60 protein-coding genes, 1 tRNA gene and 1 other RNA gene (2 of these 62 cut by a window edge) are annotated in these 57514 nt (G+C 39.4%); 42 read left to right on the top strand and 20 right to left on the bottom strand.

The genetic code is table 11. The annotated features are described in order from the left end of the window. From ACO1QW_RS04655 to ACO1QW_RS04640, 4 genes are all read left to right on the top strand, one after another. Positions 1-1681: the 3' portion of a TonB-dependent receptor domain-containing protein gene (locus ACO1QW_RS04655; protein ID WP_486256148.1), read on the top strand. It extends 797 nt beyond the left edge of the window; only the last 1681 of its 2478 coding nucleotides appear in the window; the start codon falls outside the window, past its left edge; it ends in the stop codon at positions 1679-1681. A 147-nt stretch (positions 1682-1828) separates the two neighbouring features. Beyond that, a complete protein-coding gene (locus ACO1QW_RS04650; protein ID WP_486256146.1) occupies positions 1829-2320 on the top strand; it encodes a YajQ family cyclic di-GMP-binding protein in 492 nt (163 codons plus the stop codon). Between the two features lie 112 nt (positions 2321-2432). Then, a complete protein-coding gene (locus ACO1QW_RS04645) occupies positions 2433-2612 on the top strand; it encodes a hypothetical protein (protein WP_486256144.1) in 180 nt (59 codons plus the stop codon). Positions 2613-3072: 460 nt separating this feature from the next. Further along, the gene (locus ACO1QW_RS04640) at positions 3073-3324 is read left to right on the top strand and encodes a type B 50S ribosomal protein L31 (RefSeq protein ID WP_486256142.1); all 252 of its coding nucleotides are present in this window, start codon (positions 3073-3075) and stop codon (positions 3322-3324) included. A 152-nt stretch (positions 3325-3476) separates the two neighbouring features. Here the strand turns inward: ACO1QW_RS04640 and ychF are convergent, their stop codons facing one another. Then, a complete protein-coding gene (gene ychF / locus ACO1QW_RS04635; protein WP_486256140.1) occupies positions 3477-4577 on the bottom strand; it encodes a redox-regulated ATPase YchF in 1101 nt (366 codons plus the stop codon). 192 nt (positions 4578-4769) lie between these two features. Between ychF and ACO1QW_RS04630 the strand changes: the two genes are divergently transcribed. From ACO1QW_RS04630 to ACO1QW_RS04610, 5 genes are all read left to right on the top strand, one after another. Then, the gene (locus ACO1QW_RS04630) at positions 4770-6176 is read left to right on the top strand and encodes a nucleoside recognition domain-containing protein (RefSeq protein ID WP_486256138.1); all 1407 of its coding nucleotides are present in this window, start codon (positions 4770-4772) and stop codon (positions 6174-6176) included. 207 nt (positions 6177-6383) lie between these two features. Then, complete coding sequence (locus ACO1QW_RS04625; RefSeq protein WP_486256136.1) at positions 6384-8948, top strand: PIG-L family deacetylase; 2565 nt, start codon at positions 6384-6386, stop codon at positions 8946-8948. Between the two features lie 32 nt (positions 8949-8980). Then, positions 8981-9154 (top strand): hypothetical protein, encoded by a 174-nt coding sequence (locus ACO1QW_RS04620; RefSeq protein ID WP_486256134.1) that lies wholly within the window; start codon positions 8981-8983, stop codon positions 9152-9154. Between the two features lie 121 nt (positions 9155-9275). Then, positions 9276-10991: a sodium:solute symporter family protein gene (locus ACO1QW_RS04615; RefSeq protein WP_486256132.1), complete on the top strand. Its 1716-nt coding sequence runs from the start codon at positions 9276-9278 to the stop codon at positions 10989-10991. Between the two features lie 27 nt (positions 10992-11018). Beyond that, positions 11019-11495 (top strand): hypothetical protein, encoded by a 477-nt coding sequence (locus tag ACO1QW_RS04610; RefSeq protein ID WP_486256130.1) that lies wholly within the window; start codon positions 11019-11021, stop codon positions 11493-11495. Positions 11496-11562: 67 nt separating this feature from the next. On the opposite strand, the gene ACO1QW_RS04605 is transcribed toward ACO1QW_RS04610, so the two are convergent. From ACO1QW_RS04605 to ACO1QW_RS04595, 3 genes are all read right to left on the bottom strand, one after another. Further along, positions 11563-12396 carry a DUF2911 domain-containing protein gene (locus tag ACO1QW_RS04605; protein ID WP_486256128.1) on the bottom strand — a complete coding sequence of 278 codons (834 nt, stop codon included), beginning with the start codon at positions 12394-12396 and terminating at the stop codon, positions 11563-11565. A gap of 161 nt (positions 12397-12557) precedes the next feature. Further along, entirely contained in the window at positions 12558-13829 is a 1272-nt protein-coding gene (locus ACO1QW_RS04600) for a carboxypeptidase-like regulatory domain-containing protein (RefSeq protein WP_486256126.1), read from the bottom strand. A gap of 16 nt (positions 13830-13845) precedes the next feature. Further along, entirely contained in the window at positions 13846-14427 is a 582-nt protein-coding gene (locus tag ACO1QW_RS04595; protein WP_486256124.1) for an RNA polymerase sigma factor, read from the bottom strand. Between the two features lie 125 nt (positions 14428-14552). Between ACO1QW_RS04595 and ACO1QW_RS04590 the strand changes: the two genes are divergently transcribed. The 3 genes from ACO1QW_RS04590 (at position 14553) to ACO1QW_RS04580 (ending at position 17603) form a co-directional block, all read left to right on the top strand. Beyond that, on the top strand, positions 14553-15608 hold the full coding sequence (locus tag ACO1QW_RS04590; RefSeq protein ID WP_486256122.1) for a carboxypeptidase-like regulatory domain-containing protein: 1056 nt from the start codon (positions 14553-14555) through the stop codon (positions 15606-15608). Between the two features lie 177 nt (positions 15609-15785). Next, a complete protein-coding gene (locus ACO1QW_RS04585; RefSeq protein WP_486256120.1) occupies positions 15786-17114 on the top strand; it encodes a hypothetical protein in 1329 nt (442 codons plus the stop codon). Between the two features lie 30 nt (positions 17115-17144). Continuing rightward, entirely contained in the window at positions 17145-17603 is a 459-nt protein-coding gene (locus ACO1QW_RS04580; RefSeq protein WP_486256118.1) for a hypothetical protein, read from the top strand. A gap of 11 nt (positions 17604-17614) precedes the next feature. Here ACO1QW_RS04580 and ACO1QW_RS04575 read toward each other — a convergent pair whose 3' ends face one another. Both ACO1QW_RS04575 and xerD read right to left on the bottom strand, forming a co-directional pair. Continuing rightward, the gene (locus tag ACO1QW_RS04575) at positions 17615-18709 is read right to left on the bottom strand and encodes a glycoside hydrolase family 18 protein (RefSeq protein WP_486256116.1); all 1095 of its coding nucleotides are present in this window, start codon (positions 18707-18709) and stop codon (positions 17615-17617) included. A 9-nt stretch (positions 18710-18718) separates the two neighbouring features. Further along, positions 18719-19624, bottom strand: a complete 906-nt coding sequence (xerD, locus tag ACO1QW_RS04570) for a site-specific tyrosine recombinase XerD (RefSeq protein WP_486256114.1) — start codon at positions 19622-19624, stop codon at positions 18719-18721. A gap of 168 nt (positions 19625-19792) precedes the next feature. Here xerD and ACO1QW_RS04565 point away from each other — a divergent pair, with 168 nt between their 5' ends. After that, positions 19793-20308 (top strand): YkgJ family cysteine cluster protein, encoded by a 516-nt coding sequence (locus ACO1QW_RS04565; protein WP_486256112.1) that lies wholly within the window; start codon positions 19793-19795, stop codon positions 20306-20308. A gap of 34 nt (positions 20309-20342) precedes the next feature. On the opposite strand, the gene ACO1QW_RS04560 is transcribed toward ACO1QW_RS04565, so the two are convergent. Continuing rightward, positions 20343-20855, bottom strand: coding sequence for a GNAT family N-acetyltransferase (locus ACO1QW_RS04560; protein WP_486256110.1), 513 nt, complete (start codon positions 20853-20855; stop codon positions 20343-20345). 149 nt (positions 20856-21004) lie between these two features. After that, positions 21005-22597, bottom strand: a complete 1593-nt coding sequence (locus ACO1QW_RS04555; RefSeq protein WP_486256108.1) for a peptide chain release factor 3 — start codon at positions 22595-22597, stop codon at positions 21005-21007. Between the two features lie 171 nt (positions 22598-22768). Here ACO1QW_RS04555 and ACO1QW_RS04550 point away from each other — a divergent pair, with 171 nt between their 5' ends. The 3 genes from ACO1QW_RS04550 to ACO1QW_RS04540 all read left to right on the top strand — a co-directional run bounded on the left by ACO1QW_RS04550 (position 22769) and on the right by ACO1QW_RS04540 (position 25964). Next, positions 22769-24016 (top strand): ABC transporter permease, encoded by a 1248-nt coding sequence (locus tag ACO1QW_RS04550; protein ID WP_486256106.1) that lies wholly within the window; start codon positions 22769-22771, stop codon positions 24014-24016. A gap of 88 nt (positions 24017-24104) precedes the next feature. Beyond that, a complete protein-coding gene (gene tsaD / locus ACO1QW_RS04545) occupies positions 24105-25145 on the top strand; it encodes a tRNA (adenosine(37)-N6)-threonylcarbamoyltransferase complex transferase subunit TsaD (RefSeq protein WP_486256104.1) in 1041 nt (346 codons plus the stop codon). Positions 25146-25247: 102 nt separating this feature from the next. Then, positions 25248-25964: a tRNA1(Val) (adenine(37)-N6)-methyltransferase gene (locus tag ACO1QW_RS04540; RefSeq protein ID WP_486256103.1), complete on the top strand. Its 717-nt coding sequence runs from the start codon at positions 25248-25250 to the stop codon at positions 25962-25964. Positions 25965-26025: 61 nt separating this feature from the next. Here the strand turns inward: ACO1QW_RS04540 and ACO1QW_RS04535 are convergent, their stop codons facing one another. Next, positions 26026-27225 carry an NAD(P)-dependent oxidoreductase gene (locus tag ACO1QW_RS04535; protein WP_486256101.1) on the bottom strand — a complete coding sequence of 400 codons (1200 nt, stop codon included), beginning with the start codon at positions 27223-27225 and terminating at the stop codon, positions 26026-26028. Between the two features lie 168 nt (positions 27226-27393). Here ACO1QW_RS04535 and ACO1QW_RS04530 point away from each other — a divergent pair. The 3 genes from ACO1QW_RS04530 (at position 27394) to ACO1QW_RS04520 (ending at position 28527) form a co-directional block, all read left to right on the top strand. Further along, positions 27394-27477: transfer RNA gene (locus tag ACO1QW_RS04530), tRNA-Leu, on the top strand. A 247-nt stretch (positions 27478-27724) separates the two neighbouring features. Then, entirely contained in the window at positions 27725-28018 is a 294-nt protein-coding gene (locus ACO1QW_RS04525; protein ID WP_486256099.1) for a hypothetical protein, read from the top strand. 2 nt (positions 28019-28020) lie between these two features. After that, positions 28021-28527, top strand: coding sequence for an SRPBCC family protein (locus ACO1QW_RS04520; protein WP_486256097.1), 507 nt, complete (start codon positions 28021-28023; stop codon positions 28525-28527). Positions 28528-28585: 58 nt separating this feature from the next. On the opposite strand, the gene ACO1QW_RS04515 is transcribed toward ACO1QW_RS04520, so the two are convergent. From ACO1QW_RS04515 to ACO1QW_RS04495, 5 genes are read right to left on the bottom strand one after another with little or no spacing between them, the layout of a single operon-like run. Next, a complete protein-coding gene (locus tag ACO1QW_RS04515) occupies positions 28586-29302 on the bottom strand; it encodes an SDR family oxidoreductase (RefSeq protein ID WP_486256096.1) in 717 nt (238 codons plus the stop codon). Between the two features lie 50 nt (positions 29303-29352). Then, complete coding sequence (locus ACO1QW_RS04510; RefSeq protein WP_486256095.1) at positions 29353-30447, bottom strand: FAD-binding domain-containing protein; 1095 nt, start codon at positions 30445-30447, stop codon at positions 29353-29355. A 60-nt stretch (positions 30448-30507) separates the two neighbouring features. After that, positions 30508-31956, bottom strand: coding sequence for an SDR family oxidoreductase (locus tag ACO1QW_RS04505; RefSeq protein WP_486256093.1), 1449 nt, complete (start codon positions 31954-31956; stop codon positions 30508-30510). Between the two features lie 2 nt (positions 31957-31958). After that, entirely contained in the window at positions 31959-32231 is a 273-nt protein-coding gene (locus ACO1QW_RS04500) for a TIGR03643 family protein (RefSeq protein WP_486256092.1), read from the bottom strand. After that, the gene (locus ACO1QW_RS04495) at positions 32228-33709 is read right to left on the bottom strand and encodes a cryptochrome/photolyase family protein (RefSeq protein ID WP_486256090.1); all 1482 of its coding nucleotides are present in this window, start codon (positions 33707-33709) and stop codon (positions 32228-32230) included. Before ACO1QW_RS04495 ends, ACO1QW_RS04500 begins: the two co-directional genes overlap by 4 nt. A 50-nt stretch (positions 33710-33759) precedes the next feature. Here ACO1QW_RS04495 and ACO1QW_RS04490 point away from each other — a divergent pair, with 50 nt between their 5' ends. Both ACO1QW_RS04490 and ACO1QW_RS04485 read left to right on the top strand, forming a co-directional pair. Further along, positions 33760-34395 (top strand): flavin reductase family protein, encoded by a 636-nt coding sequence (locus ACO1QW_RS04490; RefSeq protein WP_486256088.1) that lies wholly within the window; start codon positions 33760-33762, stop codon positions 34393-34395. 22 nt (positions 34396-34417) lie between these two features. Continuing rightward, the gene (locus tag ACO1QW_RS04485; protein WP_486256086.1) at positions 34418-35110 is read left to right on the top strand and encodes an SIR2 family NAD-dependent protein deacylase; all 693 of its coding nucleotides are present in this window, start codon (positions 34418-34420) and stop codon (positions 35108-35110) included. 90 nt (positions 35111-35200) lie between these two features. On the opposite strand, the gene fsa is transcribed toward ACO1QW_RS04485, so the two are convergent. The 3 genes from fsa to ACO1QW_RS04470 all read right to left on the bottom strand — a co-directional run bounded on the left by fsa (position 35201) and on the right by ACO1QW_RS04470 (position 37656). Further along, positions 35201-35854 carry a fructose-6-phosphate aldolase gene (fsa, locus tag ACO1QW_RS04480; RefSeq protein ID WP_486256084.1) on the bottom strand — a complete coding sequence of 218 codons (654 nt, stop codon included), beginning with the start codon at positions 35852-35854 and terminating at the stop codon, positions 35201-35203. 71 nt (positions 35855-35925) lie between these two features. Further along, an RNA gene (gene ffs / locus ACO1QW_RS04475) (signal recognition particle sRNA small type) lies at positions 35926-36025 on the bottom strand. A gap of 281 nt (positions 36026-36306) precedes the next feature. Next, positions 36307-37656, bottom strand: coding sequence for a type IX secretion system plug protein (locus ACO1QW_RS04470; RefSeq protein ID WP_486256082.1), 1350 nt, complete (start codon positions 37654-37656; stop codon positions 36307-36309). A gap of 74 nt (positions 37657-37730) precedes the next feature. Between ACO1QW_RS04470 and ACO1QW_RS04465 the strand changes: the two genes are divergently transcribed. The 8 genes from ACO1QW_RS04465 (at position 37731) to ACO1QW_RS04430 (ending at position 42290) form a co-directional block, all read left to right on the top strand. Next, positions 37731-38963, top strand: coding sequence for an ABC transporter permease (locus tag ACO1QW_RS04465; RefSeq protein ID WP_486256080.1), 1233 nt, complete (start codon positions 37731-37733; stop codon positions 38961-38963). Between the two features lie 45 nt (positions 38964-39008). Further along, the gene (locus ACO1QW_RS04460) at positions 39009-39413 is read left to right on the top strand and encodes a DUF1801 domain-containing protein (RefSeq protein WP_486256078.1); all 405 of its coding nucleotides are present in this window, start codon (positions 39009-39011) and stop codon (positions 39411-39413) included. 92 nt (positions 39414-39505) lie between these two features. Beyond that, complete coding sequence (locus ACO1QW_RS04455; protein ID WP_486256076.1) at positions 39506-39829, top strand: ArsR/SmtB family transcription factor; 324 nt, start codon at positions 39506-39508, stop codon at positions 39827-39829. An 8-nt stretch (positions 39830-39837) separates the two neighbouring features. Beyond that, the gene (locus ACO1QW_RS04450) at positions 39838-40302 is read left to right on the top strand and encodes an SRPBCC family protein (RefSeq protein ID WP_486256075.1); all 465 of its coding nucleotides are present in this window, start codon (positions 39838-39840) and stop codon (positions 40300-40302) included. 6 nt (positions 40303-40308) lie between these two features. Further along, positions 40309-40713 (top strand): DoxX family protein, encoded by a 405-nt coding sequence (locus tag ACO1QW_RS04445; RefSeq protein WP_486256073.1) that lies wholly within the window; start codon positions 40309-40311, stop codon positions 40711-40713. 9 nt (positions 40714-40722) lie between these two features. Further along, positions 40723-41301 carry a YdeI/OmpD-associated family protein gene (locus tag ACO1QW_RS04440; protein WP_486256071.1) on the top strand — a complete coding sequence of 193 codons (579 nt, stop codon included), beginning with the start codon at positions 40723-40725 and terminating at the stop codon, positions 41299-41301. A 52-nt stretch (positions 41302-41353) separates the two neighbouring features. Next, on the top strand, positions 41354-41713 hold the full coding sequence (locus tag ACO1QW_RS04435; RefSeq protein ID WP_486256069.1) for a four helix bundle protein: 360 nt from the start codon (positions 41354-41356) through the stop codon (positions 41711-41713). Between the two features lie 19 nt (positions 41714-41732). Then, positions 41733-42290 (top strand): DUF4256 domain-containing protein, encoded by a 558-nt coding sequence (locus ACO1QW_RS04430; protein WP_486256067.1) that lies wholly within the window; start codon positions 41733-41735, stop codon positions 42288-42290. A gap of 1 nt (position 42291) precedes the next feature. On the opposite strand, the gene ACO1QW_RS04425 is transcribed toward ACO1QW_RS04430, so the two are convergent. After that, entirely contained in the window at positions 42292-42516 is a 225-nt protein-coding gene (locus ACO1QW_RS04425) for a VF530 family protein (protein ID WP_486256065.1), read from the bottom strand. Positions 42517-42765: 249 nt separating this feature from the next. On the opposite strand from ACO1QW_RS04425, the gene ACO1QW_RS04420 reads away from it, so the two are divergent. Then, positions 42766-44355 (top strand): FAD-dependent oxidoreductase, encoded by a 1590-nt coding sequence (locus tag ACO1QW_RS04420; RefSeq protein ID WP_486256063.1) that lies wholly within the window; start codon positions 42766-42768, stop codon positions 44353-44355. A 590-nt stretch (positions 44356-44945) separates the two neighbouring features. Here ACO1QW_RS04420 and ACO1QW_RS04415 read toward each other — a convergent pair. Together ACO1QW_RS04415 and ACO1QW_RS04410 are read right to left on the bottom strand one after the other, a co-directional pair. After that, entirely contained in the window at positions 44946-45410 is a 465-nt protein-coding gene (locus tag ACO1QW_RS04415; RefSeq protein ID WP_486256061.1) for a CHRD domain-containing protein, read from the bottom strand. 466 nt (positions 45411-45876) lie between these two features. Next, complete coding sequence (locus tag ACO1QW_RS04410) at positions 45877-46488, bottom strand: fibronectin type III domain-containing protein (protein WP_486256234.1); 612 nt, start codon at positions 46486-46488, stop codon at positions 45877-45879. Between the two features lie 715 nt (positions 46489-47203). Here ACO1QW_RS04410 and ACO1QW_RS04405 point away from each other — a divergent pair. The 12 genes from ACO1QW_RS04405 to ACO1QW_RS04350 form a co-directional block, all read left to right on the top strand. Beyond that, positions 47204-48583 (top strand): tetratricopeptide repeat protein, encoded by a 1380-nt coding sequence (locus tag ACO1QW_RS04405; protein ID WP_486256059.1) that lies wholly within the window; start codon positions 47204-47206, stop codon positions 48581-48583. A 214-nt stretch (positions 48584-48797) separates the two neighbouring features. Next, complete coding sequence (locus tag ACO1QW_RS04400) at positions 48798-49415, top strand: DUF4304 domain-containing protein (RefSeq protein ID WP_486256057.1); 618 nt, start codon at positions 48798-48800, stop codon at positions 49413-49415. A 232-nt stretch (positions 49416-49647) separates the two neighbouring features. After that, a complete protein-coding gene (locus ACO1QW_RS04395) occupies positions 49648-50286 on the top strand; it encodes a hypothetical protein (protein ID WP_486256055.1) in 639 nt (212 codons plus the stop codon). 181 nt (positions 50287-50467) lie between these two features. Then, the gene (locus ACO1QW_RS04390) at positions 50468-51475 is read left to right on the top strand and encodes a hypothetical protein (protein ID WP_486256053.1); all 1008 of its coding nucleotides are present in this window, start codon (positions 50468-50470) and stop codon (positions 51473-51475) included. Positions 51476-51695: 220 nt separating this feature from the next. Then, positions 51696-52610, top strand: coding sequence for a hypothetical protein (locus ACO1QW_RS04385; RefSeq protein ID WP_486256051.1), 915 nt, complete (start codon positions 51696-51698; stop codon positions 52608-52610). 287 nt (positions 52611-52897) lie between these two features. Beyond that, entirely contained in the window at positions 52898-54295 is a 1398-nt protein-coding gene (locus ACO1QW_RS04380; protein ID WP_486256049.1) for a serine hydrolase domain-containing protein, read from the top strand. Between the two features lie 114 nt (positions 54296-54409). After that, entirely contained in the window at positions 54410-54853 is a 444-nt protein-coding gene (locus ACO1QW_RS04375) for a hypothetical protein (RefSeq protein ID WP_486256047.1), read from the top strand. 32 nt (positions 54854-54885) lie between these two features. Continuing rightward, positions 54886-55068, top strand: coding sequence for a hypothetical protein (locus ACO1QW_RS04370; protein WP_486256045.1), 183 nt, complete (start codon positions 54886-54888; stop codon positions 55066-55068). 196 nt (positions 55069-55264) lie between these two features. Then, positions 55265-55705, top strand: a complete 441-nt coding sequence (locus tag ACO1QW_RS04365) for a hypothetical protein (RefSeq protein WP_486256043.1) — start codon at positions 55265-55267, stop codon at positions 55703-55705. Between the two features lie 134 nt (positions 55706-55839). Continuing rightward, on the top strand, positions 55840-56106 hold the full coding sequence (locus ACO1QW_RS04360) for a hypothetical protein (protein ID WP_486256041.1): 267 nt from the start codon (positions 55840-55842) through the stop codon (positions 56104-56106). A gap of 60 nt (positions 56107-56166) precedes the next feature. After that, positions 56167-56937, top strand: a complete 771-nt coding sequence (locus ACO1QW_RS04355) for a DUF6438 domain-containing protein (RefSeq protein ID WP_486256040.1) — start codon at positions 56167-56169, stop codon at positions 56935-56937. A gap of 153 nt (positions 56938-57090) precedes the next feature. Continuing rightward, positions 57091-57514: the 5' portion of a hypothetical protein gene (locus ACO1QW_RS04350; protein ID WP_486256039.1), read on the top strand. The gene runs 278 nt beyond the window's last position; only the first 424 of its 702 coding nucleotides appear in the window; its start codon is at positions 57091-57093; its stop codon lies off the right edge, out of view.

Genomic DNA, 57514 nt, shown 5'->3' with positions numbered 1-57514 from the left:
GAACTTGTTTGCAAACGGAAATTTCAATGCAAGAAACTCTTTCCAGGAATTAGATATTCAACGTAGTTTTTCAAATGCCGTAACAAAAGAAGTTGTTTCATTATTCGAACAGGAAACAAGAATGATCCATAAAAACAGAAGTTTGAATGGTAAAGTAGGTATGGATTTCTTTGCAACGAAGAAAACAACCTTTGGCGTTACTGCTAATGGTTTCTATAGCCCCGGTGATTTTCTGAGCAGAAGTGATATCAATATTTTCAGCCCCGATCATACGTTGTTGAGCAAAACAACAGGTAAGGCTGTAAACTCCTCAACCTGGAAACATTTTGGTACTAACCTCAACTTCCGACATGTATTCGATTCAACGGGTAGAGAAGTATCAGCAGATGTAGATCACTTACGCTACAATGCAAGCAATTCACAAAGCCTGTTTAATACTTATGAAAATGGCAATCAGCCTAAAATGCCTGATAGCTTATATGGTAATCTGCCGCAGAATATTTATATCTACAGTGCAAAGGTTGATTATGTGCATCCATTCAAAAAAGGTTTGAAGTTTGAAGCTGGTTTTAAAACAAGCTTTGTTGAAACAGATAATGTTGCCCGTTATGACAGCTTGGTCAACAATCAAATGAAATTGGATTCGGCCCGTCGTAATGATTTTGTGTACAAAGAAAATATCAATGCTGCTTATATCAACTTCAGCAAGCAGCTTAATAAAAAAGTAAGTGCACAACTTGGATTGCGTTTAGAAAATACATCTGCACGAGGTCACTCAACAGGTTATGCTTACGATAAAAACAATGAGAAGTTTGTTAATTTTGATACAACCTTCAACTTAAACTATACACAACTGTTTCCAACCTTATATGTTCAATATGCTATTAATCAAAAGCATTCTTTGGGCGTAAATTATGGCAGAAGAATTCGCCGCCCGGATTACGAAAGTTTAAATCCATTTGTTGAGTTTATCGATCGTTATACGTACGAACAAGGTAATCCTAACCTGAAACCACAGTTCAGTCATAACATTGAATTATCGCACACATACAAAGGGTTTTTAACTACCACATTTAACTATACAAACACCAATAACATTATCCAGGAAGTATTGGAACAAAACGATGCAAAAACTGAATCTTACATTAAACGTGCAAACATTGCCAAGCAACAACAATTTGGTGTAGCAGTAAGTGCATTCAAACAAATTAAAAAATGGAACGGTAATATTTATGTGAATGTATACAACAACCGTTTTGAAGGTTTGGTAAATGGTGATTATGTAAAACTCGGAAGAACAACGATGATCTTAAATGCATCCAATTCTTACAGGTTTGGAAAAGATTGGACCACAGAGATCAGCGGTTTTTACAGAACAGCAGGATACGAAGGTGTATTTCATATCAAAGCCCTGGGTGAATTAAACTTTGGCGTGAGCAAGCCGGTTTTAAAAGGAAAAGGATCGCTCCGTTTAAATGTTAGAGATATCCTCTGGACACAAAGAGGTCAAGGCCAAATTAAGTATGGTGTCGTAAATGCAAACTTCCAGCAAAGAAGAGATTCAAGAACAGTGGGTATGACATTTACTTATCGCTTCAGCAAAGGAAAAATTAATAGCAACACACGTCGTAAAGCAAGTGGTGCCGCCGATGAGCAAAATCGTGTAAAAGCAAGTGAATAATTTTTAATTCTTTATATATTTTCTCATGTTGATTGACGACCCCGGTTTCTACCGGGGTTTCTTTTTTATAGCATACTTTATTTCTCAACAATTATTTTTGCATTGAAACACTTCGTATTTTGTACAACTCACTTTAATTTTTTTGTTATGCCGTCATTTGATATTGTAAGTAAAGTTGATGCACAGGCGTTGGACAACGCAGTTAATGTTACAACGAAAGAGATCATTAATCGTTTTGATTTTAAAGCAAGTCATGTAAAAATTGATCTGAATAAAAAAGAATTCAAGATCAATATTGAAGTGGAAGATGAAATGAAAATGGGGCAGTTGATCGATGTGTTGGTAAGCCGGGCACATAAACAAGGCATTGCACCCGAAGCATTTGATCAAAGCAAGGAGTCATTCCAAAGCGGGAAACTGGTAAAAAAAGAAGTGCTGGTTCGAAATGGCCTGAAACAAGATGATGCAAAAAAGATTGTGAAGTTGATTAAAGATTCAGGTTTGAAGGTACAAGCCTCCATTAACGACGATATTGTGCGGGTGACAGGCAAAAAAATTGACGATCTGCAGGAAGTGATCCAGGCCTCTAAAGGCTGGGATCTGGGAATTCCTTTACAATACGAGAATATGCGTTCATAAACTGTGCGAAACCCCTGTATTTTGTGCTTTATCGGTGGATAAACAGGTGTTTAACTGGTGCATATCATGAGGGCTTAAAAGTTGGAAACAATGGATGTGAATAGTACTTTTAATGTACAAAGCCGCTGGAAATTTTAGCAATAAAAGTGAAAGTGGTGGAGCAGCAAAAGTCCGTCAAAAGATAATTGCTGATTCCAAAAGCACTGGGTTAGTAAGTATAAGAGCGCAAGCGATTATAAAACGATTCGGTGCTTTTTTTATGCCCTTATATGAACGGGAAAAAACCAAGTAAAGACTATTAAGCTGCAACTTCCTGTTTTGTTGAAAAACCACGCTGAGCTGAGTGACGCAATTTTGCTTTTTTGCTACGGGAAAGCCACTGAATGCTTACGAATAAAAAAAGGATAGATCCGATTACCAGCAGGTGCGTCAACATAATGTTCGTTTTAAGAAGTTCTGTAATCCGGATATTGAACTTTATATTTCTTGATAGGCAAGCAGGGTAGCAAAGAAACAATTAAAAAAATGGTTTTCATAGTTTTTTGTCGTGTTTATAAAAGAATAATATGAAGCGTTTGTTTCCCCTTGGTGTTTTGGCAGCTTAAGGGGAGGTATGTGCTAACGGTTGGATGTTTAAAAGTAGTTTTGCGGTAACGGAAATTTCATTTGGCTCAATACCATAGAATCTTTACTTTTGCGCTTTCGTTTAAAAAAATGCACGGCCAAATCCGTGCTGAAAACTCCCAGGAATTATGAAAAAAGAACTTCATCCCGCTAATTACCGTTTTGTAGTGTTTAAAGACATGAGTAACGGCTATTCATTTTTAACCCGTTCTACCGCTCCTTCTAAAGAAGTAGTTAAGTGGGAAGATGGTAATGAATATCCCCTCATTAAACTGGAGATTTCCAGCACAAGCCACCCATTCTTTACTGGTCAGAATATCCTCGTGGATACTGCAGGTCGTATCGACAAATTCAAGAAAAAATACGCTAAGAAGGCATAAGCTGAACTCTTTCGTTAAGAGTCAGTTTGTAAATAAATTGATCCCCCGGTTTCCGGGGGATTTTTTTGTTTTCAGCTGAGAACGTTGTTATAAAAGAAAACCACTCATTTCTGAGTGGTTACTGAGTATTATTAACTGTTCAACAGCTTTGCTTAAACATTAAATCGGAAGTGCATCACATCACCATCCTTCACCAGGTATTCTTTTCCTTCAATTCTTAATTTACCCGCTTCACGGGCTGCAGCTTCCGTTTTGAAAGTAACATAATCATCATATCCAATTACCTCGGCTTTAATAAATCCTTTTTCAAAATCGGTATGAATTACGCCGGCACATTGAGGGGCTTTCCAGCCTTTATGAAAGGTCCATGCACGAACTTCCTGTACACCCGCAGTAAAATAAGTTTGAAGGTCGAGAAGATGGTAAGTGGTACGGATCAAACGATTCAATGCAGGCTCGGTCATTTTATATTCATCCATGAACAAAGCCTTATCGTCGGGATCTTCCATTTCGCTGATCTGAGCTTCGATGCTGTTGTTCATAACGATCACTTCCGCACCTTCATCTTTTACAGCAGCAATCAGTGCTTCTGAATATTTATTACCGGTATGCATGCTGGCTTCATCAACATTTGCCACATACAATACTTTTTTCTGAGTGAGGAAGAATGAATCCTGGATAAGATCTAATTCAGCACTATTCAGATCCAAACCACGAATACTTTTCCCTTGTTCTAAATGAGCTTTACAAGCAAGTAATACTTCCAGCTCGGCTTTTGCCTTGGCATCACCAACACGTGCCTGTTTTTCAATACGCTGAATTTTCTTTTCAACCGTATCGAGATCTTTCAACTGTAATTCTGTATCAATGATTTCTTTATCGCTAACAGGGTTGATAGCACCCTCTTCACGCAATACGTTTTCATCTTCAAAACAACGGATCACATGAATAATGGCATCCACTTCACGAATGTTTGCTAAAAACTTGTTGCCCAAACCTTCGCCTTTACTTGCACCTTTCACCAGGCCGGCAATATCAACAATTTCAATCTGCGTAGGAACCGTACGATCCGGAACAACTAATTCGGCCAGTTTATCGATACGCACATCAGGTACATCTACTAAACCTACATTTGGTTCAATAGTGCAAAAACGATAATTACTTGCCTGTGCTTTGGCGCTGTTACTTACTGCGTTGAATAAAGTTGATTTTCCAACGTTTGGTAAACCCACAATTCCTGCTTTTAAACCCATTGTATAATATCTGATTTAAGATGGATGATGTCTGATGTTTGATTTTGATTGACCATTGACTTTCAAAATCGGCCGCAAAGATAAGCCTTCGGGGCTTAGCAGCGAAACCTGTGAAAATATGAATTTGACTGCTTTGTCATTATCTGCAATCTTCTCCCGATATTTATCGGGACGAAAATCTAAAATTGTTCTATGGCTTTAAGCAGAATCTGGAGTGCGTTCATTCTTATTGCAATTACGGTAGCCTTATTCAAATATCTCCCTTCCGATGGCGAAAAGCAGATATTTTCCTCCATGATCATTGGCAAAAGCGGTGATTCACTTGCTGTCGGGAAAATGAATCCATCCATTGTTTCTCCAGCCATTCTGCAAGGTTTAGATACTGCTTCCCGGGTTACCGAAAATAAACTCACCTATAAAAAAGAGGGCACTGAGGTTGTTGCAGTGCGGGCGCAAAATGCCAATGGTGTTATTGAAACCTGTAAAGACGCAGTTACAATTTGTATTGGTTTGATTGGCATTATGGCACTATTCATGGGTTTCATGAGCATCGCCGAAAAAGCAGGTGGCATTAATTTATTATCACGCATTATCGGTCCTTTCTTCTCCCGCATTTTTCCCGAAGTGCCGAAAGGTCATCCGGCGTTTGGGCACATGATGATGAACTTCAGCGCTAATCTTTTAAACCTTGATAATGCTGCAACACCATTCGGTTTAAAAGCAATGGATAGTTTGCAGGAACTTAATCCCAGCAAAACAACCGCCAGCAATGCACAACTAATGTTTTTGTGTTTGCATGCTTCTGGTTTAACTTTAATTCCAGTAACGATCATTGCTGCACGTGCATCATTAAAAGCCAGCAACCCAACCGATATTTTTGTGCCTTGCATGGTGGCAACATTTGCAGCTACCATGGCGGCAATGTTCATTGTTTCGTTCAAACAAAAGATCAATGTTTTTCAACCTGTGATTCTTGCATGGGTATTAGGTATCTCCGCCATCATTGCAGCTTTGGTGCTTTATCTAGTCCGTTTAGATGCTGATGGTGTACAATCTTTTTCAAGTGTATTGAGCAATGGGTTAATTCTGTTTATTTTCCTGGCCATTGTGCTGGGTGCATTGTATAAAAAAATAAATGTGTTTGATGCATTTATTGAAGGTGCCAAAGGGGGATTTGAAACTGCTGTGCGCATCATTCCTTACCTGGTTGGAATGTTAGTGGCCATTAGCCTCCTTCGAACAAGTGGTACGTTTGATGTGGTGATCAATGGTATGAAATCAATATTTATGTGGATGGGTGCCGATACACGTTTTGTGGATGGATTGCCAACTGCTCTTATTAAACCTTTAAGCGGTAGCGGTGCAAGAGGGATGATGATCGACACCATGAAAACATTTGGCCCCGATTCATTTGCCGGTCGTTTATCATCGGTATTACAAGGTTCAAGCGACACCACTTTTTATGTGATTGCAGTTTACTTCGGAGCGGTAGGTATCAAGAATACCCGGTACGCAGTGGGAGCTATGTTACTGGCCGATCTTGTGGGTATCGTCACTTCCATCTTGTTAGCTTATTTGTTTTTTGGATCATCATTGTAATAGATAGTTAGTAATGGATTTCAAAAAACCATTAACCGTTAAACGGTGAGAGGTACGAATAAATGCTTCTTTAAAGGAACATCTATTGACTATTCACCACTCACCATTCACTATTTTTAAAGCAAAATGTTAATCATATAAAATTTACAGCATCGGTAAAAAGGAGATAAGTGCAAACTCTATCTTCGCAGCCATCAATTGTTTTCCATGAGAAAAGGAATCGTTTTTATTCTCTCTTTATTTCTACTTATTTCTGCGCAATCGCAAACTCCGCAAACAATGAACACTGCGGAGATTTTGTTGTCTCTTAAAAAACTCAAAGTGGTTGGCAGTGTACTGTATGTTGCTGCGCATCCTGATGACGAGAATACAAGACTACTGGCTTATTTCAGCAAAGAGCGTTTATACCGTACCGGTTATTTAAGTATGACGAGAGGCGATGGCGGACAAAATCTTATTGGCGATGAGCAGGGAATTGAGTTGGGATTGATTCGAACTCAGGAGTTATTGGCGGCCCGACGAATAGATGGGGCTGAACAATTCTTCACCCGTGCATATGATTTTGGTTTTTCAAAAACAACCGAAGAAGCATTAAGTATTTGGGATAAAGAAAAAATATTGAGCGATGTGGTGTGGGTCATCCGTAAATTTCAACCTGATGTCATCATCACCCGATTTCCACCAGATAACAGGGCGGGCCATGGTCATCATTCAGCTTCGGCTGTGCTTGCCCGTGAGGCTTTTGATGCAGCAGCTGATCCTAACCGTTTTCCTGAACAATTCAAATTTGGCGTGAAACCTTGGAAAACAAAACGCCTATTCTGGAATACGTTCAACTTTGGTGGAAACAATACTACATCAAACGATCAGTTGAAATTAGATGCCGGCGTTTTCAATCCTTTATTGGGTAAAAGTTACGGCGAAATTGCCAGCGAAAGCAGGAGTATGCACAAGAGCCAGGGTTTTGGTGTACCCAGTCAGCGTGGCCCTGCAACAGAATTCTTTTCATTTACTGCGGGTGAACCAGCAAAGGACGATGTTGCAGAAGGCATTGTAACAGACTGGAGCAGGTTCGAAGGCGGAGTGCTTATTAATAAAATGATCGATGAAATTGTGGCGACCTATTCCTTGCAAAATCCATCAGCATCGGTTAAGCCACTCGTTGATTTGTACAAAGCAATTGAAAAAATTAATGATGGTGACTGGAAAATAAAAAAGCTCAGCGAAATAAAAGCGTTGATTGAAGCATGTGCAGGTTTATGGATGGAAGCAAGCACCAACCAGGAATATATTGTAACCGGCGACAGTTTACGTGTAAACTTTAACGTGATAAACCGTACAGCAGTTCCCGTATTATTAAAACGTGTAATGCTCGACAGCAGTTCGTTAGTTGCCAGTCGTGATAGTTTAAAAAAATTAAGTTGGTACGAAGAAGCGTTGAAAAAGGAAATGATTGAACAACCTTACTTTGTTGATTCAACACTTGATAAACAACTTTCTCCAAATCAAAATATCAATTTTGGCCGACGCATTTTGATCAAGCGACAAGTAACCGAACCATACTGGATTGCAAAACCAATGAGCACCGGAAGTTTTACGGTGGATGATCAGCGAAGAATCGGTTTGGCTGAGAATGGTCCTTCGTATGCCGCTGTTTTCCATATCTCCGTTTACGGAACTGATTTTTCATTTACTAAGCCTGTAATGTATAAACATACCGATCCTGTGAAAGGGGAGTTGTATGAAAAATTAATTGTGTATCCTCCGGCGTTGATCAAGGCTGCTAATTCACTGTTGTTATTTAAGGATACTGCAGCAAAACAGATCAGCTTTTCATTTGTGCCACAAGCAACAATTAAAACAAAAGGAACGGTGTCAATCAATGGTGCGAATGGTTGGAACATAAATCCGGATAACGGACAATTTGAATTTGTAAAGGGAAGTGACTATCATTTAACTGCGAAGGTGAAACCGCAGAAATTCAGCAACGGATTATCAGGCTTTGTTCAGCCTAATTATTCATCAGGAGTTTCATTCATCAATAAACAACGTGTACGTAAAATTCAATATGATCATATTCCAGTAATCACTTATTTCCCCGATGCTGTTACTAAAGTGGTAACAGTAGATGCAAAGATTGCTGGAAAGAAGATAGGGTATATTAACGGAGCGGGTGATTTTCTCCCATACAGTTTGCAGCAGTTAGGATACATAGTAGAAATTCTTTCAGAAGATATGGTAACCTATGCTAACCTAAAACAATACGATGCCGTTGTAACAGGTATTCGTGCCTACAATGTTCATGAATGGTTGAGCAATGCTTACGATGAATTGATGCAATATGTAAAAGAAGGCGGTGTGTTGCTGGTGCAGTATAACACTAGTAACCAGTTAGGACAGTTGCGTTCAAAAATGGCCCCGTATCCATTTGTTATTTCAAGAAATCGGGTGACCGAAGAAAATGCCAAAGTAAATTTCCTCGCACCTGGTCATGTTGTCCTGAACTATCCAAATAAAATTACCGAAAAAGATTTTGAAGGTTGGGTGCAGGAGCGTAGCGTTTACGAAGCAGATAATATTGATGCAAAATATGTTTCTTTACTCGGAATGAATGATGCAGGTGAACCTCAACGGAACGGAAGCCTCATTGTTGCTGATTATGGTAAAGGTCGTTTTGTATATAGTGCTGTTGCATTTTTCCGTCAGCTTCCGGCAGGCGTACCGGGTGCTTACAGGTTAATTGCTAATTTGCTGGCAAAGCCAAAGAATTAATTGCAATAATTTTAAGTTGATAAGTGAAAGATATGAGTGCAAAGAAACAAGCGGGTATTGAACGAACATTGTTAGTGGGATTAGGACTGGGGCTCCTGATAGGCTTCATAAGCAAACGAATTGCTTATGGTTTGCTTTTGGGAATTGGTATTGCATTGTTCATGATGTATTACCTGCGGCCACGTAATGATGAAAATGAATCATAAATAAATCAATGAGCAAATTGCCCGATAAAAATGAATCACGTTGGAACGGCTGGTATATTGCCGTTGCTGCCACGTTGGTTATTCTCATCATCATCTTTTATTTTTTCACTCAACAGTTTGCATGAATTTTCAAATCGCCGATTGGATCGTTCTTATTGCTGCACTGCTGGGTGTAATAGTGTATGGCGTTTACCGGAGTCGTCATTCAAAAAACCTCGAAGGCTATTTTCTAAGTAACAGGCAAATGCCATGGTGGGTGATCTTGCTTAGCATCATGGGCACACAGGCAAGTGCCGTAACGTTTTTAACGGCACCAGGCCAGGCATACACGGATGGAATGCGATTTGTGCAATACTATTTTGGTTTGCCGCTGGCCATGATCGTTGTGTGTATTGTGTTTGTTCCCGTGTTTCATAAGTTGAAACTTTTTACTGCTTACGAGTTTTTAGAAAAAAGATTTGATCTAAAGACAAGAACATTTACCTCCTTTCTCTTTTTACTATCACGTGGATTAAGTACAGGCATCAGCATATTTGCACCATCGCTGGTGTTAAGCAGCATGTTGGGTTGGGATATTTATGCAACCAATATCGTAACCGGAGGTTTGTTGATCGTTTATACGGTTACTGGTGGGGCTAAAGCTGTTGCTTACACGCAACAGGTACAGTTTATTATTATTTATGCCGCCATGTTCATTGCAGGCTACTATGCAATCACATCATTACCAGAAGGATTAAATTTCACCGATGCATTGCATGTGGCAGGTAAAGCAGGAAAACTAAATGTTATAACAACTGGTGTTACAGAAGATGGTTTCGATTGGAAAGACCGCTATAATATCTGGAGTGGCGTTATTGGTGGTTTCTTTTTAGCATTGAGTTATTTTGGAACCGATCAGAGCCAGGTAGGGCGTTATCTCACGGCAAAGGATACACGTGAAAGCCGATTGGGATTACTGATGAATGGTTTGGTGAAAGTGCCGTTGCAATTTTTAATACTCATCATAGGTTGTTTACTTTTTGCATACTATTCATTTTTTAAAGCACCTGCTTTTTTTAATAAAACACAGGAAGCTGTTGTATTGAAGAGTACTTATGCCGGTGATTATAAGGCAGCGATGGATGTGTATGATCAGCTGCAGGATGAGAAAAAAACTGTAGCCCTTGCATTAACCAATGCAAGAAAGACCGACCAGCCGGAAGCCGTAAACCTGGCAAGAACCCAACTTCAGCAAATTGAAACAAAGGGTAAAGCCATAAGGAATGAAATGAAAAGCCTTATTAAAAAAGCTGATCCCAATGCCGATACAAACGATACCAATTATATTTTTCTTCGTTTCGTGGGCGATGTGTTGCCCACGGGTTTAGTTGGTTTGATCATCGCCATCATTTTCCTGGCAGCATGGGGAAGTATTGCTGCAGCATTAAATTCACTTGCTTCCTGCACGATGTGCGATTTTCACCAGAAATTTTCTAAGAAGCCATTGACAGAACGCCAGGAATATAACTGGAGCAAGATCTACACATTGCTCTGGGGCATCTTTTGCATGGTCATTGCCTTCTTTGCATATAACCTCGGTAACAGTTTAATTGAAGCGGTAAATATCCTTGGCAGTTGGTTCTATGGTACGATACTTGGTATCTTCCTCGTGGCTTTTTATTTGAAGAAAGTAAAAGGAAATGCGGTTTTTATTGCGGCAGTTATATCTGAAGTGATTGTTATAAGTGTTTACTACCTTGATATCATTTCCTTCCTTTGGCTAAATGTAATCGGCGCAGTGGCGGTAGTTGTGTTATCCATCATCATACAAACTTTAACAGGCAAAGAAAATGCCTGATTACTTAAATGACTTTATTTTTGCAGCATGAAGAATAAATTATTGATCGTGTCATCGGTTTTAATGTTCTCAATTTTAGGCAGCCGTTGCGGCGGTACAGATTGTTCAAGGATTGATTGTGGAAATCCGATTCTTCCCGGCTTTTCATTTCGTTTAGTTGGAGCAACAGGTAATGATCTTATTGGCGGCGTAAACAAACGGTACGACTCAGCCAAAGTAAAGATCCTTGCGAAGAGGGTGAGTAACGGAGCTGTTGAAAATGTGATGCGTTCATTCCAGGTTATTGCCGATACCAATTATATCACCGGCTTTGCTGTGAGTAAAGATTACTCAACTTATTATCTTTCGTTGAACAACACAGTAACCGATTCGTTGGTTTTTGGATATACTTCAAGACAAACCGATTGTTGCGATAAGAGTTTCTTTTCGCTTACCAAATTCAACACAGCCGATCTCACACCACCGTTAGCGCTGCCTTATAACAGTTATCCGATTTCAAAATAAAAATATTCAATCATAAAAAAAGCTCACAGCATGCTGTGAGCTTTTTTATTTATTGGCAAAAATCTGGTTATTTCAGATCCTTCTGCAATTTTTCGTTGAGGGCAACATAGTCATCATTCTTTGCTTCTTTTGCCAATTCGATTGACTTGTTAGACGCTGCAATTGCTTCTGATTTTTTACCAAGCTTAGCTAAAGTGCTTGCCTTTTGATAATATACCCAGAAAGCTTTAGGATTTTGCTCAATGGCTTTATCGTACCAAACAATTGCCTGGTTTAAATCTTTACCATTATTCGCATAGTAAGAAGCTGCAGCAAAATAAGGACGGCTATCGCTCTTCATAATTGTTTCGATCTGCTTCATTACTTTGCCATCAACATCAGAAGTAATTGGTAACGACACCAATGTTTTATCCCATGCCATCATCAACTCGCAGCCATTGTCTTTAATATTCTCGAAAGAAATACCAAACGTTTCAAAGCTCCATGGCAATTGCATTGGTTTAGCTTTTACACGTACCACATCCATATCCTGTTTGTAAGCAGCAGGAGAAGTTACGTCGGTTTGTTTGCTGATGATAATGGTCCATTCATTTGCAGAAGGGATTGACAATAACCCGTATTTACCTGCAGGAATTTTTGTGCCGCCAATGATTACTTCATCGGTAAAAGTCAAAGTAGTTGCGTTGTTGGCACCGGTACGCCATACTTTATCAAAAGGCACCAGGTCGCCGAATATCTTACGGCCTTTCATATTCGGACGGCTGTAAGAAAGTTCGATTGTTCCCAGTCCAAGTTCCTGTTTAACGGTTTGTGTGGTGGATGGTTGAGGCGTTTTTAATTGTTGAGCTTCTGTCATTACAAGTGTGCCCATGCAAAAGGCAATGAGAAGTAACTTTTTCATTTGTTGATTTTTTATTGTTTTCCGTTATATGTTTCGCCCGATTTTTCAGCAGTTATTAGGCAGAGAAAAGGCATGGCTCTTTTGCATATAACAATCGTAAATAGGAGGCAAAGGTAGGGAGTTGGACGAAAGGCCAAAGAAGTATTGATGAATTGCTGAAATCAAAATTGAACGGTAAATCGTGCCCTTTCTTTTTTACCGCTTTTCGATTTCCATTTGGGCCCTTCTTTAACAACACGAATGGCTTCTGTGTTACAGGTGCTGCAATTAGAACGTTCTACTTTTACATTGGCAATAGTGCCATCGGGGTTAACATCGAAGGAAAGTTCCACTTCTTTTTGTAAGGCTGTTTCACGTAGCCTCCGTTTATCATTTATGCCGGGTGTGCGGAGATTATTAAGAACATACGTGGAGTATTTATCCCAGCCATCGGCGGGTTCGCTTTCCATTTCTGTTACTTCTTCTTTCATCATGGAATTACGGTTACGATTACGCTCAAACAATTGCTCACGGGTTTGGTTGCCTGCAGTAACAGCTTCATCTTTTAATACAATTGTTTGCTGCTGGTTATTTCTCAGCAATACATTAGCGTTACTGTAGCCAACCGACCTTGTTTCAATGGAAATAACCGAATCAGCAGCTATCATGGTGAAATTTCCTTTAGCATCAGCGTAAGTTCCAACCCTGCTTTTTACTTCTGTAATATTTGCGAAGGGTAGAGGATTGTTATTTTCATCAACAACTACACCTGTAAACCTGTTAAGGATCAAGTTTGATTTTGTTTTTGCTTCAGAGCGCCCCATGTCATAATTTAAAGCCTCACTTTTCTTTTCAAGTTTAGCCGGTTTTGCAGAAGAGGGAGCGATCACAACTTCATTCAAAGGTGGTGGAGCTGCAGTAGTTGCTGTTTCTGTTTTTGCATTATCACTTTCATTGGCTGTTACAGGAGCATCGTCTTTTAGTTTTATACTTTCTTTCTTTGTTGAAACTTTCGGTGCCGCAGGAATCTTTTCTTCGGTTTTTATTTCATTAATAGCAACAGTAGTTGAATCAACAATAGTTTCTTTAATGGCAGCGATGGTATCTGTTGCTTTTTGCGTGTTCACCGCCACTATTTCGTCAGACGATGTTTGTTGCTGATAACGATAAAACAGTACTGCCGTCAATACAATAATAATTCCCGCTGCCACACTTATCCACGGACGAAAGAAGCCCGTGATCACCTTGCCATTTTCTTTTTTAGTGTTGAGTTTTGTTTTTAACTCAATAAGGTCAGCATCAATATCCCGTTTGCTTGCCACCGATTGATATCCATCAACCGCATCAGCCAGCATAGCATCATCCATCATGGCACGTTCAAAAGCATGCATCTCCGCAGCATTCATTTGCCGGTTGATGTAACGTTCAATATCGTGTGCGTTGTAGTTGATCATGTTTTGCTTGCTGCTATTAGCTATCAGCCTGCAGCTTTTTATCCATACAAAGTTTCAAATTTCTTCGTCCATTCTGTATATAACTTCTCACTTTATTCCATTCAATGCCGGTGTGCTCAGTAATCTCGTTATAACATTTTCCCTGCAGGTAAAACAAGTTAACACAGGTTTTTTGTTCTGCGGGCAGCTGTTCAAGGCATTTTTCCATGCTGTTGAGCTGTTCTTCCTTTTGCTCTACGGCATCTGGATGCATTAATTCGCCGCTTTGCATAAATGTTTCAGGAATTTCTACTGTGTGATGGCCTTTTTCTTTACGCAGTTGCATCAGGCAATGGTTGCGACTGAGCGTGTATAACCAGCTTTTGAAATTGCTTACCTCATGCTGTTTCAGTTTGCCGATCAATTCTTCGTAAATATTGATCACTGCATCCTTCGCAGCTTCTGGGTCTTTAAGATATTTCAGGCAAATACCATAGATGAGGTCCATGTAACGCTGGTAAAGATTACTGAGCACATTCAAATCAGCATTTGCCCGGTACAGTTGTACCAGCTCTGCGTCAGTTAATGTGGTTTCATCTTTTGCCTTTATAAATGCCAAGCCAACAGGTTGAGGCGGGAAGTTAGGTAAAAATATTTTTTGGAATTGTTGTGTAATTCTAAAAATGGTTGCATCCTGTTTGTAATTGAAACATTTTTAGAGTTAATCACTAAACCAAAACTGCTATGAAAGAAAAATTATACCTCAGTATTGCCGATCCTTGTCACGAAGACTGGAATAAGATGACAGCTGTTGAACAGGGGCGTTTTTGTTCTTCCTGCCAGAAAAAAGTTGTTGATTTTACCAATCAAACTGATGAAGATATCATTTCCTTTTTTAATAATTACAATGGCAGTGCTTGCGGTCGTTTTAATGACGATCAACTCAACAGACCCATTCAGCAAATAGAATTGAAACCTGCTTCTTCATTTTTGAAATACGCTGCAGGTTTGTTGTTACCTGTTTCATTGTTTGCAACAAAAGCCAAGGGGCAGTTTAAAGGGCAAGTGCCGAACCAGGCAAATAAGACAGTTTGTAGGCCATCTTCAGTAACAGGCAAGGAACAAGTTATAGTACTTGGCGGTTACAGTACTTCAAGGCAGCAAAAAACTTTATTTGTATCCGGAAGCGTAATTGATGAAACAACAAAAGAACCATTGGCGGGCGTTTCAATCATGATCAAGGGAACAAACCAGGGAGTGGTTACAGATGAAAAGGGAGTTTATTCAATTTATCTTCCTTCAAAGAAATCGGAACTGCAATTCAGCAGTATTGGTTATGAAATGAAGGAAATAAAAGGTAATGCATTCGACAAGAATAACAATTTAATGGTGAAAATGAAAACCGTTTCCACAGAGTTGTTTGGTGAAATAATAGTCACCGGTTACCAATCTATACGAAAAGGTGGAATTGGAGGTGCAATTTCAATTCGAAGTACAAGAAGTCAAACAATTTCGTTTCTCGATTCATTACTTCCCACCAAAATAAAAATTTATCCTAACCCCGTTGCTCCATCAGGAACCATCAACATTTCATTTCCAAATGTAAAACCAGGTATTTATCAATTACGATTGTTGAATGCTGCCGGACAACTGTTTTATAGTTTTCAAAAACAGATTAATGGAAAAAATGAAACGCAGCAAATACATTTAAACGACAAAATACTGCCCGGTATGTACATCTTGCAGGTAATGGATGATCAAAGGAAACTTATCCAAAGCAGTAAAATAGTTGTGCAATAAATGCCAATGGAAGTACACCTATGAACGGCCGTTTTGGGCGGCCTTCTTTGTTATCCACAAAAAATGAGTTTGGTTTAATATTTGCTTTTCTGATGATAATTTCCCGAGAATCCTTTTTGTAAAGTCGTTTTACGCCGGAACGATCTGTAGCAATGAAACTTACATAAAGGAAAAGCTATGAATACTTTGTTTGTGATACCGGGAGCAATCTCCTCCCTGCATTCTTTTGAATTATTTTTAATTATTGTTGCTTCACTTGCTCTGGGCTACATTGGTAAACAGATGTTTGATAAATACCGGTTAAGATCCGCTCCAGATGCAACAGAGGCATTGCAGCATAAGCTCGATACACTTCAAAATAAATTCAGTTCAGAAATATTAAGGAAGGAAGAAGCAGAACTACTGTTGCATGATGAATTAAAAGCAGCGGAAAAAAGGCATATGGAATTACAGGTGCAGTATGCAAAAGCACTCACACATATTGAACAATTAAGGCAAGGTAAAGAATGGGATACGGATGATATGGAAACTGAAGCCAGTCACCAAATACTTCAAAACCTGCAGGATAAAATAACAAGGCAGGAGCGTAGCTTACTTGACCTTGAACAACAGTTACGCAATACAGAAAAGGAGAAGCTTCGTGTAAATGAAGCATTTGAAGAATTGAAAGAAAACAATAGTTCAAAGCAATTGCTGGCAGAGCAATTTGAGCAAGACAAAATAAGATATGAAGATCAATTGAAGGAGCAACTTGCAGAAGCTGAACGTTTAAAATTACAGTTTGATGCAGAGCTTTCTGAAGCGAGATTACAGGTTGAGAAATTGCAGCAGCAAGTAGTGATTGCTGAATCAACAGAACGAGAACAACTGTTGGAAGATGAAATAAAACAATTAAAAGAGCAATTGAATAATGTTGAAACTTCCAGAACAATTAATGAAGATATACTCGAGCAAAAAGCAGGTATTACGGCAACACGAATACATGCTAGCCAAGTGGCAGAAAAGGTTGAAGAGTTCAGGGATCACTTAACAGCTATTCTTCGTGACACTTATTCGTATGAACAGTTGCTTGCAAGCAATGAACGCCTGAATGAAAATATTACCAGGTTGCAAACGGAAAAGCGAATGGCTGAAGAAGAAATTATAGAATTGCAACAGGTTGCTAAGGAAAAACTACGACTAGAAGAACAGGTTGAAATAGTGAATACTTCTTTAGAACAGAAAAAATCGGCATGGAAAGAAAAGCTGCAGGAATTTGAATATTCCCTGGCACAACTAAGCAAACAAGTGCAGGAAAAAGAACAGGCAATTGGGCAATTCATCAGGGAACGGGAGGAATTATGTCTGCAAATTGAAATGTTACAGCACAAGCTCGATGAACGTGAGCAACTCTCGAAAGAAATGATCCTTGCTATGAAAGACATTGAAACAAGATTTGCTCATTTTAATCATGCAACAAGAGAATCGGCCGTAGTAAATGGTGAAGGCGAAATGCAATACCAATAAAAAATCCTCTGACATCACTTTCATTTAAATATGTTGTTATTCAATACCGCTGAAATTTCAAAAGAGCTGCAAGAAAAGTTAGGAGAAGACGTAATCAGTTTAGCATCCCTGCCGGCAGCAGACAGGGATGCATTTATTGTTCAACCTCTTTATCAGCCACAGGTTTTCAACTTTCTTTTTTACGAAAAAAAATGGCGCTTCGACAGGCTACATGATATGGTGCTCCTTTTTGAGCCTGGAAATATTTTCCATACCTACAGCATGCAGTTTCAACTGGGTAGCCGCTATTATTCAAACCGGTTGGATATTTCTGTTCCGTTCAATTTGCATAACAGCAAACTTCATTCTGTTAAACAATTGTACAGTAATGCAGCTAAGCTTGAAAAATTAATGGAAGATATACATGCCGTGAAGTTTCAATATCGTTCAACAGTTGTTCAACGTATGAAGGAGCAAGTCAAGAGTTTACTTTTCTTTTTCCCGGTATAAGCAGCAAAGAGTTATTTATTTTTCTCCTGGCTGATGATGCTCAGCAGTCCTTTTACAGGTTTGTCGAGCGATAGTTCCCAAAACATAATACCGCCCAGCTTTTGTTGTTTAACATAGTTCACTTTTTCCGCAATGGAAACCTCATCATCAAAAGTAGCATATGTGTTTGTGCGTTTATTGTAAGCATAAGGAGCTTTCGCAATGCTATCTCTGTAAAAGACAAATCCACTGTCTTTACTTAATCGTTGATCGAACTGGTTGTAAGAAATAAAGTGTTTAAAGTTTCCCTGCTGGTACAAACCATTGTTGACGTCTCTTACATTCTCCCAGGTACGGGCATAAAAAGCTGCACCGATAATTATTTTTTCTAAAGGGAAATTTATGGATTTAAAATAGTTGATGGCATTGTCAGCCGATTGTTTTTGCGTTGAGTTGGAATAAAGCGGTGTGTGATGACCGGTAACAGTGCTGAAGCCACTTACAAGATCATAGCTCATGAGGTTTACAAAATCGATCACCGGCTTTACAGCTTTCCAATCGATTGATTCCTGTAAAAATTTATCAAAGCCGCCTGCTGCAAAACTAATGATAGCTTTTTTGCCTAACGCTTTTCGAAGCGCTTGCACAAGCAATGTGAAATTTTCCTTGTCTTCTTTTTTATAAGTATGGCCTGGATGGCCTTCAATAGCCGGGTACTCCCAGTCAAGGTCAATACCATCTGCCTCAAAAAAATCAAGCAATTCTTTTGTTGATGCTGCGAATTCATTCCTTCCTTCAGTTGTTGAAAATACCTCCGAGCAAGGTGCACAGCCTCCCCAGCCACCAAGCGATAATAATACTTTCAATTTAGGATTGCGTTGTTTCAACGATACCAACTTTTGAATTCTACCTGTGTCTCTTGCATTACTAATGTGCAGGCGGTTCCCTTTCAAATGACCAAAGGAAAAAATGATCTGCGTAATATCTAGCACCATGTACTTATCAATGCCTTCGCTGCTGCCGGAGTAATAAGCAATTACTTCTATGTTTGCAGCCTTTTGGTTTTGCGCAAAACAAAAAGTAAAAACAAAAAAGAAAGTGAAGCTGATGACAATACGTTGTATCATTTGATGAGATTATTTTTTTCCAAAACCAGGGTGATATTGTTCCAGCGTTTTGCGAAGATATTCCCTGTCGAGATGGGTATAAATTTCAGTAGTGGTAATACTTTCATGGCCCAGCATTTCCTGTACTGCCCGCAAATCGGCACCTCCTTCAACCAAATGTGTAGCAAATGAGTGACGGAATGTATGCGGCGAAATATTTTTGATAATGCCGGCTTTTTTTGCCAGCTCTTTAATAATGAGGAAAATCATTACCCTCGTCAACTCATCACCACGACGGTTAAGAAAAACAAAATCTTCTTTTCCTTTATTAGGTTGCACATGCACACGAATATCTTTTACATAGATCGTAATATATTTTATTGCGCTGCTGCCAATAGGCACCAATCGTTCTTTGTCGCCTTTGCCAATCACACGTATAAAACCAACATCAAGATATAGGTTCGACAATTTAAGATTCACCACTTCGCTGACACGTAAACCGCAACTATACATTGTTTCAAGAATAGCTTTGTTACGGCCACCTTCCGGTTTGCTCAGGTCGATCTGGTTGATGATGGCTTCAATTTCATCATAACTCAGTGTATCCGGTAAACTTCTTTTCAGCTTGGGCGTTTCCAATAAAGCTGTGGGATCGGTTGTGCTGATCTGCTCTATCAAACAATACTTATAAAATTGCCGAAGGCCCGAGATAATCCTTGCCTGGCTTCCCGCACTCATTCCCAGTTCGGCAATCCATTTTATAAACTGCTGCAGATCTTTTAGCAGCAGTTCAGAAGGATTTTTAAGATCACTGATGCTTTGCAGGTATTGCGTTAGCATTTCCACATCATGCAGGTACGCCTCCACAGAGTTTTCACTCAGCGAACGTTCGAGTTGCAGGTAAGCTTTAAATCCCTTTTTATATGGATCCCACATAATGTGTGTGTGATTGAAGTTTGGAAGATAAGAAGATTTTGAAGTTGGGACGATAAGAAGGCCGGAGGTTGTAAAGACCGTTCACCATTTGGATATTGTCTATTGCTTATTGTTCATTGTCCATTGCCAATTGCTCATTATATTCGCTGCTTAATAATTAATCCCTGTATGCAATCATCGAAGCCAATGCACCTTCCTTTCTTTAAGCGTTTAATGCAACAGAATCGCCGACGCTTTCGTTATTTTCTTACACGTTTGGAAACAGTGAAGCCAAAAGGAGTTGATAAGATAGCCAAGGAAGTAGATCAGCAAGTGTGGGCTGAAACAGATTGCCTTGCATGTGCTAATTGCTGCAAGACAATGACACCTACTTTCACCAAGCAGGATATCAAACGCATCTCTGCACATTTCGATCAAACGCCTGAAGAGTTTACGGCGAAGTGGTTGTATAAAGAACGCAGCACGGGTGATATGATGAATAAAAAACAACCTTGTCAGTTCCTCAATCTAAAAGACAATAAGTGCTCTATTTACGAGATACGTCCTGTTGATTGTGCAACTTTTCCTCATCATACTAAAAAGAACTTTACAGAGTGGGTGCATGTTTACAAACAGAATGTGGAATATTGCCCTGCTACTTATAAGTTGGTAGAAAAGATGATGGAGAGAGTAGGGAAGATATAAGTTCAAAATTTACTTGGTAAACATACTAAAGCTATCAGCTCGTTGCTGGTAGCTTTCTTTTTTCATAAACCATCACCTCGTCGCTATCGTGCACTATTGTTCCTGTGAATGTAAAACCACATTTCAATAACACTTTCTGTGAACCAATATTTTCAGCAACAGTTAGTGCATGAACACTTTCATGGGGAATTGTGCTGAATACATAATCAAATGATGCCTTCACCAGTTCTGTTGCCAGTCCTTTTCCATGAAATGGTTTCAGCAGCGCATAACCAAGGTGAATGTTCTCTGTATTGGTGATGGATAATAAAGAAAATGAACCAGCGAAACTGTTGTCATCTTTTGTAAACACTGCAAAACGACCAAGGCCCGGATGCGTGGAATAAAATTTTAAATTCTCTTCAAGAAACAAATCGCTTTCTGCTTTGCTCTTCGGTTCCCGTATGTACTGCATAATCTCTGCATCGCCATTTAAGGCAAAGAAAATAGCAGCATCATCCTTTGTGTAAGGTTGTACGTATAAGCGTTCTGATTCGAAGAGTTTCATGATATGTATTTCGTCGGCACTGCCCTTAGGCCGTCAGACGTAAATTGGAACACGATAATAATTATTGGTCTGACGGTTTGCAACCGTACCGACCAATGTTCATCTACTAACTTTCAGCTCACTTCGCACTTTCGACTTTGTACTTCACCTTATCCTTCCTTATGTATTTCACTGGTAAAGTGAAACTCAATATCAGGATTATTTTGTCGTTCAGTATTTAAGAACCATTCGCTTTGTGCGAGGTAAACCAAATGCCCGTCTTTATCTGCTGCAATATTATTTGTTTTGAAGCGGGTGAAATCATCAAGCTTTTTTTGATCCTTACTTGTGATCCAGCAAGCTTTGTAGTAAGGCAAAGCCCTGAACTCAGCACTGGCGCCATATTCCTGCAACAAACGATATTGAATAACTTCAAACTGTAGTTCACCAACACAACCAATGATCTTTTTGTTACCGCCAAATTGTGTGAACAACTGTGCAACACCTTCGTCCGTCAATTGCATCAAACCTTTTTCCAGTTGCTTGGTCTTCATCGGATCTTTGTTGATCACTTCTTTAAACAATTCAGGAGAGAACGAAGGAATACCGGTAAAGTAAAAATCTTCGCCTTCAGTTAATGTATCACCAATTTTAAAATTGCCTGTATCAAACAAACCAACAACATCACCCGGATAAGCTTCTTCAATTACATCTTTCTGCCGTGCCATGAACGAATAAGGATTGCTGAAACGCACATCCTTATCTAAACGAACATGGTGGAAATATTTGTTACGTTCAAACTTGCCACTGCATACACGAAGGAAAGCGATACGATCACGATGCTTCGGATCAAGGTTAGCATGTATCTTAAAAATGAATCCGCTGAATTTGTCTTCCTGCACATCGAGATGACGTGTTGAAGTTTCACGGCTTTGCGGTAAAGGTGCAATGCGAATGAATGTATCAAGCATTTCCTTCACACCAAAATTATTAACGGCACTTCCAAAGAACACCGGCGCTACTTTTCCTTTAAGGTATTCAGTTCTGTCAAGATCGCCATATACGCCTTCAACAAGTTCTGCGTCTTCACGTAAAATTTTGGCATCAATGTCACCGATTTTTTCATCCAATACAGAAGCTGAAAGATCTTTGATCTCTACCACATCTTCATCACTTGCTTTTGTATTAGGTGTAAACAGTACCAATGATTTTTTATCGAGATCATACACGCCTTTAAAATCTTTTCCGCTGTTGATGGGCCATGTCATTGGATGCAAGTGCAGGTTCAATTCTTTCTCCACTTCTTCCAGCAAATCAAAACGGTTTTTACCATCACGATCCATCTTGTTGATGAATACAATCACAGGTGTATCACGCATGCGGCAAACTTCCATCAACCTTCTTGTTTGATCTTCCACACCGTTCACACTGTCAATTACAAGAATAACACTGTCAACTGCTGTTAACGTGCGGTAAGTATCCTCGGCAAAATCTTTGTGACCGGGAGTATCAAGCAGGTTAATAAGAGTGCCGTTGTATTCAAAGGTCATCACCGATGTAGCAACCGAGATGCCACGCTGCCTTTCGATCTCCATAAAGTCACTCGTTGCGTGTTTCTTGATCTTGTTACTTTTTACGGCACCTGCCACCTGTATGGCACCACCAAACAACAGTAACTTTTCTGTAAGCGTTGTTTTACCCGCATCGGGGTGAGAGATGATGGCGAATGTGCGTCGGCGATTGATTTCGTTTGTAAATTTCATGTCGAAGTTCATGGTTCATAGTTCATGGATAATAGATTACAGGTGTCGAAAACCACTATGAACTATTAACTATGAACTATCGGCCTTTTTAAGCCCGCAAAGGTAAGCCGCCGGGCGCTTCCATTTGTAACAATTTTCTTTGTGCATCGACAAATCAGTATAAATTTGGGTATGCGTAAAACCTTCGAAATATTCTGGAACAGCCTCCTGTTTGCCACGCAGGAGTTAAGAAAGAACAAATTGCGTACTTTTTTAAGCCTGTTGGGTATTACGTTTGGTATTTTTTGCATCATCAGTGTAATGGCTACGGTGGGTAGTCTTGAGAGTAGTATTAAGAGCGAATTCAAAGCATTTGGTAACAATACTATTTATGTACAGAAATGGCCATGGGGCGGAGGTGGCGAGTATCCCTGGTGGAAATATGTGAACAGGCCCAATCCTAAATTCAAAGAAATGGCCCCCGTAAAACAGCGGATGTCTTTAGCCAGCAATGTTGCCTTCACTTATTTTAACGCTTCAGCAATTGATTATAAAGATGTTTCCCTTTCCAGTGTAAGCTGGTATGGTGTAACGGATGAATTTAACCAGATACAACCGGTTGAAATTGGATGGGGACGCTACCTTTCTGCAAACGAATTTGAATATGGCAGCGCAAGTTTAGTGATGGGCTTTAATGTGGCAGAAAAGATGTTTGATAAAGCTGAAAATGCGTTGGGTAAAGAAGTAGTGATCAAAGGTCGTAAAGTGAACGTGGTAGGTATTGTAAAAAAGCAGGGTCAAAACCTCCTGGGTGGCTGGGACTTCGATAACGTAATTATTATTCCTTACCGTTTTGCGAGCCAGGTGGGCAACGAAAGCCGTAGCGACGGTTTTATGATTGTAAAGGGCAGAGAAAATGTTCCAACGGATGATATGAAAAATGAATTGCGTGGTGTAATGCGTAGTGTTCGCAAACTTAACCCTAAACAGGAAGATAATTTTGCGTTGAATGATGTGAGCAGCGGTGCTACACAGATCACTTCTATTTTTAATGGTATGACTATTGGCGGAATTGCCATCACAATCCTTTCTTTTATCGTCGGCATTTTTGGTGTGGCGAATATTATGTTTGTAACAGTTCGTGAACGTACAAGCATTATTGGTTTAAAGAAAGCCATTGGTGCAAAACGAAGAACCATTCTTGCAGAGTTTTTAATGGAGAGCGCATTTCTTTGTGTGCTGGGTGGTATAATTGGTTTGGCGCTTGTATTTGGATTAACCTTTATTCTTTCAGCCGTATTTAAATTCAAAGTATTTATCTCAATTGGTTTGTTTATGGTGGCTGTAATAGTGTGTATTCTTACGGGAATACTGGCTGGTATCATCCCGGCGTTTATTGCTGCTAAAATGGATCCAGTGGTAGCCATAAGGAGTAAATAAAAAATGAGAAATGTAAAACGAAAAATTAAAAAGTTAACTGCCTTACTTTTACATTCATCATTATTCATTTTTAATTTTCATTCCTGTTTTGATCACAATTCTCGCAATCGAATCTTCCTGCGACGAAACATCAGCTTCCGTTTGCCGTGATGGAATAATTCTTTCCAATGTAATTGCAACACAGGCTGTGCATGAACAATATGGAGGCGTTGTGCCCGAACTGGCAAGTCGTGCACATATGCAAAACATTGTTCCGGTTATTGATGAAGCTTTGAAAAAATCAGGAGTAGAGAAAACTCATCTCAATGCCGTTGCATTTACGCAGGCGCCGGGCTTGATCGGTTCTTTATTGGTGGGTACCCAGTTTGCAAAATCACTTTCACTAGCATTAAATATTCCGTTGATTGCCGTGCATCATATGCAGGCGCATGTCTTGGCGAATTTAATTCCCGAGGAGAAACCTTCATTTCCTTTTTTGTGTTTGACAGTGAGTGGCGGGCATACTCAAATTGTTTTGTGCGAAAGTGCAACGCAAATGAAAGTGTTGGGTGAAACCATTGATGATGCCGCTGGTGAAGCATTTGATAAAACAGCAAAGTTGTTAGGACTCCCTTATCCAGGCGGACCACTGATCGATAAATATGCACAGCTGGGAAATCCCCATCGTTTTAAATTTCCTGAACCACAGATACCTGAACTGAATTTCAGTTTCAGCGGATTGAAAACTTCCATTCTTTATTTTTTACGCAATGCAGGAACAAGTCTTGTGTTTAAAGAAGAATTTTTGGCAAGCGAAGAAGAACAAAGGAAATTTATTGCTGATAACCTCAATGATATATGTGCATCCGTTCAGCAACGCATTGTGTCGATCTTGCTCAACAAGTTGAAGAAGGCATCAAAGCAAACAGGTATTAAAGAGATTTGTTTAGCAGGAGGCGTGAGTGCCAATAGTGGCTTGCGAAAAGCATTTACAGAAATGGGCGAGAAGTATCATTGGAAAACCTTTATTCCTTCGTTTGAATATTGTACCGATAATGCCGGAATGATTGCGATTACAGGTTATCATAAATACCTGGCAAATGATTTTGCCGAATTAAGTGTGCAACCAAGTGCAAGAGCGGAATGGTGAAAAGGTTTTAGCTGCCAGCTTTAAGCCCTAAGTTTTGAAATACTTATTATGGAAATTGTTTTTTTACTTGCAGCTTATCGCTAATAGCTTGAAGCTTTCTTTATGCCCAACAACTATTTTCAATTCAAACAATTTACAGTGCAGCAGGAAAAAGCTGCGTTGAAAGTGAGTACGGATAGTTGCTTGTTTGGAGCATGGATAGCTGACGAAGTTGAAAGGTTAAAAGCGAAAAGTGCGCTGGACATTGGTGCAGGCACGGGTCTTTTGTTGTTAATGCTTGCGCAAAAATCTTATGCATTGATCGATGGAATAGAAATTGATGAACCATCGTTTCACCAAGCGCATCAAAATATTGAAACTTCACCCTGGAAAAATCGGTTGCAGTTGTTTCATGCTGATGTAAAGCAATTCGGCTTTTCAAAAAAGTATGACCTTATCATTTCTAATCCGCCCTTCTATGAGGGCGATTTAAAATCGGGGGCTGCTAACAGAAATGTAGCGATGCATGATGAAGGATTGAAGCTGGATGAATTGGTTCAGGTGGTTGATTTGAATTTAACTGAAGATGGAAGTTTTGCAGTGCTCCTTCCGTATGTTCGTTCCGAACGAATGATTGAATTAGCAAACGATACTAATCTCCACTTGCAAAAGCATGTGCAGGTAACACAATCTGTTAAGCACCGTTATTTTCGTTCGCTGTTATTATTTAGCCGAATGAAAACCGAACCAGTGGTTGAATCAATGGCCATCAAAGATGAAAACAATCAATACACAAATGAGTTTGTCAGTCTTTTAAAAGATTACTATTTGTATTTATAACCGCCCTCTGGGTTTGCAACTGGTGACGGGGTTTCGTACTTCCACTTTGTATTTTACAATTTTACAGCCCTGCGTATTCTTTCAAATAATTATACTCATCCGTTAGTACGCCTGCTTTCAACATAGTTGCCCGATCCAAAATGGGTGAACCGCCTTTTACTAAATCATCCAATACAAACTTGATCAGTTGTTCACCAAAATAACGTGAAGCATCACGTGGCAGTTCATTGGGTAAATTACCAACTGCCATTACATCAACAGAACCTGGCAGGTAAGGAGCTGTTTTTTGCAAAGTAGTCTTGTCAACTCCATAAACAGGATCAGCAATCGTTGAGTCGCCGATATTGATGGGAATGGAACCGCCGGTATCGTTTGTAATATCAGCTATCGTTTGAATCTTGAAAGAAGCAGTGCGAAACTCATCCAGTGAAAACAACGATGGGATTGTTTTATCCCAGTACACACCATTTAACAAAATATCAGTGTGTTTTACAAAAGGGGAGAAGCTGCATTTATATTCTTCCGGGAATTCATGAAAATTATCACGGTTGTAAGTGCCATCATCTTTTCGTTCATACAAATCTCTTCCCTTTAAATGCACATACACCGGGTATTCGTATTGACGATGCAAATAGTCAAACGGCTCCACTTCATTTACACCAAGCAGGTTCATGATTTCCAATAATCCATGTGCAACTCGACCACTTCCAGTAACAGCAATTTTTATTTTGGGAAGTTTCAATCCAAAATAGGTATGAATGAGCTGGCGGTAATCACGCACATCACCAACACGACCGAGCTTGAACGCACCTGTACGATTGCCAAATGCCATCATACCGTTGTGAGCACCCACCACACCCGCAAAAAAACCAAACCCAATGATGCGTTGTCCATCTTCATGCGTTAAACATTCATAATCGATGAGTGTGATCTTTTTCTCCACCATAGCCCGCATCAGATTCATATTATGAACCTGGGCTTTTTTCGTATGTGAGAAAAAAAGATAGGTTTTATTTTGAATAAGATCCGGAACAGGCACTTCCTTAATACCAAATAATATGTCGCAATTGCTCATCTCTTCCGCCACTTCAACTCCGGCAGATCGATATTCTTTATCGGTAAAACAGCGATGTTGCGACGACTGTACAACAATTTTTACACCAGCTGTATTTTTATGAACCCACTTGCATTGTGCAGGAGTTAGCGCAACACGGTTATCGGCAGGTGTTTTTCCTTCTCTTATAAGTCCTATCGTAAGCATTTCAATCGTTTAAAGATTTGCAATATACCATTTAAGAAAAAGTAGAAGGCATAAAAAATTTCATACGAAAGCAAAGATTCTGTAATATTGCAGCCCCAAAGGAAAGTCTTTGACCGAGAGGTGAAATACTTGGGCCGGCGGTGAGTTCTTAAAAAAATATCGTTACATGCCCATGTGGCGGAATTGGTAGACGCAGCAGACTCAAAATCTGCCATTCGCAAGGATGTGAAGGTTCGATTCCTTTCGTGGGCACAATTTTTTTTACCCGCTCTTCAAGTTGAAGGCGGGTTTTTTATTTGCTGGCCATGATGTCCAAATCTTATAGAGCAAATATCAATTCCTGCGCAATCGATTCCGTTATTAACATTCATTTTATCAATTGTCTGTTTGTTGAAGTCGTACCTTTGGGAGCCAATCGTTCAATCAACATTCGTTAAAATCCCTTGCTGAGCGAACAATTTTGCCTTCCGATTATTATTCATTACGTAAATCAATCACCATGCGAAAAGGAATAGCCGAAGCCCGGAGTGCCACAATCGAATTCAACAAAAAAGCATTGGATCAATTGCAAAGCAAGGGTTACAAATTTGTGCAGGTAAAAGGATTAACAGTTGATAAGCACTACGATTATGTAGAACCACATTTCCTGGTGCTGGTACCCATGAAAGAATTACCCACCGATCCGTTAAAGAGAGATATTTATGAACCCATTGGCAGCGATTTGTTATATCAATGGGCTAGTGAAGAAAATGAATATCCCGAGATCGTTATCGCCAATAATCTTTATAACTAGTTATGGCTACTTTTTCGTTAAAAACAGTTCAAAAAATTCCGGTTGATATTGAGACAGCCTGGGATTTTTTTTCCAACCCGGCAAATCTTCAAAAGATTACACCCAATAACCTCGGGTTTAAAATTTTATCGAAACATCATGGCGAGAAAATGTACCACGGCCAGATCATTGAATACAAAGTAAAGCCTGTGTTGGGCATACCTGTTTATTGGATGACGGAAATTACCCATGTAAAAGACAAAGAGTTTTTTGTTGATGAACAACGTTTCGGACCCTACAAGTTATGGCACCATCAACATCATTTTAAAATCATTGATGGAGGTGTGGAGATGACGGACATTGTTCATTACCGCAATCCATTAGGTTTTTTGGGCGGCATAGCTAATACTTTGTTTGTAAAAGCTCAGTTGAAGCAAATATTTGAATTTAGAATTAAAGTAGTTGAAGAGTTGTTTGGGAAATGGCCAATAGTGCAAAACAACCTGGTAGAATTTCATAAAGCAGCATAACGAAAAACCGCTTGCATAAAAAAACGGCATCCCTACTTTGGAGGGATGCCGTTTTACTTTAAATAGCCTGGTGATTGAATGGTTGTACTACCATTTCACTCACAACAGCGCTGGTTGGTTGCTGGCACAAAAACCAAATCGCTTTTGCTGCTTCTTCTGCCATTACCATTTTATCACGCTGTACACGAAGGTCGATTGTGTCCCAGAAAGGAGTATCAGCACCGCCAAGAAATAAATTGGTGATACGGATCTCCGTTCGTTTTACTTCTTCACGAATGCTTTGCATCATTCCATTCAATCCGTACTTCGATGCACTGTAGGCAGCAGCACCCAACATTGGAACTTTACCAAGTATACCGGGGATATTAATGATCAATCCTTTCTTTGTTTCTTTCATGTTTGGCAAAAATGCTTTCACCAACAGGAAAGGAGCGAAGAGGTTAGTATGGATTGTTTGCATAAACTCATCTTCGGTTAATGTATCCGACGATTTGATAATGCCTATGCCAGCTGCATTTACCAATACATCAATGGTAGGATATTGAGCAAAGAACTTTTCTTTCAACACGGCAACTTCTGCAGTTTTACTAATGTCGAGTGCCATCGTTTTGGAGGAAGGAATATTCAGTTCCTTTGCCAATGCTTCGAGCTTTTCGCTGTTGCGGCCCGTAAGAAACAAATGAGCCCCGCTGCTTGCCAATAATTTCGCAACCTTACTACCAATTCCACCCGTTGCACCAACTATCAATACATGTTTATTTTTTACCGATTCCATGAAATAAGTTTATGCATCAACAAACAAGTAATACTTTGGTTGAACTGTTCTTACAAATAGCGCTCCCATTTTTTCCAATACCCAGAGAAAGAACTGAAGTAACCCGTTACCTGGGGAAACATCCAATCCCGACTGTCTTTTGTTCCAGTATAATGTTCAAATGCGGGATGTTCTTTTGAGAAGACAAAAGCATTGCCAGTCAGATGCAACAATTGATCAAATTCGCCGACAAAAAGCTGGATGTCTTCAATATTCTTTGACAGATCAAGAATGAACTGCAACACTTTTTCACTTACAGGATAGTTTGCAAAGTGCGAAGGCTCCAGCAACAATATCCTGTTGGCATCTTCTTGTTTGCGCCAGTTGGGGTCAAGATTGTAAGAGTTGTAGATCAATACAGGCTTGGAGGGATCCATAGTGATCGTATCTGCTTTTGGTAACTCGGTTTGTAGTGATAACGCAACCGTTTCCAGCAGTTCCTCCGGGACATTCATTTCAGGAAGTTCTTCGTAACTCTTATCAAGGAAATTTTTGTGTTGATCACTCTTACAATATTTATTGATGTTTTCCTGGTTGCAATAATATTTTTTTGAAGAGAATGCCCCTGCAACCCATTGCCAGCTGCAGTTGTTGCTTGCCAAATCGCCATCGATTAAATGATAATACATCCATATTGCCGGTTGCAGCCAATGTGCCTTTCCAATATTACAAACAATAGAAGCGACATACATGCGTGCATGATTGTGCATGTACCCTTGTTTGTAAAGTTTGCTTATCTGTTCATCAACGGCTTTAATTCCTGTTGAAGCAGTTGCAACAGATTTGATCATGTGTGTATGCCGCACATCAGTCTGCTCGTGCTTTAATGCACGATTAATAGCTGCTGTTCCTTTCGTCTGCCACACACGCTGAAAAAATTCACGCCACGCAAGTTCCTGTAGAAATTTTCCTATTTGGTAAGTTTTATAACCTTTCCGCAGTACAATCTCCTTCACTTGTTTTACACTAATAACACCACGGGAAATATAAGGTGAGAGATAGGTAACATCTCCATCAATAAAGTTTCTCGTCTTTGCATAACGGACGGGATCCATATTCTCAACACGTTCAATTATTGCAGCATAGTCAGTAGTAAACGAGATCATTTTCAATAAATATTATTTGCAAGGCATAATTACAACGCACGACATTCTGTGTAATATCTTTTACGCTTTCTTTTTCTCTTCTTTAATAAGTTCGTTGATCATACCATTAAAAATAAAATAGTGGAAAGGGAGCATGCAATACCAATACAATCTTCCCCATATTCCTTTTGGACGAAACGTTGCTACCTGTCTCAACTGTAATTTATTTTTCCGTTTCATTATGCGGAACTCCAGCCAGGCTTCACCGGGTAATTTCATTTCAGCGTACAAAAGCATTCGTTTATGTTCTCTGCTTACAACCAATACACGCCAAAAATCCAATGCGTCGCCTGCATCTATTCTATTTGTGTTTGTGCGGCCCCGTCGTAAACCCACACCGCCAAATGCTTTATCAAGAAAACCACGTAACAGCCATAGTTGGTTTCCATAATACCAACCGGTTTGGCCGCCGATGCTCCATATCTTATTTAATATGGCATCAGTCTGTGCGGGCTCTATTTCCCGATGCTTTACATCTCTGAAACAACCGAACTCCGGTACACGCATATACTGCATTAACTGCAACGAAGTTTTGCTACTGCTGAAAGCATCTTTCCAACTGCTCACCACCATGTTTTGTTCAATCTTTTCAAATGCAAGCGACACGGCTTCTTTATAAGTAAATGGTTGAATGTTTAATTCTTTTTCCAGGTCGTTAGGTCTGCAGATCACATCCACTTTCATACTGTTTACGAGGTTAACAGCAAGCGGGTAAGAAGTAGAAGTAAGAAAGTATAACCAATAAGAAGAGATGCGTGGCGACATGACGGGCAGGGTTAAAATGTAGCGTTTCAATCCACGCACTTCTGCAAACTGCATGATCATTTGTTTATAAGTAAGTATTTCACTTCCGCCAATATCAAAATCACGATTGTAGGTAGAAGTTTTCAGCATTACACCCATTAAATATTGCAATACATTCCGCACGGCAATGGGCTGGCATTTGGTGTTGAGCCATCTTGGGGTGACCATGACCGGTAGTTTCTCTGTAAGATCCCGGATGATTTCAAATGACGCACTTCCCGAACCAACGATGATACCAGCCCGTAAAATGGTTAGCGGTATATTGGTTGCTTTAAGAATTTGCTCTACGTGCAAACGGGAGGAGAGGTGTTGTGATAAATGAGTTGCATTAACAATACCACCAAGAAAAATAACTTGTTGTGTCTTTGTTTGCTTGATAAGCCGATTGAAGTTTTCTGCACAGGTTTGCTCTTCAGCTTCAAATGTTCCGGCAGCAGAGGTTAATGAATGAATAAGATAAAACGCCACATCCAGTTCAACAGGCAATTGCGCATTATCGGGATTGAGAAAATCAATTTCAATGATCCTGATTTTTGGATGACGGTATTCCGCTTCAAACCGTTGTTTATTTCTAACGCAACAGTAGATGACATGCTCCTCCTGCAACAGCAACTGGATGAGCCGCTGACCAATATAACCATTAGCGCCTGTAAGGAGGATGTTCATGTTTATCGTTTACTGATTTTGTTCATACTAATGCTACGTTGGCGGTTACATTTAAATCGATTCACTTCATCGCTTCGTAATGCAGTGTGTTTGGTCGATCGACCTGCCATGCGTTTGCGCCACATACGAAAGCTGGATCGCTTGCTGTTGGTGCGCATAAAAGCAATCACCTCTTTTTCTTTTAAACCAAACTGCAGTGCAATAGCTTCAAAAGGCGTGCGGTCTTCCCACGCCATTTCTATGATGCGGTCTTTATCTTCTGCTGTGAAATTCATTGATCGAGTTGTTGTAAAAATTTTTCGGCGTTGTGTAAATGTGTTTTTCTTTTTTCAACAGCCATCTTATCAAATGTGTTGATCAACATTCCTAATCGTGGATTTTGCAAAAAGAAATCTCTATGCACATGCATAAACCTCCAGAACAAACCATCCCAAACAACTTGCCAATCGCCCTTCTCATAATCACTCATCTTCATTAAATAATTGCTGCCGCTGATGTATGGTTTCGTCGTCATCAGTCCACCATCTGCAAATTGGGTCATGCCATACACATTTGGCACCATCACCCAATCGTATGCATCAATAAACAATTCCATAAACCAGCGATACACTTCATTGGGATCAAACTCGCAGAGCAACATAAAATTACCCAACACCATTAAGCGTTCAATGTGGTGACAGTAGCCTGTCTTCAATACTTTCTTTATGGTTTCATCAATTGGTAATATACCTGTTGTGCCATTCCAGAAACTCTCGGGTATTTTCCGGTTAAACAGCCAATAATGCCTGGTGCGCTGCTTGCTGCCTTCACGTTCGTACACAATGCGGATAAACTCACGCCAACCCATGATTTGTCGTATAAAACCTTCCAGTGAATTCAGTGGGATGTTATGCTTTGTTGCTTGCTTCAAAACTTTATCCAACACCTGTTGTGGTGTAAGCAAACCAATGTTGAGCATGGGTGTTAACACCGAGTGGTGCAGGATATGTTCTTTTGTTACTATGGCATCTTCATAAATACCGAATTGTTCAAAACGTTGTTCAATAAAATCATTGAGCCATTGTTCTGCTTCAGCGAAAGTGCAAACAAAGAAATGCGGCGCATCAACAGAGCCGTAGTTGCCGGCAAAATGCTTTTCAACATAAGCAATCCCTTCTTTGATGTAGTTGTTTGGCTTTGGAAAATTTATGGAGGGAGGAGTTTCTTTCTTCGGGTACTTTTTTCTGTTCTCTGCATCAAAGGTCCATTTGCCGCCCATTGGTGAATTATCTTTCTCAAGCAATATCTTTCGCAGCTTCCGTTGATGCGTATAAAAATCAGTTTGGAAATAAGTTTTCTTTTTGCTGAAATAATCGGTCACCTCATCCATTGTATTTAGGAAACAGGGCGAAGCATAAATGCTCAGTTTGATATTGTGCCTAGAGCAGTTTTCTTTAATTCGTTTCAGCAACCAGTTATCCGCCACATCAGCAATATGAATTTCTCTCACCTGTTGTTTGGCTAATGAAGTAATTAATTTTCGTACATCATTTTCAGCCTGAGTGCTTTCGACATAATTCACTTCATATTTATTTTGCTTGAGCCATTGTGCATAAAACTGCATTGAAGCACGGTGCAGCACGAGTTTCTGCTTGTGAAATTTATATTGACGGAAGAATAACCATTCCTCAACGAGGTACACTGCACGTTCTTTTTCTAAAGCCGGGTGCTGCTGAAACAATTGGTGTGGAAAAATTAAGGTAGCTGAACTCATTGTATACTCAACAATTTTGCTGGCAGAATGTTTAGCATGTTAAAAGAACAATGGCTTTCTACAGTCTTTCAACTATTCAAAGTTGGGAACGTTTCTATAGAGGTAATTTTATAAACAGCCTCAGCGGTTTTAAAAGCGCAAGTTTAATTGCAACAGTCAACAATGTTGGCATTAGTAATCTCGCCATTTTCAGCAATATAGTACACCTTGGAGCCGATCCTGCTTTGATCGGTTTTGTCAATCGTCCACGTGCAGCTGCGCAGCACACGCTCGCCAATATTGAAGCAACAGGAGCCTATACCATCAATCTTATTCCAGCCAATTTAATCGAGCAGGCGCATCAAACAAGTGCAAAATATCCTCATGATGAAAGTGAATTCAAAGCTGTTGGTTTAACCGAAGAATACACGGAGTACTGCAAGGCACCATTTGTGTTTGAATGCCCGGTGAAATATGGAATGGAAATCAAAGAAATCATTCCCATTAAATTCAACAACACATTTTTTGTGATTGGTGCAGTCACTGGAGTCTTCATTGATGAACAGATTTTAGCTGCTGATGGATTTCTTGACCTGGAGAAAGCCAACATTGTTACAACACTTGGTATTGATGGATATTATGCAACCGAAAAACTGGCAAGGTTCAGTTATGCCAAGCCAGGCAAAGAACTCAGCCGCATCGATTAGTTGCTTTGTTTATTTTTGATGTATGCAGAAAAAGAAACTGGTTGTATTAACAGGGGCGGGCATCAGTGCTGAAAGTGGTTTGCGTACATTTCGTGACAGCGATGGGCTGTGGGAAGGTTATCAAATAGAAGATGTAGCAACTCCACGTGCATGGAAAAAGAATCCACAACTTGTACTTGATTTTTATAATTACAGGAGGAAAGATGTGTTGGCTGCACAACCCAATGCAGCACATATTGGGCTAGCCGAACTGGAGAACGATTTTGATGTGACCATCATCACGCAAAACATTGATGATTTACATGAACGTGGCGGTTCAACAAACATTGTTCACCTCCATGGAGAAATATTGAAAATGCGCAGCGAACGTGATGATGATCTAGTTTATGAAATCAAAGACGATATTAACTTAGGTGATAGCGCTGAAGATGGTGCGCAACTTCGTCCGCATATTGTTTGGTTCGAAGAAGCTGTACCTATGATTGAAGTGGCCGTTCCCATTGTACATACAGCCGATATTTTTGCAGTTGTAGGAACTTCATTGGTGGTTTACCCTGCCGCAGGATTAATAACTGTTGCGGCTGATCATATTCCCAAATTCATTGTCGATAAAAAAATTCCTTACACATCAGTAGTGCGTAATGTGACTGCAATAGAAAAACCTGCAACAGAAGGAGTGAAGGACTTAAAGGAATTATTAATGCAATTGAAATAAATGGCCTGCCCCAGGCTTAAGCATGGGGCAGGCCATAAAAACAAAAAGCTGTTCTTTCGGAACAGCTTTTCTTATTTAAAGAAAATTCAATTATTGAAACTTCTTCGCATCTTCTAAAAATTGCGCTAAACCAATATCGGTTAACGGATGCTTTAATAAACCTACAATTGAACTTAACGGACAAGTACAAACATGAGCACCTGCCTCTGCTGCCTGAACAATATGTAATGGAGTGCGGATCGACGCAGCAAGAATTTCTGTTTCAAAACCTTGCAATGAATAGATGTTCGCTATCTGGCTGATCAGTTCCATACCGTCCCAACCACTGTCATCAATACGACCAATAAAAGGCGACACATAAGTTGCGCCAGCTTTTGCAGCAAGAATAGCCTGGCCTGCACTGAATATTAATGTACAATTGGTTTTAATGCCGTTATCGCTAAACCATTTTAAGGCTTTAATACCATCTTTAATCATTGGCACTTTCACCACAATATTCGGGTGAATTGCAGCCAGCTTTTTACCTTCTTCCACAATACCTTCAAAATCGGTACTGATCACTTCTGCACTAATATCACCATCCACCATTTCACAAATGGTTTTATAGTGTTGAGTAACTGCATCGGTTCCTTTGATGCCTACTTTCGCCATTAATGAAGGGTTGGTAGTAACACCATCAAGGATACCTAATTCGTTCGCTTCCTTAATCTGTGCAAGGTCTGCTGTGTCAATGAAAAACTTCATGAGTAATGTTTGTTGTTTGAAGATGAAAAAAGAGATCGTTTGTTAGGGGCATCTTCAACAGAAATAAAAAAAAATGGCAGGTTACTTACATCGCACCGCTACAACCGCCTACCCTTGCTGCGTTCCCACCCTGGGGGAGTTCAGCAGGAGCTGGTCGTGCAAGACCTGCCGGCGCAAAGATAGGGGAATGCGTGTTAAGTGAAAAGCAGAAATTGGAAAGTTTATTGGAAAAAACTCAGTACCTCTTTTCATTTTAATACCAGCTGCAGTTCCTTGTTGCGTCATTGTTGCGAACTTGTTCTGTGCTTAAATTTATTTCCAGTGGCAATGAACTTAAGAATCAATCCTTTCATCTTTTAGTACAACAAGCAGCTTTCAAGGCAAGATGTAAGGCGATGTCAGATACTGTTTCAAAAAATGTGTCAGCTGCTCATCGAGACGAAAGACAGGCTTTACAAAATCCTGTTGTTATTAAAATTTGGACGGTTTGCTAATGAGTTCACCTGGGTCATCGCCACTAACTCATCTGCACGGCCGCCGAGTGGTTTGTAGTAAACAAGTATAGTATAAAAGTTTTCCGTTTCCCACCAGTTGCCTTCTGTTACTTCAGTGCTTACCTGTCTGGTTGTTTTATCTCTTGTTATGTAAATATAATCGTACAACGCCTGTTTCAGGAATTGTTGGGTTTCATACATGCCTGTTTCAGCATTAAAATGTAAACGGTTGGCGTCAGTTAATTCATAATTCGTGAGCTCGCCAAAAAGATATACTTCTTTGTTCGGCATTTCTTTTCGATCAGGAGTTGAATAACGGAAATGCACCGTTGCATAATCGCCTTGCCAGTAAGGATTGTTCTGTTCAATATTTCCTAACTGGTAAAAACCGTTGAAGTCACGATAATACATGTACCGAAGATCTTTCCGTTCGCCTTCCGGTTTTATATAAAGTGTTTGACTCGTATTTGTGTAATCACCTTTTTCAATACGATCTGTTTGTAATCGAAAACTTGTAAGGTCAACCCAACGCCATTCTTTCTGCGCAGGAAACAAGGCCTGTGCTTCTGTATTATATTCTAAGATATTCTGACGGATAAAAGTTGGTTGCAAGTTCGTAATACTGTTATCCCAACGATAATTCTGTAAGATCACCACTTTGATCTGCTGAAAAATATTGGTAGGTTTTATGTTCTGCACATTCACGCTGAACTGCACTTTCTGATGTGTTCTTAATACCGATGAATTAAATGGCTGCACAATGTTTGCGCCTGCAGAGGCAATGGGGTCGATCACTAAAAAGCGTTTGGTAAATGCAATTTTTGATGTATCACCATTGGTGAAAACTTTCAGCAAATAGTTACCACTTCTTGTTGGCGAGGTATTACGATCGGGCAGGTTGCAGGTATAATGCGTATAACGAGTAAGCACCAGTGATGAGTTGCGGTAGGTGTTGATACGCACATTGGAGAATCCTTTCATATAGTCGAACTGGCTGAGCAGGGCGGGAGTCCAGTCGGCATTACAGAGAATGAATGTGTACGAGTAATATTTTACATCTGCATCCATATCATCAAAATGTAGTTCGAGCTGATCACCGCTGTTCAGTCGCATAACGGGGTAGCTCAACTGATCTCCCTTTACATGAAATTTTACCGAACGTATATTGCTTTTGTAAATTTTATCAGCTTCCTGCGCAACAATAGTGCTGTTGAAAAAAGAAACCATTACAAGACAAGCGAAAAGGCGTTTGATCTGCTGCATGATGTTGTTCATTTTAAAGCCTGCTGTTGAAGAGATTAGAAACAAGCGCAAAAGGTTGGCAGCCTTTGAACCTTTTCTAACAGAAACCATTAGTTTTACAACCATTCAAAGATAAAGATTTGAACATTGCATCCTTTATAGCACGCCGGTTGGTTTTTCAACGAAATCAATCTTTTTCACGGTTTATCATCCGTTTGTCGGCCATTGCCACTGCTATTAGTGTGGCAGTAATGATTCTTGCGTTTGCTTTTGTAGAAGGGTTTCAATACACCGTGAGCAGTAAGGTGTTTAGTTTTTGGGGACACCTGCGTGTGCAGCAACAGCAATCGTCGGTATCAGGTTTGGCGGAAGAGTTGCCAGTTGAGAAGAACGATACGGTGTATAACTTACTTAAAGCTCATCCCAATGTAAAACTGGTTGATGCGTTTGCTACTAAATCGGCCATGCTTAAAACCAGTGAAACCATTGAAGGTGTGTTGCTGAAAGGAGTGGACAAACAATTTTCCAAAGAACGGTTACAGCCGTTTATGCAGCAGGGCAAATGGCTGGAGTTTGATGATAGCGTACAGAACAACCAGATCGTTATTTCTACTTACACCGCAAAGCAGATCAATGCCAAAGTGGGCGATCGAATTCTTATCTATTTTATAGATAACAATAGTACAGCACCTCGTGTGCGACCGGTTACTGTAAGCGGTATTTATAAAACAGGTATAGAAGAATACGATAAAACCTTTGCCATAATCGATATGAATCTGATCCGCCGGTTAAACGGATGGACAAATACGCAGATAGGTGGTTATGAAGTTACTTTAAACGATTACGGGAAAGATTTTAGAACCAATAACGAACTGCTTGATGAATTACCTGTTGTTTGGTTCAGCACTCCACTGCGGGAAATTTATCCCAACATCTTCGATTGGCTGGCTTTGCAAAGCACCAACAAAACCGTGATCTTGATTATCATGTGTATTGTGGCAGTGATCAATTTGATTTCCTGTTTGATCATTCTCGTTCTTGAACGGTCACGAATGATCGGCTTGCTGAAAGCAACAGGTGCCACTAACAATCAAGTGCAGGTTATTTTTTGGAACCAGGCGCTGATCATTGCTGTTGTTGGTCTCACACTTGGTACTTTGCTTGGTCTAGGCATTTGCTGGCTGCAGCAGACAACCGGTTTTATTAAACTCGATGAAAGTGCTTACTATGTTGCAAAAGCTCCTGTGCGGGTGTTGTGGTGGCAGGTATTGTTGATTAATGTAGTAACGTTCGTAGTGAGTTTTCTAATCCTGTTTATTCCTTCATTGCTGGTAAGAAAGATGAGCCCGGTGAAGGCCTTGAGGTTTGAATAAAATTCGTTTACAAAGAATAAATTAATTCTTCTTAAATCTACTTCCATGGCCAAGCCCGCAGAAATAAAAACCAAACAAAACGCTGCCAGTGTTGATGATTTTATTGCTGGCATTGCCGATGAGCAAAAGCGCAAGGATGCGTTGGTTATACTGAAGCTCATGCAAAAAGCAACAAAAGAAGAACCCAAGATGTGGGGCGGTTCAATTATCGGGTTTGGAAAACTGCTTTATAAAAGCCCAACTTCGGGAAGGGAGGTGGAATGGTTCAAAATAGGATTTTCTCCACGTAAATCAAATTTTTCGCTGAACCTCATCGATTTAAAACCGCATGCTGATGCCTTGGCCAAACTTGGCAAACATAAAACAGGCATGGGTTGCCTCTACATCAATAAGCTGGCAGATGTTGATGTAAAAGTGCTGGAAAAAATAATCAACGCTGCAGCAAAGTAAATTGCCTCCCTCATCATCCTAAGAAAAATAATTAGCAAAAAACTTGCGTAGTTAAATGACTACATATACATTTGTAGTCAAATAGCTACATAATGAATTTAAGACGAGATGTTTTCCAGGCCATTGCCGATCCTACAAGAAGAGCCATTCTTCTGTTAGTTGCTTCACAATCCATGACTGCAGGCGCCATCGCAGCAAATTTTGATACTGCACGACCAACAATTTCTAAGCATTTACAAATACTGACTGAGTGTGAGTTGTTGAAACAGGAACAGAGTGGAAGAGAAATTTCCTATCACCTCAATGCAAAAAATATGAAAGAAGTAGCCGACTTCATCGAACCATTCCGCAAACTGTGGGATGACCGTTTCAACAAACTGGAAGCAGCAATGAAAAACTATAAACCAAAAAAGTAAAAAGTAAAATGGAAAACAAAACTCATATACATGCCGAAGATGGGAAGCAGCAAATAACAATCACCAGGGAATTTGATCTGCCATTGGCATTATTGTTTACGGCTTATGTTGAACCGGAAATTGTTGAACAATGGATGAGCACAAAAGTGTTGAAGCTGGAAAGTAAAAAGCATGGGGCTTATGCATTTGAAACAACCGACCCAATGGGCAATAAACATTTGTTCAATGGTGTGATACACGAATTCAGCAGCAACAACAAGATCACCCGCACATTTGAAATGGAGAATACGCCTTTTGAACCATGGCTTGAGTATTTACAATTTGAACAACTTACTGATGACACAAGTAAACTCACCATGCATGTTGTGTACAAATCGGTTGAGCAGCGTGACCTGTTGTTGAAAATGCCATTTGCGCAAGGCATCAATATGGCACATAACCGCATACAGGAAATACTTACTAAGAAAAATTGATTCATCATGACAAAAAGAAACAAAATAATCTATTGGATTGCGACCATCTGGCTTTGTTTAGGCATGACAGCAACCGGCATACAACAATTAATGAAAGTAGAATCGGAGGGAGCAGTTGCACCTCCCGGTGTGTATGGCATCGGTTTACTGGGTTATCCTGTTTACTTCTTAACCATCATCGGCGTATGGAAAATTTTAGGCGTCATCGCTTTGCTTGTTCCTAAATTTCCTTTGCTGAAAGAATGGGCCTATGCAGGTTTTTTCTTCCTGACAACAGGAGCTATCTTTTCACACATCGGCACAGGCAATGCCATCACTGAAATATTGCCATCGCTTTTACTTCTTGCGCTCACCATTGTATCTTGGTATTTCAGACCAGCCGATAGAAAAGTAATATTCGCTCATCAATAAACGCATGCTATGAATCCGAAAGTTGATTGGTACTTTACTAAAAACGAAAACTGGGAAAAAGAGATCAGTAAATTAAGAGCTATTGTTCTTTCATGTGGTTTAATGGAGGAATTAAAATGGGGTTCTCCCTGTTATACACACGAAGGAGCGAATATTGTGTTGATCCATGTGTTTAAAGAATACTGCGGTCTTTTATTTTTTAAAGGTGCATTGCTGAATAATGCGCATGGTTTGCTTATTCAACAAACAAAGAATGTACAATCGGCACGACAAATGCGTTTTACCAATACCAAGGAAATTGTGAAGCAGGAAAAACTGATCAGGGCAAGTATTTATGAAGCTATTGAGGTAGAGAAAGCAGGTTTAAAAGTGAAGCTGAAAAAAGTGGAAGAATACAATATGCCGGAAGAATTTCAAAAGCGATTGAATAAAAGCAAGGCATTGAAAACTGCATTTGAAAAATTAACTCCCGGAAGACAAAGAGGATACTTATTGCATTTCTCATCGGCCAAACAATCAACAACAAGGGAGGCAAGAGTGGAGAAGTATATTCCAAAGATCATGGAAGGAAAGGGGATGGAGGATTAGTGGTTAATGGTTAGTTGTGAATGGTTAATTGTTAATGATAAATTGGAAACTAATGGCGGGAAATATAATTAAAGAGAAAAGTTTTGCCTTTGCCATCAGGATAGTGAAACTGTATCAGTTTCTGTGCGATGAAAAAAGGGAATTTGTAATGTCCAGGCAATTGCTGAGAAGCGGTACTGCTGTAGGTGCACTAATTCGTGAAGCCGAACATGCAGAAAGTAAACCTGACTTTAAACATAAAATGGCGATAGCTCAAAAAGAAATAAATGAATCAATATACTGGCTCGAGTTACTGAAAGAATCAAATTACTTAACGCAGGAGCAATTTAAAAGCATTCATGCAGATGCTGTGGAAATCATTAAACTGCTCACAAGTATAATCAAATCAACTAAGGCCAACATTAACAACTAACCATTAACAATTGAATAAAGTGAAAAACAAATTATCATCATCGCAACAACAGGAACTTATCAGTATTTTAAAAACACGCTTCGAAAAAAATATAAAACGGCATAAAGGGATTGAATGGGCGAAAGTGCAGGCCAGGCTCGAAGCGAAACCAGAAAAACTATGGAGCCTGAATGAAATGGAAATCACCGGTGGTGAACCTGATGTCGTTTCTTTTGTTAAAAAAACTGGTGAATATATTTTCTTCGATTGTGCAGCGGAAAGTCCGAAAGGCCGACGTAGTATTTGCTATGATCATGAAGCTTTGGAAAAACGCAAAGAACACAAACCAGAAAACAGTGCAATTGAAATGGCGAAGGATATGGGTATTGAATTATTAACCGAAGAGCAATACCGTGAACTGCAGCAACTCGGCGAATTCGATTTAAAAACTTCAAGCTGGATTGTAACACCAGCAGCTATCCGTAGGCTCAATGGTGCTCTATTTTGCGACAGGCGTTATGATACTGTATTTGTTTATCACAACGGGGCAGAATCATATTATGGAGCAAGAGGTTTTCGTGGTTGGTTAAGTGTATAATTTATTCAGGTTTTCTTACAATAGCATCAATATACAGGTCTTCCACTTTTTTTCTTGCCCATGGCGTTTTGCGTAAAAACGTAAGACTCGATTTCAAACTTGGGTTACTATTAAAGCAATTAATCCGAATGATCTGTCCCAGCTCTTTCCAACCAAAATGATCAACAAGCGCTGTTACAATCATTTCTAACGTTTTACCGTGCAAAGGATCATTTGATTGCTGCATATACCAGGTTTATTGTTGTGCAAATAACCGCCTTTTTCACCAATAGATCGCATCCTCTTTCGCTATTCATTAACCCGATTTCTAAAACCAAAAAGGGGGAAATTAATCCTCATGGTTCTTCCTGCAAATTTGTCTCTCAACTCAGTTGTTCTGTAACAAAATGAGTAGGGCATTGGTATGTTATTTGAGCCAGTGAAGTTAACAAGGGCAGCAAGCATCTGTATTGCATCACTATTAAATTTATGCAACATGTCTTCACTTAAAACAGGAAAACGCACATCAGGAGAGCATCTTACTTACTGGCTGCAATTAACTCCTGCGCTAACGTTCCAGTCATTACAAAACGATATTGAAACCGATGTGCTGGTGATTGGTGGCGGTATTGCGGGTTTGAGCACGGCTTATTTTTTAGCACAGTCGGGACGAAAAATAATACTGATTGAAGATGGTTTAATTGGAAGTGGAGAAAGTGGACGCACCACTGCGCATTTAACCAACGCACTGGATGATCGTTACTACGAACTGCAACACTTATTTGGTGCACAAAATGCAAAACTCATTGCTCAAAGTCATACAGAAGCAATTAACCAGGTAGAACAGTTGGTGAAAACCGAAAACATCGATTGCGATTTTACACGACTTGATGGCTACCTCTTTCAACATCCTTCTGATAGTTTTGATACTTTGGAAAAAGAATTTGATGCAGCACGACAGGCGGGGCTCGATATAGAACTGTTGAACACAGTGCCCGGTATGCCCAATGCCAAGCAACCTTGTCTCCGGTTTCCGCAGCAGGCACAGTTTCACATCATGAAATATTTGAATGGTGTTGCAGATGCGTTAGTAAAAAAGGGCGGACAAATTTTCACCAACACACATGCATCAAGTATTAAGGAAGGAGAAGTAATTGCAAATGATCATACTATTAAAGCTAATCATATAGTAGTGGCAACAAATTCACCTGTGAATGATCTTGTGGCCATGCATACCAAACAATTTCCTTACCGCACATATGTTATTGCGGGGCTTATGCCGAAAGGAACATTGAAACCTGCGCTGTGGTGGGATACAGGCAACCACGATTCAAAATGGATCACTTATCCTTATCACTATGTTCGTCTGCAACCTTATAATGAAATGTACGACCTGTTGTTGTCTGGTGGTGAAGATCATAAAACAGGACAGGCCGATACAGAAAACGTTCCGGAAGAAAACCGTTACGCAAGTTTAATTGAATGGACACGCAGCCAGTTTCCTGCAATGGGAGAGGTGGTTTATCATTGGTCGGGCCAGGTAATGGAGCCTTTAGATTCACTTGCATTTATCGGACGAAATCCAGGCAATGAAAATATTTATATCATCACCGGTGATTCAGGAAATGGCATGACACATGGTACCATTGGTGGTTTGCTGATCACCGATCTTATTAATGGAAAAGAAAATCCATGGGTCGAAATTTATAAACCTACACGTGTGCCATTGAAAGTGGCAGGAAGTTATATAAAAGAAGCATTAAGCATGGCCGGGCAATATGCCGATTGGGTATCAAAAGCCGATCTGGGATCGATTGATGAACTTGCAAATGGCAAGGGCGCAATTGTAAGCGCTGGATTAAAACGGCTGGCTGTTTATAAAAATGACCAGGGACAGGTAGAAGTGTTTAGTGCAGCCTGTCCGCATTTGGGTTGCGTGGTGCAATGGAATGCCGATGAAAAAACATTCGATTGTCCTTGTCATGGTTCACGTTTTTCAAAAGAGGGAGCAGTACTGAACGGCCCTGCTATTTCAGGACTTAAAAAAGTTAAAGTAAAATCACAGGAAAAGAAAGTAACGCATTGATGGCTGATAACATCAGGGCAAGAAACTACTTAAGACGAAATTCGATAAAACAGGTTGAAACATAAACAGATTATTGTATGCCATATATCCGAACGATGTATCTGTTTTGTGTGTCGAAAGATAACCATCCGCAAGGATGGTTTTTCTTTTTGCAAAACTTCCCACCTTTTCTTTCCTTCCCGGCCATGCTTCCATTAAAAAAAGGCCAGCTCTTAAAAAAGCCGGCCGCTCGAATTTCTTTATTTAAAAAAAATCCGACAATGATGAACTTGTAATATGCTAAAAAAATATAATTTATCAAAGCAATACTCTGTCATTTGTTTGTCTTTTATAAATAGCCGCTACAGCCCCGGAACTGTAAAACGTTGTTGCTCACACCTGCCCCACGAATATCATTCAGACGGGGATTGCACTGAAGAAGACGCATGTGTAATCATTTTGAATATGCAATAAAAAACCTCCGCTGTGTGTTACACACCGGAGGTTTTGTTTTTAGAACAATGAATAACTTTCCTGTCTGCCCGGAGCTACTGCGTAAAAGATCCGGGCAGGCAGATAAAAATAACTTGTGTATTTACGTCAACAGTTTTTTAATCTTTAACTGCGGTAATTTGTCCACGTACTTCCCCATTCGGGTTAAGTGTTGTGTGGAGGTTTACATACAAACGACCCTGTAATAAAAACTGCTCAGTTGAATCAGGTAAACTTACATCGGTTTCAATTTTACCCGTTACACCATTAACAGTAACCGTTAGTGGAATCAACACACCTGCACTGGCACCTGTTAAAGCCGGGCCATGTATATGTGCGCCTGTAACGGTACCTGAAAGCCCTGTCCAGTTCACGTTTAATTCCAGTTTGTTATCGTCACCATCATATTCACCGGAAATGGTTCCCGAACCGGTAGTAGTAACAGCAGGCACTTCCTGTGAACCACTAAGCGTACCGCTGATGTTGTACTCCTGTTCGTCTTTGTCTTTTTTACAAGCTTGTAAACTACCTAATACAATTGCTCCCAGCAGGATGGCCCCGCCGGTTCTTCTTAAATGTTTCATAGATTCTTTGTTTTTTAATTACCCAAAATAAGATCGACACAGTGAGGTGTTCAAAAATGCCGCCAGAGCCGAATTTTGTGGAAAAACTTTTTGCAGCAGGTGCGCTTGTTAATGATTAACTGTTAATGGTTAAGGATAATATTCAACAGAAATAAGGAGGGAGTGGTGAATGGTTAGTGGTTAATTGTTAATGAGGAAGAAGTTTGCAGGTGATAGGTTATAGGTTATGGGTTATAAGTGAAGCGTGCTCAACAGCGGGAACTTTGTCCCCTTCGTCGGCACGGGGTCTGGTGCTAACCGACCCAGGGAGTCAGAATAACAACATTTCCTGGTCCACGATGTGACACCCGGGGTGGACAAAAAGATGAAATGCCTGATAGGTATGCCATACCTATGCCCCCAACAAAAAAACCATCCTTGCGGATGGTTACCAAATTCCTTAAAAACAAACTGCAATCATGCAACATTAAATCACCATGCGGCTCACCGCATCGCTGTACAGCAGTTGGTTGTTGCTGCCAATTGCACCTACTCTGCAATAATAGACTGTGCCCGGTTGCAGGTTATTCAACATATAGCGGCTGGTAGTGCTGTTGGTTGTTACCCAACTGCCCGGAGCCAAGGTAGCATCAGTTGTATATTCATGTAAATAAGCATAGGCACCCTTTACTGCTTTTACAGTGAGTAACAGCTGGCCGCTGCTTAAACCATTTTCCACCCGCAGGTTCTCAGGTTTGGTAAGCACCATGGGTTGCGGATCTTTGCTGATGTCGAACCCTGAACTAAGTAATTGCGTGCGGTCGCCATTGGCAACAAGGTTTACATAAGTACCCAGTGTGCGCAGCAAACCGGTGAGTGTTTCCCGTTTTGCATTTTTGTCGGCCACATCCATACGGTTACCCGTACCCGCTTTTACAAGAGCGGCAGAAAATGCAGTAGCCGCAGCCTGCACATCAACAATGGCAGGAACAGGGGTGGGGAAGTTAGCATTGCCCGTCATACTGCTGATAATGCTGTGTGTTTTGCTCTCCAGCGTTCCGTCGGTAAACCTGGCGAAACTGAGAATTGTTTTGATCATAAACATTGGTTTTAATAGATGAATTCCGGGAAAGCGATGTTGGTGTTTTTCCCGGCTTAACCCCACAAAACAAAAAAGCAACAGCCGGCATTACTATACTGCAAAGCGGGTATAGAAAATCTCAGGAAAAAGTATAGTACAATGAAGACAACAGCTTTTAAACGCCGCTGTTTTTAGTTGAAATGTGGTTTTCTACAATGAAAAAAAGCAAAACTCCCCGGCAGCTGTTTACCTGTTTTTACGGAAATCTATATTTTTTTTCAATGACAAATGGCTTTTGATAAACCTGCAACGCCTGTTGTACGGCTCGCAAAATCCATTGTATGTACCAGTAAAGCTTTTTGTACAGCGTGCAAAGCTTTTTGTATGATGTGCAAATACTCTTGTACGGCATGCAACCGGCATTGTATGATAAAGCAAAGGCGTTTGCACGAAGTTCAACGGGCGGTGTGTGGTAATACAAAGGCTTTTGTACGGAGGATGAAAGCTGTTGTTTGGAGTATTGTAGCCTTTGAAACCAGGAAGAAGGGCATCCTGATGTATAGGGAAGTGTAACATCATATATAAGAACAAGCTTCTGTTTTTTTTCTTTAAGGCTTGAAAAAGATAAACAGTTATAAAGCATGTGCAAACGCTTATGAAACGTTTGCACACGGTTGTATGAAATATGCAATTGTGCAATTACAATACAAAAAGGCGAGCACTAATTAATTGATTGACAAGCTTTGTTATTTGGGATATGTTGCGTATAATAGCGCAAATACAAATGTTACCAGCCATATTACAGACGACACCAACTATGTTTGGACTATTTAGCAAAAAGACATATCAACCTAGCGTAACCCCAGAAGACAAAGACTGGATAGAGAAAAATATTACCTGGTTCATAGAAGTTTTCGGGTTTGACAAATTGAAAGCGCAGCCTTTTATTTTACCGACAACTGAGACCTTTCCATATAATAATGTAAAAGATGGTGAGCAGTTTCAAAAATTGTTTGAGCAGCTATGTAAGTATTGGGACGTAAATCCAGACGAGATTATAATAAAGTTTTTTGACGACTTTAAAACCAAACAATGGGAGACTTTGATACCACATGGGGATTTTACAGAGCCGGGTGGACTTTATAACCAAATTTATACAACAGATAAAAGACGGTTCAACATACAGATAGCTAAATCAAACCTTGACAATCCACAACTTTTAATATCTGTTATTGCCCACGAACTGGCTCATATAAAACTTTTAGGCGGGAATTACGTCAACAAAAATGATCCAGACTTGGAACCACTTACAGATTTGGCGAGCATCTATTTTGGATTTGGAATTTTTGTAGCAAACAGCGTTCAGACTAAAGATATTTATTGGATTAGCCGCTCAGGTTATCTTCCAAATCAATTAATAAGTTACGCAAACGCTTTAATCTGTTACATAACTGACCAGAATGCAGATAATTACTATTCCATCTTCAACGGAAATACTATTGACTTATTCAAGAAAGATTTTGAGTTTCTAAACAACACCAATGATACGACTCTAACTAAAGAAAAGATTTCTGCTATCGAGTTGAATTTTAAAATTGGCAAACAAATAGCTAAAGGATTTGAAGAAAGGAAATTTAATGAAGTAATTGAAGCAAGTACAATGCTTCTCGAAACTAATCCTAAAAACATTGCGGCGTTTAATAATATCGGATATGCACTGCTTCAACAAAAAAAATATGAAGAAGCAATTGAACAATTTACCAAGGCTATCACTATTGAGCCATATTCGGATTATCCGTATAACAATCGTGGATACTGTAAACTTCAGCTTGGTGACATTGAAAATGCTTTTACAGACTTATACCATTCATTTGAGATGAACCCGGACAATTCTTTCTCATGGAGAAATATGGGAGCATACTTTTTAAAAACAAATGAATTGGAAAAGGCACTGCACCATTTTGAAGAAGCAGAAAAAATAGACCCTAAAACAGAAATGATTAATTTTTACCTTGGACATACACATTTGAAGTTGGCAAATATGGAGTTGGGACAAAAGTATCTTGACAAATCAAAAGAATTAAATGAACACAATGACTCTACTACTGAGTAGAAATACGGCTGGTAACATTGCATTGGCTATATGGCGGGCGACGAAATATATTCTTATTTTTTTGTTCGCTAATCAGCTGCGGTTTCGGCAGACAACTAACGCCGGACAATATGATAAACAATGAGCTTTTGTATCTTTAACCAGCAGCGGCACCAAGCAGACGAAACACAGAATACCGCCACATCGCCAATGCCTGAACGTTAGCTGTTATTTTATGAAGACCCTTACAGAACAAAATTTTGACATTATAATTAAGGATTGTTTTCAGACAATTTTAAAGCCATTGGGTTTTAAAAAGAAAGGAAATAATTTTTATCGTCAACTTCAAGACCTTGGACAAATAGTTAATGTTCAAAAAAGTTCGTTCTATTCAAAAGACCATATCTCTTTTACGATTAACACAGGACTTTTCATACCCGAATATTGGCTGACTTTTTACACATATCATAACGGAGAAATTCCAACTTATCCGACCGAGCCTGATTGTGCAATCAGACAAAGAATTGGAAAGCTAAAATATAATATAGACAAATGGTTTGACATTGAGCCAACAAGCAACATCAATGATTTGAAGACAGAAACAACTGACAACGTTCTTAATTATATTGCTCCTTATTTTGAAAGAAATAAAACTAAAGAACACGTATTGAAATTATTGGAAGACACAACCGTCAATCTTGACAAGTTTGTCAGACTTATAATTTATGGCGAGTACAAAGAAATAGCAAAAGCACAAGTCGAGTATGACAAACTCAAACAAGACAAGTACACCTTTTCTAATATGAAATCAACATTGTTTGAGTATCGAGACAAATACAAATTGACGGACTAAAAACAACAGCTAACATTGGGTTTGCTGCAAGGCTGGCTGGACATTGGAGCAATGGTCATTTTATCGCTGTTGTGCTTCATCTGGGCTGGGCATACATGGTTGGGCTTTTGTTTATTAACCTGTACTTATATCTTTAATCAGCAGCAGTTCCGGGCTGGACGAGCAATGAATTCCAGCCCTGCAGCAATCCCTGCTCGTTATGTGTAACCTTAGGACGACAACAAAACATTAAATGACAGCATTAACGACATTAGGAATTCTCTGTATAATCTTGGTTTGTTTTGGACCAGCGACAGACCTTATTGTTGATATTTATAGAAAGCCCAAACCGACACAAATCGACAAGGACGGAAAACGTGAATTGAAAATAAATCGCATTAGTTTTTGGGACTATTTAATCTTAATCATTCCTGCTTGTTTGTTATTAATCGGACTTCTATCAAACGGACAAAAGGAACGTGCGACAAGTTTTATGATACTTGGTTTAGGTTATATGATGCTAATTTTATCTCCATATAACAGACGCATTGACATTTCAAAAATCAATTGGTTCTTGTTCTCAACTTGCTTGACATTGGTAGTTGTTTCATATTTACTCGGACAATCTAACGTGAACTATTCCTTTCCCCCAGGGACAAATAGCTTGACTTTATTATATTTTCCAGCAGCCGCTTATATATTTTTACAGGCAAGCAGACACCTAATAAAACTTCTGACTAATACTTACCCTATTACTGTTGGCAAGTATGAAGGTGTAGGATATTTCTATCCTCGATACAACAGAAGAACAACGCATTGGGACTTGGTATGGACACTAATAAGTATGTTTGGGTTTCCAGGACTAATAACTTATTTTACTTTGATGAAATGAAAGAAAAGGCTACACATAACAGCACATTTGCACTAGGCGGGGTTTCGTGCTCCGCAGACAGTTTTGTGGTAACCGAAAGTGCAGTCCTCCGCATGAACATTTGTGGTAAAAAGCCCGCCCATCGCAAATCTGCAAAACGTTGGCGGCAATGCAATTTCATCGTACCATAATTGGACACAGAATGACAAGACCTATCTTTTTTGCACTAATCCTTCTGACAAATAACTTCTGTTTTTCGCAGGACATTGAACATCAAATTCAGGTTACTACTCCCAAAGAGCAAGTAAGGTTAATTGGTCAATTAGGCAAACCATTGGGTACTACTTTGACAGTTCAAGGTATCATTGTTGACATTTCATCTAAAGGGTATAAAGACGGACTTAATCTGATTGTTCAAAATATCAATGATTCTTCAACTCAAGAACTCCTAACAATTCCCCTTTCACCATATTTTGGAAAATTTGGCGACAAGCCACTTCCTAAACTTGAAAAAGGCTCTACCTATCAATTACGGGTTTATGAAACGGGTGAGTTTGTTGGCATTCCCGACAAAGCATATCAAGAAGCAAATATTATTTTGCAGACAACAGGATATTATTTTCAAAACAGATTGGTTGTTCTTTCAGGAGAAAAAATTAAACCGATAAAAGCCACACCAAACAGTTTTGTTGGACAAATTGCTCTCATATCAGGAATTGCAAAGAACGAAAATGATACGGCATATATTAATACCTCAAAAGGTAAGTTAAGACTAATCGGTTTTAGAAAATGGTCAGTAGAAATTGGAAAGCTTACCGAAGTATATGGAAAAATTGAACAGACAGAAACAAAGGGAATCTATAATGTGAGAGATTGCAATCCAAGACTCGTTAAGTTAGAAGACCAGATTGGAATGACTGTTAAGCTTCGTGGAAAAGCAATTAGTTTAAATGGCTATTGGTGGTTTAATTATCGTGGGACTGACATTTATGTAGAAAAGATGGAAGAGCTTCCGAATTGGACTGTTGACAATCATTTTCGTCCAATGGAAATTACAGGAATTTTAGAACAAGCTGTTCTTCCAAGAATTGACCAGATAACCTTAAAAGAAAATCGGGACAAAAAATTATATTATATAGTTCGCAAGCCCAGTTGGACACCTATAGAAAACTTGTTAGCAGTAGAAGACTCACAAACAGAAGATGACTAACGAACACTGCCGCCAACATGCAGTTTTGCGGCAGCGGGGGGCGACGCAAAGCGTCGGTTATCACCTGTAAAGCTATTTAGCTTTTGTTCCGGCTGACATTTATCTATTAGGCTTTGAATAAAATTTTATCTTTAGTTACACCGTTCAGCACTCGTCGCCAGGGGCGACGTAAAACAATTGCCCCGCCGACCGCAAAGCTGTGACCGTTGGCTGTAATTTTATGAGCGACCAAATCAAAATATCTGAATTTCTACAAAAATCTCCTTTATACCAAAAAATAGAGATTGACCAAAAATATTTCCACCCTTATAGGTATGAGGACCTCACATTTCAATTCTATTGCCCTAACGAAAAAACTATTCAAACTTTCAAACTTATTTTAGAACCGAAGACTTTTGTGGCATCTGCAGCCAATAGATTAGTTGGACATGAATATATAAATCAGCTTGACCCTTACAAACCAGACAAATCAATTGAGTTTACACATTATTTTTCAGGCGAATGCCAATTTTGTAAGTCTTATAAGTCCCATTTTCTTTTAAATGTTTTTTCTGATAGACCAATGCCAGGACTAAGTGTTTTAACTCAACTTTCTTTTGGCGGGCAAGAAACGGTTGAAGGAAAAATTTATATCAGAAAGATTGGTCAATTTCCAGCCTATGACATAAGTCCTGACAAAGAAGTATATAGTTTCTTGGACACCGATGACAAAGACTTTTATAAAAAAGCATTGATTTGCATCTCTCAAAGTTTTGGAATAGCAGCCTATGCTTACTTGAGAAGAATAACAGAAAACGAAATATTAAGAGTTGTAGAAGCTTTATCTGAATTAGAACTTCCCGAAAGCATAAACATTAAAAAGCTATATCAGAACTACAAAACTAATCATCAAATGAGTACACTTGTAGAAGCAGTTTATCAGCATTTACCTGCAAGTATAAAAAGCTTAGGAATTAATCCTTTAAAAGTTCTACATGGACATTTATCTGAAGGAATTCATAGTGACGATGAAGAAACATGTTTAAAAAAAGCATTTGCAATTGACGCATTATTAAAATTTACAATCAAAAAACTAAATGAAGAAAAAACAGAAAACAAAGAAATAAGAGATGTATTGAAATCCTTGGGACATTAAAAACTACAGCTAACAGGGAGTTTGCTGCTATGCAGGCAGACGAATATGTTCTCAGCTTCATATCGCTATCAGCCCTTATCTAGCCGACGGATCTCTATCAGCTTTTGTACTTAACTTCATCAACATATTTTAATCAGCAGCGGTTATGGTCAGACGGAATTCTAATTCCCAACCTGCATAAAGCCCTGCTCGTTGTATGTCACCCACCGGGATACGGCATCCCATTTTTACATAAAGTTTTTAAAACCCTCTACAATAAAATATTGAATTTACTTTAATTGCAATAAATGAAAAAGACGCTATTTCTACTATTTTTCTCTATGCAATGCTTCTGCAGCTTTGCACAAAACAACATAACATCTAAAATACAGATGCGGGTTGATTCGTTGGTAAATGCAGAAGTGAAAAGCCAACGCATACCGGGACTTTCTCTTGTAGTTGTACGTGATGGAAAAATTGATTATGTAAAAGGCTATGGCTACTCTAATCTCGAACATAAAGTACCTGTAAAACCCGAAACCATTTTCCAGGCGGGCTCTGTAGGAAAACAGTTTGCCGCATTTGCCATTATGCTGCTGGTTGAAGATGGTAAAATCAGTTTGGACGATCCTCTTACAAAATTCTTTCCTGATGCTTCTGTTACATGGAACTCAATTAAAGTAAAAAATCTGATCACACATACTGCAGGATTTGGAGAGTACCCGGATAACTTTAATTTCAGGGCCGATTATACAGAGGATAGTTTGTACCAGGTGATAAAGAAAATGCCCCTCGAATTTGCAGCCGGTGAAAAATCGGTGTACAGTAATATGGGTTATGTAACACTCGGGTTGATCATTAGTAAAGTAAGCGGCCAGTTTTACGGCGACTTTTTAAAGCAACGCATTTTTGATCCCTTAGGCATGACAACTGCCAGGATCATTTCTGAACCTGATATTGTACCCAACCGTGCTGCAGGATACCGCATGGTAGAGGGTGAAATAAAAAACCAGCAATGGGTGTCGCCTTCCATCAATACTACTGCCGATGGTTCAATGTATGTAACAGCGCTTGATATGGCAAAATGGGAAGCCGGGTTAAATGCGGGCAAGCTGCTGAAGAAAGAAAGCTATGAAATGATATGGTCGCCTGTAAAACTCAACAATGGAAGTACTCATCCTTACGGGTTTGGCTGGTGGATTGATTCTATACAAGGCAAACGAATAATAGAGCACGATGGCACATGGCAGGGGTTTGAAACAACCATCAAACGTTACCCGGAGAAAAAGTTAGCTGTTATTGTATTTGCAAATCTGCGAGGCGCCAATACCAATAAAATTGCAACAGCAATCATGAAATTATATCAACCTGAATTGATCGTACCGAGGTTAAAGCCAATTAAAGACAATGAACCGCAGGTGATTGCACTGGTGAAAGACTTTGTTGTTAAATTAATGGACAACAAGCTGACAGCAGATTTATTTACACCTGAATTGGGGGAGCGCTTTATTCCACGTTCAGGCAGGGCGTCTGCTCATTTAAAAAGCCTGGGGAAATTTATGGGCATAGAATTATTGAACAGGAAAGAGCTGCCCGATGGAAGTAAGGAACATCATTACCGGATCCTCTTTAGTAACGAACCTGAAGAATTGCTTATAACAATTACAAAAGACAATAAGATTGCTGCAATAGAAGGTCGTGATTGAGTTGATGACATTTTTCTTATCGGTTGCTGTCCTCACAAACCGAAATGCCTGGTACCAGCCGGTTGGTGAGGAATGCGGTATCAACTAATTTAGTAATTTCAAAAAAACTTAGTTATGAAGAACATCTTTTTTTACATCGTAATATTGAGTTGTTGCTTTTTATCAACGATAGCAGTAGCACAGACTAAAAATTCTAACACACCAACTGAACAGAACGCAAAATCTTCTCTTTCCGGTGCCTGGTTTTCCAGCGACAACAAAGAATTTCTTGTTATGCATGACGGCTTCTTTTCGTCAATAGCCCAGGATTCAACAGGCAAATGGACAGAAGCTTATGCCGGAACGTACACGTTTGATGATGCGAATACAATAACACTTAAGGCAACTCACTCCTCCATTGCTTATCGTATAGGTTATCTGCATACGATTGATTATAAACTTAACGGCGATAACCTCACTTTTAAGTTATTTGAAAAATTAGTTGATCCCAAAGCAGGAGATGTAACCTCACGAATGCCACAAGGCCTGGAAACTAAATATGTACGGGCTAAACAATAACTGCACCCATCAGTAAAAAAACAATGCAATTTATGACAGGTTATAGCGACGTAGCAATTCCATTGATAATCGGGTTGTTATTTTTCTTTTTTCCCGATATCCTGATTAAGAAGAAAGATGCCAGCTTTGAACGAAGAAGCAAAACGCTTAAATGGGCGGGGATAGTGCTGGTTTGTGTTGCAACAGGCTATTTTATTATAAAACAATTTTCTTAGCACCAAATGGTGAAGGGTTTTTTTAGTCGGTCCCGGGGTCCACTTCGTGAAACCCCGGGCAGACTAAAGTCGCTGCCGGTGTAAAATTCCACAAACACATCTTACATGAAACGTCGTCTCTTTTTTCTCCTGGCTCTCTCAGTTGCCCAAGTTTTGTGTGCCCAGGAAACGATTAATCATATTTAGGAATTGAACAATGAAAAATTTTAAACCTTACGTACCTCAGTTTCATCAACAAAAGAATGTAGCAGTTGATTTTTACGAGCATGAAAAAAAAAGCATCATGCTGGTAAAATTAACTGGTTCGCTTCCCAATGGCAGTGCCGCAACGATGGATTGTAATTATATCAATCAGCAGTTAGCGATCAACCTGCTTGCCATGCGGCCGATATCGCTTTTGCTTGACATGTCGGCGTTGAGTTATTCCTTTGGTAATTCATTTATTCATGCATTAAGTCCGCTGTTTGAGTTGCAGATTTTTGAAAACAAGTTTGACATTGCGTTTCTACTTTCCGACCTCAACAAATATGGCCTTGCAGGTTTATGGAACCTAAACCTCGAGGAACCAGAAAAGAATATTTTCTTTAATTACGAAAATGCTTTGCAGTATGCGGAAAAGATATGTGATAGCTGGTGAATGGTGAATAGGAGGAAGGCAAAGTGCGGAAGGCGGAAGGCAGAAAGCGGAAAGCAGAAGGCAATGAGCAAGGATGTTAATGGCAGAAGAAATGATCATTTAATACAACAGTCAACAACAAAGAAATAACACACATGAACCCTGCAGAATTAGCACAGTTAAGCAATGATGAACTATTGGCAGAAGCTAAAAAAATGAAATCAACCGTCATCACCAATGCTTTGTTTATTGGCTTTCTTGCAGGCATCGTTATTTACAGCATTGCAGTAAACAGGTTTGGTTGGTTTACATTAATACCTTTGTTTTTTATTTACAAACTGGTAAACGATAAACGTAATAAACAAAGTAAAGAAGTGGAGGCATTGTTGAAGGAGAGGGGTGAGGTAATGGTTAATTGTTAATTGTTAATTGGCAATGGGTAAAATTGAACCTTCTATTAGAACTCAAATTACAAGTTTGTTATGAAAATAACCTTCACGCTCATTTGCTTCCTGGCGTTGCGTTACTCATTTTGTCAGACAACAACCTTGCAAAAATTATGGGTGGGCGATGCTGATAACTATATGCTGGTTGACAAGGATATTGTGAGGTTTGAATATCGTCTTAATTATCAAGGTAAAATTCGTACGATACAGGCAGCTTATCAATACAAAATTATTGCTGACACTTTTCGCATAATACAACCTGACAGCTTTAACAGTTCTGATCACGACTATCTTATAAAAGCTCAGACAGAAGACCAGATAACGCTTGTTCCTGTAAAAAAATATGCGGCAACAAATTATATGAGCTTTCCTGTGAGAGAGATTTACACATTTCAGAACAGAAACAATATTTACACCGACAGTATTCTATTTGAAAAGATTGTCTTTAGCTCAACTACTTGTTATGGTAACTGCCCGGAAATGGCGTTTACCATTGATAGCAATAGACAAATGAAATTTGAAGGAAAGCAAAATGCAATAAAGCAAGGCTTGTACAATGCTGTTTTGTCCCCGCAACTTTATGAAGAGCTTTTAAACATTCTTGCTGTTTCCGACCTCGACAAGATTACTGACCTGAATCAAATCAACATCGACGCAGGAACTTATACGCTGGAAGTTTATTATAATGACAAGATAAAATCTTTCAAATCGTTTTGCTTTTCTTATGTAGCATACGATCTTTTCTATTATTTAATAGCGTTGCCCAAAAAAGTTGAATTTGTGGGCCCAAAGTCTGCTGATAATTGATTTTTGAATTAACAAATCATAATGAAGGGTACACTTCGTGAAATCAAGGTCGGAATAATGAACAGGTTTCGTATCTTTTTATAACGGGGGATGCAAAAAATGCTTCTCTCGTGCCTGTAATTCTTTATCTTTTATGTTTATTTATAACCGGAAATGAAAAAACTATTTATACTTGTTTTTGTTTTGGCAAGTTCCTGTGTTTATTCGCAAAAGAATTTTTTTAGGCTGTATGATGATTCTGTGTTGCTGGTAAAAGATGCCAATGAGATTATTGCTGCATTTTCAACACATCTCAATGTTATTTCGCCGCTGTTTACCCCGAAGCAACCCACAGCCATCTTAAACACCAAGCCATTTCTGATATTTTATTCACCGAAATCGAACCTGGTAAATCTCCCTCTCTGGAACCAGGTAATACCGCAGCAAAAGGAATTTTTCTATAAGTTGGGGGGAAGCGAAAAAAAAGGAAAAGAGATATTCGGACTTTTCTTTAATGGTTTTTACCTGGCGCATGAATTGGGTCATGCCATACAAACGGCGGCCAATAAAAAAGAAAGCAATTTATATGTAAACGAAT

This window comes from Lacibacter sp., assembly GCF_057361365.1.
The sequence above is the reverse complement of the archived record's forward strand: the minus strand, read 5'-3'. Positions and strand labels throughout refer to the sequence as shown.

What these genes read in the sequence shown, in the direction of transcription:
- ACO1QW_RS04650 (WP_486256146.1), top strand. Translation starts at nt 1,829, where the DNA reads ATGCCGTCATTTGATATTGTAAGTAAAGTTGATGCACAGGCGTTGGAC.
- ACO1QW_RS04645 (WP_486256144.1), top strand. Translation starts at nt 2,433, where the DNA reads ATGTACAAAGCCGCTGGAAATTTTAGCAATAAAAGTGAAAGTGGTGGA.
- ACO1QW_RS04640 (WP_486256142.1), top strand. Translation starts at nt 3,073, where the DNA reads ATGAAAAAAGAACTTCATCCCGCTAATTACCGTTTTGTAGTGTTTAAA.
- ychF (WP_486256140.1), bottom strand. Translation starts at nt 4,577, where the DNA reads ATGGGTTTAAAAGCAGGAATTGTGGGTTTACCAAACGTTGGAAAATCA.
- ACO1QW_RS04630 (WP_486256138.1), top strand. Translation starts at nt 4,770, where the DNA reads ATGGCTTTAAGCAGAATCTGGAGTGCGTTCATTCTTATTGCAATTACG.
- ACO1QW_RS04625 (WP_486256136.1), top strand. Translation starts at nt 6,384, where the DNA reads ATGAGAAAAGGAATCGTTTTTATTCTCTCTTTATTTCTACTTATTTCT.
- ACO1QW_RS04620 (WP_486256134.1), top strand. Translation starts at nt 8,981, where the DNA reads ATGAGTGCAAAGAAACAAGCGGGTATTGAACGAACATTGTTAGTGGGA.
- ACO1QW_RS04615 (WP_486256132.1), top strand. Translation starts at nt 9,276, where the DNA reads ATGAATTTTCAAATCGCCGATTGGATCGTTCTTATTGCTGCACTGCTG.
- ACO1QW_RS04610 (WP_486256130.1), top strand. Translation starts at nt 11,019, where the DNA reads ATGAAGAATAAATTATTGATCGTGTCATCGGTTTTAATGTTCTCAATT.
- ACO1QW_RS04605 (WP_486256128.1), bottom strand. Translation starts at nt 12,396, where the DNA reads ATGAAAAAGTTACTTCTCATTGCCTTTTGCATGGGCACACTTGTAATG.
- ACO1QW_RS04600 (WP_486256126.1), bottom strand. Translation starts at nt 13,829, where the DNA reads ATGATCAACTACAACGCACACGATATTGAACGTTACATCAACCGGCAA.
- ACO1QW_RS04590 (WP_486256122.1), top strand. Translation starts at nt 14,553, where the DNA reads ATGAAAGAAAAATTATACCTCAGTATTGCCGATCCTTGTCACGAAGAC.
- ACO1QW_RS04585 (WP_486256120.1), top strand. Translation starts at nt 15,786, where the DNA reads ATGAATACTTTGTTTGTGATACCGGGAGCAATCTCCTCCCTGCATTCT.
- ACO1QW_RS04580 (WP_486256118.1), top strand. Translation starts at nt 17,145, where the DNA reads ATGTTGTTATTCAATACCGCTGAAATTTCAAAAGAGCTGCAAGAAAAG.
- ACO1QW_RS04575 (WP_486256116.1), bottom strand. Translation starts at nt 18,709, where the DNA reads ATGATACAACGTATTGTCATCAGCTTCACTTTCTTTTTTGTTTTTACT.
- xerD (WP_486256114.1), bottom strand. Translation starts at nt 19,624, where the DNA reads ATGTGGGATCCATATAAAAAGGGATTTAAAGCTTACCTGCAACTCGAA.
- ACO1QW_RS04565 (WP_486256112.1), top strand. Translation starts at nt 19,793, where the DNA reads ATGCAATCATCGAAGCCAATGCACCTTCCTTTCTTTAAGCGTTTAATG.
- ACO1QW_RS04560 (WP_486256110.1), bottom strand. Translation starts at nt 20,855, where the DNA reads ATGAAACTCTTCGAATCAGAACGCTTATACGTACAACCTTACACAAAG.
- ACO1QW_RS04555 (WP_486256108.1), bottom strand. Translation starts at nt 22,597, where the DNA reads ATGAAATTTACAAACGAAATCAATCGCCGACGCACATTCGCCATCATC.
- ACO1QW_RS04550 (WP_486256106.1), top strand. Translation starts at nt 22,769, where the DNA reads ATGCGTAAAACCTTCGAAATATTCTGGAACAGCCTCCTGTTTGCCACG.
- ACO1QW_RS04540 (WP_486256103.1), top strand. Translation starts at nt 25,248, where the DNA reads ATGCCCAACAACTATTTTCAATTCAAACAATTTACAGTGCAGCAGGAA.
- ACO1QW_RS04535 (WP_486256101.1), bottom strand. Translation starts at nt 27,225, where the DNA reads ATGCTTACGATAGGACTTATAAGAGAAGGAAAAACACCTGCCGATAAC.
- ACO1QW_RS04525 (WP_486256099.1), top strand. Translation starts at nt 27,725, where the DNA reads ATGCGAAAAGGAATAGCCGAAGCCCGGAGTGCCACAATCGAATTCAAC.
- ACO1QW_RS04520 (WP_486256097.1), top strand. Translation starts at nt 28,021, where the DNA reads ATGGCTACTTTTTCGTTAAAAACAGTTCAAAAAATTCCGGTTGATATT.
- ACO1QW_RS04515 (WP_486256096.1), bottom strand. Translation starts at nt 29,302, where the DNA reads ATGGAATCGGTAAAAAATAAACATGTATTGATAGTTGGTGCAACGGGT.
- ACO1QW_RS04510 (WP_486256095.1), bottom strand. Translation starts at nt 30,447, where the DNA reads ATGATCTCGTTTACTACTGACTATGCTGCAATAATTGAACGTGTTGAG.
- ACO1QW_RS04505 (WP_486256093.1), bottom strand. Translation starts at nt 31,956, where the DNA reads ATGAACATCCTCCTTACAGGCGCTAATGGTTATATTGGTCAGCGGCTC.
- ACO1QW_RS04500 (WP_486256092.1), bottom strand. Translation starts at nt 32,231, where the DNA reads ATGAATTTCACAGCAGAAGATAAAGACCGCATCATAGAAATGGCGTGG.
- ACO1QW_RS04495 (WP_486256090.1), bottom strand. Translation starts at nt 33,709, where the DNA reads ATGAGTTCAGCTACCTTAATTTTTCCACACCAATTGTTTCAGCAGCAC.
- ACO1QW_RS04490 (WP_486256088.1), top strand. Translation starts at nt 33,760, where the DNA reads ATGGCTTTCTACAGTCTTTCAACTATTCAAAGTTGGGAACGTTTCTAT.
- ACO1QW_RS04485 (WP_486256086.1), top strand. Translation starts at nt 34,418, where the DNA reads ATGCAGAAAAAGAAACTGGTTGTATTAACAGGGGCGGGCATCAGTGCT.
- fsa (WP_486256084.1), bottom strand. Translation starts at nt 35,854, where the DNA reads ATGAAGTTTTTCATTGACACAGCAGACCTTGCACAGATTAAGGAAGCG.
- ACO1QW_RS04460 (WP_486256078.1), top strand. Translation starts at nt 39,009, where the DNA reads ATGGCCAAGCCCGCAGAAATAAAAACCAAACAAAACGCTGCCAGTGTT.
- ACO1QW_RS04455 (WP_486256076.1), top strand. Translation starts at nt 39,506, where the DNA reads ATGAATTTAAGACGAGATGTTTTCCAGGCCATTGCCGATCCTACAAGA.
- ACO1QW_RS04450 (WP_486256075.1), top strand. Translation starts at nt 39,838, where the DNA reads ATGGAAAACAAAACTCATATACATGCCGAAGATGGGAAGCAGCAAATA.
- ACO1QW_RS04445 (WP_486256073.1), top strand. Translation starts at nt 40,309, where the DNA reads ATGACAAAAAGAAACAAAATAATCTATTGGATTGCGACCATCTGGCTT.
- ACO1QW_RS04440 (WP_486256071.1), top strand. Translation starts at nt 40,723, where the DNA reads ATGAATCCGAAAGTTGATTGGTACTTTACTAAAAACGAAAACTGGGAA.
- ACO1QW_RS04435 (WP_486256069.1), top strand. Translation starts at nt 41,354, where the DNA reads ATGGCGGGAAATATAATTAAAGAGAAAAGTTTTGCCTTTGCCATCAGG.
- ACO1QW_RS04425 (WP_486256065.1), bottom strand. Translation starts at nt 42,516, where the DNA reads ATGCAGCAATCAAATGATCCTTTGCACGGTAAAACGTTAGAAATGATT.
- ACO1QW_RS04420 (WP_486256063.1), top strand. Translation starts at nt 42,766, where the DNA reads ATGTCTTCACTTAAAACAGGAAAACGCACATCAGGAGAGCATCTTACT.
- ACO1QW_RS04415 (WP_486256061.1), bottom strand. Translation starts at nt 45,410, where the DNA reads ATGAAACATTTAAGAAGAACCGGCGGGGCCATCCTGCTGGGAGCAATT.
- ACO1QW_RS04410 (WP_486256234.1), bottom strand. Translation starts at nt 46,488, where the DNA reads ATGATCAAAACAATTCTCAGTTTCGCCAGGTTTACCGACGGAACGCTG.
- ACO1QW_RS04400 (WP_486256057.1), top strand. Translation starts at nt 48,798, where the DNA reads ATGAAGACCCTTACAGAACAAAATTTTGACATTATAATTAAGGATTGT.
- ACO1QW_RS04395 (WP_486256055.1), top strand. Translation starts at nt 49,648, where the DNA reads ATGACAGCATTAACGACATTAGGAATTCTCTGTATAATCTTGGTTTGT.
- ACO1QW_RS04390 (WP_486256053.1), top strand. Translation starts at nt 50,468, where the DNA reads ATGACAAGACCTATCTTTTTTGCACTAATCCTTCTGACAAATAACTTC.
- ACO1QW_RS04385 (WP_486256051.1), top strand. Translation starts at nt 51,696, where the DNA reads ATGAGCGACCAAATCAAAATATCTGAATTTCTACAAAAATCTCCTTTA.
- ACO1QW_RS04380 (WP_486256049.1), top strand. Translation starts at nt 52,898, where the DNA reads ATGAAAAAGACGCTATTTCTACTATTTTTCTCTATGCAATGCTTCTGC.
- ACO1QW_RS04375 (WP_486256047.1), top strand. Translation starts at nt 54,410, where the DNA reads ATGAAGAACATCTTTTTTTACATCGTAATATTGAGTTGTTGCTTTTTA.
- ACO1QW_RS04370 (WP_486256045.1), top strand. Translation starts at nt 54,886, where the DNA reads ATGACAGGTTATAGCGACGTAGCAATTCCATTGATAATCGGGTTGTTA.
- ACO1QW_RS04365 (WP_486256043.1), top strand. Translation starts at nt 55,265, where the DNA reads ATGAAAAATTTTAAACCTTACGTACCTCAGTTTCATCAACAAAAGAAT.
- ACO1QW_RS04360 (WP_486256041.1), top strand. Translation starts at nt 55,840, where the DNA reads ATGAACCCTGCAGAATTAGCACAGTTAAGCAATGATGAACTATTGGCA.
- ACO1QW_RS04355 (WP_486256040.1), top strand. Translation starts at nt 56,167, where the DNA reads ATGAAAATAACCTTCACGCTCATTTGCTTCCTGGCGTTGCGTTACTCA.